This window comes from Streptococcus mitis, from assembly GCF_009496285.1.
Lineage (GTDB): Bacteria > Bacillota > Bacilli > Lactobacillales > Streptococcaceae > Streptococcus > Streptococcus mitis_BP.
The window spans coordinates 57,672-114,160 of record NZ_WIJK01000002.1 but is presented as its reverse complement, the minus strand read 5'-3'; the positions used below and the strand labels follow the sequence as shown (position 1 = coordinate 114,160).

The 56,489-nt window shown below is 40.8% G+C and carries 65 protein-coding genes and 1 pseudogene (2 of these 66 cut by a window edge); 11 read left to right on the top strand and 55 right to left on the bottom strand.

Going from position 1 to position 56,489, the window contains the following annotated elements; all coding sequences use genetic code 11:
- From rpsM to GEZ89_RS09665, 39 genes are all read right to left on the bottom strand, one after another.
- Positions 1-255, bottom strand: partial view of a 30S ribosomal protein S13 gene (gene rpsM, locus GEZ89_RS01295; RefSeq protein ID WP_000090783.1) — the 5' portion only. 111 nt of this gene lie to the left of the window's left edge; the window shows 255 of its 366 coding nt (coding positions 1-255); it begins with the start codon at positions 253-255; the stop codon falls past the left edge of the window.
- Between the two features lie 17 nt (positions 256-272).
- Positions 273-389 (bottom strand): 50S ribosomal protein L36, encoded by a 117-nt coding sequence (rpmJ, locus tag GEZ89_RS01290; protein WP_001808836.1) that lies wholly within the window; start codon positions 387-389, stop codon positions 273-275.
- 24 nt (positions 390-413) lie between these two features.
- A complete protein-coding gene (gene infA / locus GEZ89_RS01285; protein WP_001029883.1) occupies positions 414-632 on the bottom strand; it encodes a translation initiation factor IF-1 in 219 nt (72 codons plus the stop codon).
- 117 nt (positions 633-749) lie between these two features.
- Entirely contained in the window at positions 750-1,388 is a 639-nt protein-coding gene (locus tag GEZ89_RS01280; protein WP_153224690.1) for an adenylate kinase, read from the bottom strand.
- 155 nt (positions 1,389-1,543) lie between these two features.
- Positions 1,544-2,854: a preprotein translocase subunit SecY gene (gene secY / locus GEZ89_RS01275; RefSeq protein WP_075230994.1), complete on the bottom strand. Its 1,311-nt coding sequence runs from the start codon at positions 2,852-2,854 to the stop codon at positions 1,544-1,546.
- 12 nt (positions 2,855-2,866) lie between these two features.
- Positions 2,867-3,307: a 50S ribosomal protein L15 gene (gene rplO / locus GEZ89_RS01270; protein WP_000766079.1), complete on the bottom strand. Its 441-nt coding sequence runs from the start codon at positions 3,305-3,307 to the stop codon at positions 2,867-2,869.
- A gap of 146 nt (positions 3,308-3,453) precedes the next feature.
- The gene (rpmD, locus tag GEZ89_RS01265; protein ID WP_000057243.1) at positions 3,454-3,636 is read right to left on the bottom strand and encodes a 50S ribosomal protein L30; all 183 of its coding nucleotides are present in this window, start codon (positions 3,634-3,636) and stop codon (positions 3,454-3,456) included.
- A 13-nt stretch (positions 3,637-3,649) separates the two neighbouring features.
- On the bottom strand, positions 3,650-4,144 hold the full coding sequence (gene rpsE / locus GEZ89_RS01260) for a 30S ribosomal protein S5 (RefSeq protein WP_000874203.1): 495 nt from the start codon (positions 4,142-4,144) through the stop codon (positions 3,650-3,652).
- Between the two features lie 17 nt (positions 4,145-4,161).
- Positions 4,162-4,518, bottom strand: coding sequence for a 50S ribosomal protein L18 (gene rplR / locus GEZ89_RS01255; RefSeq protein ID WP_000624044.1), 357 nt, complete (start codon positions 4,516-4,518; stop codon positions 4,162-4,164).
- 83 nt (positions 4,519-4,601) lie between these two features.
- Positions 4,602-5,138, bottom strand: coding sequence for a 50S ribosomal protein L6 (rplF, locus tag GEZ89_RS01250; RefSeq protein ID WP_153224689.1), 537 nt, complete (start codon positions 5,136-5,138; stop codon positions 4,602-4,604).
- A 188-nt stretch (positions 5,139-5,326) separates the two neighbouring features.
- Complete coding sequence (gene rpsH / locus GEZ89_RS01245; protein ID WP_000245504.1) at positions 5,327-5,725, bottom strand: 30S ribosomal protein S8; 399 nt, start codon at positions 5,723-5,725, stop codon at positions 5,327-5,329.
- Positions 5,726-6,009: 284 nt separating this feature from the next.
- Positions 6,010-6,195, bottom strand: a complete 186-nt coding sequence (locus tag GEZ89_RS01240; protein ID WP_001085699.1) for a type Z 30S ribosomal protein S14 — start codon at positions 6,193-6,195, stop codon at positions 6,010-6,012.
- 17 nt (positions 6,196-6,212) lie between these two features.
- Positions 6,213-6,755 (bottom strand): 50S ribosomal protein L5, encoded by a 543-nt coding sequence (gene rplE / locus GEZ89_RS01235; RefSeq protein WP_000013542.1) that lies wholly within the window; start codon positions 6,753-6,755, stop codon positions 6,213-6,215.
- Positions 6,756-6,778: 23 nt separating this feature from the next.
- A complete protein-coding gene (rplX, locus tag GEZ89_RS01230) occupies positions 6,779-7,084 on the bottom strand; it encodes a 50S ribosomal protein L24 (protein WP_000497691.1) in 306 nt (101 codons plus the stop codon).
- An 83-nt stretch (positions 7,085-7,167) separates the two neighbouring features.
- On the bottom strand, positions 7,168-7,536 hold the full coding sequence (gene rplN, locus GEZ89_RS01225; protein ID WP_000616548.1) for a 50S ribosomal protein L14: 369 nt from the start codon (positions 7,534-7,536) through the stop codon (positions 7,168-7,170).
- 25 nt (positions 7,537-7,561) lie between these two features.
- Positions 7,562-7,822 (bottom strand): 30S ribosomal protein S17, encoded by a 261-nt coding sequence (gene rpsQ / locus GEZ89_RS01220; RefSeq protein WP_000440801.1) that lies wholly within the window; start codon positions 7,820-7,822, stop codon positions 7,562-7,564.
- Between the two features lie 24 nt (positions 7,823-7,846).
- Complete coding sequence (gene rpmC, locus GEZ89_RS01215) at positions 7,847-8,053, bottom strand: 50S ribosomal protein L29 (RefSeq protein WP_075230995.1); 207 nt, start codon at positions 8,051-8,053, stop codon at positions 7,847-7,849.
- 9 nt (positions 8,054-8,062) lie between these two features.
- Positions 8,063-8,476 carry a 50S ribosomal protein L16 gene (rplP, locus tag GEZ89_RS01210; protein WP_000960948.1) on the bottom strand — a complete coding sequence of 138 codons (414 nt, stop codon included), beginning with the start codon at positions 8,474-8,476 and terminating at the stop codon, positions 8,063-8,065.
- Positions 8,477-8,479: 3 nt separating this feature from the next.
- Positions 8,480-9,133 carry a 30S ribosomal protein S3 gene (gene rpsC, locus GEZ89_RS01205; RefSeq protein ID WP_000529936.1) on the bottom strand — a complete coding sequence of 218 codons (654 nt, stop codon included), beginning with the start codon at positions 9,131-9,133 and terminating at the stop codon, positions 8,480-8,482.
- 12 nt (positions 9,134-9,145) lie between these two features.
- Positions 9,146-9,490 carry a 50S ribosomal protein L22 gene (rplV, locus tag GEZ89_RS01200; protein WP_000818137.1) on the bottom strand — a complete coding sequence of 115 codons (345 nt, stop codon included), beginning with the start codon at positions 9,488-9,490 and terminating at the stop codon, positions 9,146-9,148.
- 11 nt (positions 9,491-9,501) lie between these two features.
- Entirely contained in the window at positions 9,502-9,783 is a 282-nt protein-coding gene (gene rpsS / locus GEZ89_RS01195; protein ID WP_000533766.1) for a 30S ribosomal protein S19, read from the bottom strand.
- 104 nt (positions 9,784-9,887) lie between these two features.
- A complete protein-coding gene (gene rplB / locus GEZ89_RS01190; RefSeq protein ID WP_000512914.1) occupies positions 9,888-10,721 on the bottom strand; it encodes a 50S ribosomal protein L2 in 834 nt (277 codons plus the stop codon).
- Between the two features lie 17 nt (positions 10,722-10,738).
- Complete coding sequence (locus tag GEZ89_RS01185) at positions 10,739-11,035, bottom strand: 50S ribosomal protein L23 (RefSeq protein ID WP_001055347.1); 297 nt, start codon at positions 11,033-11,035, stop codon at positions 10,739-10,741.
- Entirely contained in the window at positions 11,035-11,658 is a 624-nt protein-coding gene (gene rplD / locus GEZ89_RS01180; protein WP_000024549.1) for a 50S ribosomal protein L4, read from the bottom strand. Before rplD ends, GEZ89_RS01185 begins: the two co-directional genes overlap by 1 nt.
- Before the next feature lie 24 nt (positions 11,659-11,682).
- Positions 11,683-12,309: a 50S ribosomal protein L3 gene (rplC, locus tag GEZ89_RS01175; RefSeq protein ID WP_000160197.1), complete on the bottom strand. Its 627-nt coding sequence runs from the start codon at positions 12,307-12,309 to the stop codon at positions 11,683-11,685.
- Positions 12,310-12,391: 82 nt separating this feature from the next.
- The gene (gene rpsJ / locus GEZ89_RS01170) at positions 12,392-12,700 is read right to left on the bottom strand and encodes a 30S ribosomal protein S10 (protein WP_001284513.1); all 309 of its coding nucleotides are present in this window, start codon (positions 12,698-12,700) and stop codon (positions 12,392-12,394) included.
- 264 nt (positions 12,701-12,964) lie between these two features.
- Positions 12,965-13,588 (bottom strand): uridine kinase family protein, encoded by a 624-nt coding sequence (locus tag GEZ89_RS01165; protein WP_153224688.1) that lies wholly within the window; start codon positions 13,586-13,588, stop codon positions 12,965-12,967.
- Entirely contained in the window at positions 13,585-14,181 is a 597-nt protein-coding gene (gene nrdG, locus GEZ89_RS01160) for an anaerobic ribonucleoside-triphosphate reductase activating protein (protein ID WP_075230997.1), read from the bottom strand. Before nrdG ends, GEZ89_RS01165 begins: the two co-directional genes overlap by 4 nt.
- A gap of 5 nt (positions 14,182-14,186) precedes the next feature.
- Entirely contained in the window at positions 14,187-14,687 is a 501-nt protein-coding gene (locus GEZ89_RS01155; protein WP_075230998.1) for a GNAT family N-acetyltransferase, read from the bottom strand.
- A 37-nt stretch (positions 14,688-14,724) separates the two neighbouring features.
- Complete coding sequence (locus tag GEZ89_RS01150; protein ID WP_000521611.1) at positions 14,725-14,865, bottom strand: hypothetical protein; 141 nt, start codon at positions 14,863-14,865, stop codon at positions 14,725-14,727.
- An 11-nt stretch (positions 14,866-14,876) separates the two neighbouring features.
- The gene (locus GEZ89_RS01145) at positions 14,877-15,635 is read right to left on the bottom strand and encodes a hypothetical protein (RefSeq protein ID WP_153224687.1); all 759 of its coding nucleotides are present in this window, start codon (positions 15,633-15,635) and stop codon (positions 14,877-14,879) included.
- A 30-nt stretch (positions 15,636-15,665) separates the two neighbouring features.
- Positions 15,666-17,873, bottom strand: coding sequence for an anaerobic ribonucleoside-triphosphate reductase (gene nrdD / locus GEZ89_RS01140; RefSeq protein ID WP_153224686.1), 2,208 nt, complete (start codon positions 17,871-17,873; stop codon positions 15,666-15,668).
- 118 nt (positions 17,874-17,991) lie between these two features.
- On the bottom strand, positions 17,992-19,545 hold the full coding sequence (locus tag GEZ89_RS01135; RefSeq protein ID WP_153224685.1) for a damage-inducible protein CinA: 1,554 nt from the start codon (positions 19,543-19,545) through the stop codon (positions 17,992-17,994).
- Between the two features lie 44 nt (positions 19,546-19,589).
- Complete coding sequence (locus GEZ89_RS09770; protein ID WP_265586415.1) at positions 19,590-19,724, bottom strand: hypothetical protein; 135 nt, start codon at positions 19,722-19,724, stop codon at positions 19,590-19,592.
- Positions 19,725-19,812: 88 nt separating this feature from the next.
- Positions 19,813-21,729 (bottom strand): tRNA uridine-5-carboxymethylaminomethyl(34) synthesis enzyme MnmG, encoded by a 1,917-nt coding sequence (gene mnmG, locus GEZ89_RS01130; protein ID WP_153224684.1) that lies wholly within the window; start codon positions 21,727-21,729, stop codon positions 19,813-19,815.
- A complete protein-coding gene (locus tag GEZ89_RS01125) occupies positions 21,719-22,150 on the bottom strand; it encodes an NUDIX hydrolase (protein WP_153224683.1) in 432 nt (143 codons plus the stop codon). The genes mnmG and GEZ89_RS01125 overlap by 11 nt, the downstream gene beginning before the upstream one ends.
- Positions 22,151-22,158: 8 nt before the next feature.
- Positions 22,159-22,614, bottom strand: coding sequence for an NUDIX hydrolase (locus GEZ89_RS01120; RefSeq protein ID WP_194251812.1), 456 nt, complete (start codon positions 22,612-22,614; stop codon positions 22,159-22,161).
- A gap of 140 nt (positions 22,615-22,754) precedes the next feature.
- Positions 22,755-23,876, bottom strand: a complete 1,122-nt coding sequence (gene mnmA / locus GEZ89_RS01115) for a tRNA 2-thiouridine(34) synthase MnmA (protein ID WP_153224681.1) — start codon at positions 23,874-23,876, stop codon at positions 22,755-22,757.
- 378 nt (positions 23,877-24,254) lie between these two features.
- Entirely contained in the window at positions 24,255-24,461 is a 207-nt protein-coding gene (locus tag GEZ89_RS09665) for a hypothetical protein (protein ID WP_153224706.1), read from the bottom strand.
- An 846-nt stretch (positions 24,462-25,307) separates the two neighbouring features.
- Here GEZ89_RS09665 and GEZ89_RS01105 point away from each other — a divergent pair.
- Positions 25,308-26,171 (top strand): helix-turn-helix domain-containing protein, encoded by an 864-nt coding sequence (locus tag GEZ89_RS01105; protein WP_153224680.1) that lies wholly within the window; start codon positions 25,308-25,310, stop codon positions 26,169-26,171.
- 52 nt (positions 26,172-26,223) lie between these two features.
- Here the strand turns inward: GEZ89_RS01105 and GEZ89_RS01100 are convergent, their stop codons facing one another.
- Positions 26,224-26,841, bottom strand: coding sequence for a LysM peptidoglycan-binding domain-containing protein (locus tag GEZ89_RS01100; protein ID WP_153224679.1), 618 nt, complete (start codon positions 26,839-26,841; stop codon positions 26,224-26,226).
- Positions 26,842-27,082: 241 nt separating this feature from the next.
- Between GEZ89_RS01100 and sdaAB the strand changes: the two genes are divergently transcribed.
- The 3 genes from sdaAB to GEZ89_RS01085 are packed head-to-tail and all read left to right on the top strand — an operon-like array spanning position 27,083 to position 29,300.
- Positions 27,083-27,754, top strand: a complete 672-nt coding sequence (gene sdaAB, locus GEZ89_RS01095) for an L-serine ammonia-lyase, iron-sulfur-dependent subunit beta (protein ID WP_153224678.1) — start codon at positions 27,083-27,085, stop codon at positions 27,752-27,754.
- 8 nt (positions 27,755-27,762) lie between these two features.
- Complete coding sequence (sdaAA, locus tag GEZ89_RS01090; protein WP_045762454.1) at positions 27,763-28,635, top strand: L-serine ammonia-lyase, iron-sulfur-dependent, subunit alpha; 873 nt, start codon at positions 27,763-27,765, stop codon at positions 28,633-28,635.
- Positions 28,636-28,658: 23 nt separating this feature from the next.
- Positions 28,659-29,300: an HAD hydrolase-like protein gene (locus tag GEZ89_RS01085; RefSeq protein ID WP_153224677.1), complete on the top strand. Its 642-nt coding sequence runs from the start codon at positions 28,659-28,661 to the stop codon at positions 29,298-29,300.
- 92 nt (positions 29,301-29,392) lie between these two features.
- Here GEZ89_RS01085 and GEZ89_RS01080 read toward each other — a convergent pair.
- The 3 genes and pseudogenes from GEZ89_RS01080 to GEZ89_RS01070 form a co-directional block, all read right to left on the bottom strand.
- Positions 29,393-29,794: pseudogene (locus GEZ89_RS01080) on the bottom strand (DUF805 domain-containing protein); the annotation flags it as partial.
- 179 nt (positions 29,795-29,973) lie between these two features.
- Positions 29,974-31,824 carry a polysaccharide biosynthesis protein gene (locus tag GEZ89_RS01075; protein WP_153224676.1) on the bottom strand — a complete coding sequence of 617 codons (1,851 nt, stop codon included), beginning with the start codon at positions 31,822-31,824 and terminating at the stop codon, positions 29,974-29,976.
- 70 nt (positions 31,825-31,894) lie between these two features.
- A complete protein-coding gene (locus GEZ89_RS01070; RefSeq protein ID WP_281335395.1) occupies positions 31,895-32,725 on the bottom strand; it encodes a glycosyltransferase in 831 nt (276 codons plus the stop codon).
- A gap of 218 nt (positions 32,726-32,943) precedes the next feature.
- On the opposite strand from GEZ89_RS01070, the gene GEZ89_RS01065 reads away from it, so the two are divergent.
- The 5 genes from GEZ89_RS01065 to GEZ89_RS01045 all read left to right on the top strand — a co-directional run bounded on the left by GEZ89_RS01065 (position 32,944) and on the right by GEZ89_RS01045 (position 37,122).
- Complete coding sequence (locus tag GEZ89_RS01065; RefSeq protein ID WP_153224675.1) at positions 32,944-34,110, top strand: CynX/NimT family MFS transporter; 1,167 nt, start codon at positions 32,944-32,946, stop codon at positions 34,108-34,110.
- 139 nt (positions 34,111-34,249) lie between these two features.
- Positions 34,250-34,576: a PadR family transcriptional regulator gene (locus GEZ89_RS01060; protein ID WP_153224674.1), complete on the top strand. Its 327-nt coding sequence runs from the start codon at positions 34,250-34,252 to the stop codon at positions 34,574-34,576.
- Positions 34,563-35,156: a DUF1700 domain-containing protein gene (locus tag GEZ89_RS01055; RefSeq protein WP_153224673.1), complete on the top strand. Its 594-nt coding sequence runs from the start codon at positions 34,563-34,565 to the stop codon at positions 35,154-35,156. The genes GEZ89_RS01060 and GEZ89_RS01055 overlap by 14 nt, the downstream gene beginning before the upstream one ends.
- Positions 35,149-36,096: a DUF4097 family beta strand repeat-containing protein gene (locus GEZ89_RS01050; RefSeq protein ID WP_153224672.1), complete on the top strand. Its 948-nt coding sequence runs from the start codon at positions 35,149-35,151 to the stop codon at positions 36,094-36,096. The genes GEZ89_RS01055 and GEZ89_RS01050 overlap by 8 nt, the downstream gene beginning before the upstream one ends.
- A 30-nt stretch (positions 36,097-36,126) precedes the next feature.
- Positions 36,127-37,122: a DUF6574 domain-containing protein gene (locus GEZ89_RS01045; RefSeq protein ID WP_153224671.1), complete on the top strand. Its 996-nt coding sequence runs from the start codon at positions 36,127-36,129 to the stop codon at positions 37,120-37,122.
- Positions 37,123-37,279: 157 nt separating this feature from the next.
- Here GEZ89_RS01045 and GEZ89_RS01040 read toward each other — a convergent pair whose 3' ends face one another.
- The 11 genes from GEZ89_RS01040 to GEZ89_RS00990 form a co-directional block, all read right to left on the bottom strand.
- On the bottom strand, positions 37,280-38,137 hold the full coding sequence (locus GEZ89_RS01040) for a DUF4299 family protein (protein WP_153224670.1): 858 nt from the start codon (positions 38,135-38,137) through the stop codon (positions 37,280-37,282).
- Positions 38,138-38,258: 121 nt separating this feature from the next.
- Positions 38,259-39,245 carry a rhodanese-related sulfurtransferase gene (locus tag GEZ89_RS01035; protein WP_153224669.1) on the bottom strand — a complete coding sequence of 329 codons (987 nt, stop codon included), beginning with the start codon at positions 39,243-39,245 and terminating at the stop codon, positions 38,259-38,261.
- A 132-nt stretch (positions 39,246-39,377) separates the two neighbouring features.
- On the bottom strand, positions 39,378-40,067 hold the full coding sequence (locus tag GEZ89_RS01030; RefSeq protein WP_153224668.1) for a CPBP family intramembrane glutamic endopeptidase: 690 nt from the start codon (positions 40,065-40,067) through the stop codon (positions 39,378-39,380).
- A gap of 157 nt (positions 40,068-40,224) precedes the next feature.
- Positions 40,225-41,709, bottom strand: coding sequence for an ABC transporter substrate-binding protein (locus GEZ89_RS01025; RefSeq protein WP_153224667.1), 1,485 nt, complete (start codon positions 41,707-41,709; stop codon positions 40,225-40,227).
- Positions 41,710-41,818: 109 nt separating this feature from the next.
- Complete coding sequence (locus tag GEZ89_RS01020) at positions 41,819-42,739, bottom strand: carbohydrate ABC transporter permease (RefSeq protein ID WP_006149055.1); 921 nt, start codon at positions 42,737-42,739, stop codon at positions 41,819-41,821.
- A gap of 13 nt (positions 42,740-42,752) precedes the next feature.
- Positions 42,753-43,682 carry an ABC transporter permease gene (locus GEZ89_RS01015; RefSeq protein WP_001032156.1) on the bottom strand — a complete coding sequence of 310 codons (930 nt, stop codon included), beginning with the start codon at positions 43,680-43,682 and terminating at the stop codon, positions 42,753-42,755.
- A gap of 216 nt (positions 43,683-43,898) precedes the next feature.
- Positions 43,899-45,014, bottom strand: coding sequence for a DUF4767 domain-containing protein (locus GEZ89_RS01010; protein ID WP_153224666.1), 1,116 nt, complete (start codon positions 45,012-45,014; stop codon positions 43,899-43,901).
- 219 nt (positions 45,015-45,233) lie between these two features.
- Entirely contained in the window at positions 45,234-47,114 is a 1,881-nt protein-coding gene (locus GEZ89_RS01005) for a beta-N-acetylhexosaminidase (protein WP_153224665.1), read from the bottom strand.
- Complete coding sequence (locus GEZ89_RS01000) at positions 47,108-47,977, bottom strand: ROK family protein (RefSeq protein WP_322741463.1); 870 nt, start codon at positions 47,975-47,977, stop codon at positions 47,108-47,110. The genes GEZ89_RS01005 and GEZ89_RS01000 overlap by 7 nt, the downstream gene beginning before the upstream one ends.
- 83 nt (positions 47,978-48,060) lie before the next feature.
- Complete coding sequence (locus GEZ89_RS00995) at positions 48,061-50,706, bottom strand: alpha-mannosidase (protein WP_153224663.1); 2,646 nt, start codon at positions 50,704-50,706, stop codon at positions 48,061-48,063.
- A 241-nt stretch (positions 50,707-50,947) separates the two neighbouring features.
- Positions 50,948-52,228 carry a glycoside hydrolase family 125 protein gene (locus GEZ89_RS00990; RefSeq protein ID WP_153224662.1) on the bottom strand — a complete coding sequence of 427 codons (1,281 nt, stop codon included), beginning with the start codon at positions 52,226-52,228 and terminating at the stop codon, positions 50,948-50,950.
- A 172-nt stretch (positions 52,229-52,400) separates the two neighbouring features.
- Here GEZ89_RS00990 and GEZ89_RS00985 point away from each other — a divergent pair, with 172 nt between their 5' ends.
- Both GEZ89_RS00985 and GEZ89_RS00980 read left to right on the top strand, forming a co-directional pair.
- A complete protein-coding gene (locus GEZ89_RS00985) occupies positions 52,401-54,485 on the top strand; it encodes a GH92 family glycosyl hydrolase (protein ID WP_153224661.1) in 2,085 nt (694 codons plus the stop codon).
- Between the two features lie 426 nt (positions 54,486-54,911).
- Positions 54,912-56,360 carry an APC family permease gene (locus GEZ89_RS00980; protein WP_153224660.1) on the top strand — a complete coding sequence of 483 codons (1,449 nt, stop codon included), beginning with the start codon at positions 54,912-54,914 and terminating at the stop codon, positions 56,358-56,360.
- Between the two features lie 114 nt (positions 56,361-56,474).
- On the opposite strand, the gene polA is transcribed toward GEZ89_RS00980, so the two are convergent.
- Positions 56,475-56,489, bottom strand: the final stretch of a protein-coding gene (gene polA / locus GEZ89_RS00975; RefSeq protein ID WP_153224659.1) for a DNA polymerase I. 2,619 nt of this gene lie beyond the right edge of the window; only the last 15 of its 2,634 coding nucleotides appear in the window; its start codon lies beyond the right edge, outside the window; the stop codon is at positions 56,475-56,477.

The window sequence follows — 56,489 nt, the reverse complement described above, 5'->3', positions numbered from 1 at the left end:
TGAACCGATTTCCATCAAACGTTTGATGTTCAAGTTAACTTCACGACGAAGGTCACCTTCAACTTTAATTGCATCCACTTCACGACGGATAGCATCTTCTTGATCTGGTGTAAGATCGCGAACACGTACATCTTCTGAAATTCCAGCAGCTGCCAAGATTTTCTTAGATGTTGGAAGTCCGATACCGTACACATAAGTCAATGAAATTACTACGCGTTTGTCATTTGGAATGTCAACTCCAGCAATACGAGCCATGTTTTCTCCTTTCTATCTTATCCTTGACGTTGTTTGTGTTTTGGATTTGCTGGGCAAATTACCATAACACGACCATTACGACGAATTACTTTACAGTATTCGCAAATTGGTTTAACCGATGGTCTTACTTTCATTTCTTATCCCTCCAAGTTTTTCGATTATTTAAAGCGGTAAGTGATACGTCCACGTGTCAAGTCATATGGACTCATTTCGACAGTAACACGATCTCCCGCTAAAATACGAATATAGTTTTTACGAATTTTACCAGAAACTGTTGCTAAAATCTGATGTCCATTTTCAAGTTCAACCGTAAACATTGCATTCGGCATAGTATCAACTACTTTACCTTCAACTTCAATCACATCGTCTTTTGCCACGCAAAAGTACCTCCATAAATTTCGATTTGATGCCTCTAGACACAGAGACAACAATTATAAGTCAGACTAACTCAGTATAACATTTGTAGAGACATTTTGCAAGCATGAAAAACGCTTTTATTTCAATTTTGTCAATACTTTTTCGATATCTGCAAAGACATCATTGATATCTTTGTTACCTTCGATATCATGTACCAAACCTTTTGCACGATAGTGGGCAATAATTGGTTCACCTTGAGCAATATTAACATCCAAACGACGTTTTACTGTTTCAGGTTTGTCATCTTCACGTTGGTAATAGTCTTCTTCTTTGTAGTCAACTGGTGGGTTGAAAACTTTATGGAAAGTTTCGCCAGTTTCACGGTGAATGATACGACCACTCAAACGCTCCAAAAGACAATCTGGATTTACTTCGATGTTAATAACACCTTCAAGCTCAATTCCTAATTCAGCTAAAGTTTTATCCAAGGCATGAGCTTGTTCAATTGTACGTGGGTACCCGTCCAACAAGAAACCAGTTTCTTTAATGTCATCTTGTGAAAGACGCTCTTTCACGATACCATTTGTAACTTCATCTGGAACCAACTCGCCTTTGTCGATATAAGACTTAGCTAAGACACCCATTTCAGTTTGGTTAGCCATTGCCGCACGGAACATATCACCTGTTGAGATATGAGCAACATGGAATTGTTCAACAATTTTTGCTGCTTGTGTACCCTTACCTGCACCAGGTAAGCCCATAATCAAAAGATTCATGATTCAAACTCCTTTTTTGTTTTTAAATAGAAGCAAAAATTCATTTCAACTCCTATTTAAAAACAAAATAGAAGAGAGGAGATAAAAATCTGACAAGGTCTTTGATTTTTAAACTCCACTCTCTGAGCAATAGTGAATTTTCTTTTCTATTACAATTATTCTGTTGTATTCATGAAACCAACATATTTACGTTTCAATAGATAACCTTCCAATTGTTTAATTCCTTCAATACCTGTTGAGATAATGATCAAAAGACTTGTTCCCCCAAAAGCAACGACTTCTGAAAGACCGAATAAATCCTTAGCTACAATAGGTAAAATAGAAATGACACCTAGGAAGAGGGAACCGACTGTTGCGAGACGACGAAGAAGTTTTGACATATACTCTTCTGTCCCTTTACCAGGACGGACACCGTGGATATAAGCACCGCTCTTTTGCAAATTTTCTGCTGCCTTCTCTGGATTAATCTGTACAAATGTATAGAAGAATGTAAAGAGAATAATCAACAGAGCGTACAGAGCGATACCTGTAGGGGCTGTTGTAGATAGCAACTCCTGAGCACTACGTACCCAGGCCCAATCAAGACCAGATGCACTTACAAATTGTAAAATTGCCGCTGGTGCTGCTGTAATTGAGCTAGCAAAGATAACTGGAATAACTCCTGCAGGGTTAATCTTCAATGGAAGATAGGAACTTGATGGTGCTCCTTGTGCTACCTTAGTATACTGAATTGGTATCTTATATTCAGCTTGTTGAACATAAGTTGTAAAGTAAACAATCAATAGGACTGCTACAATTAAGATAGCAACAAAAATGAGGGATGAAGTCAAGCGACTGCTTGGTACATTGACAAAGTAGTCAACATAGATACCCTTGATCATATCAGGAATTGAAGCAACAATCCCCGCAAAGATAATCATGGAAACACCATTCCCATAACCCTTATCAGTAATTTGCTCTCCCAACCAAGTTACAATCATACTACCCGCTGTTAGGATTGCTCCAATCACAAGGAAAACTTGTGGTGTTAAAGGAACAGTCAAAAGTTTGGCTCCAGATAAAGCATTAAAACCAGCAGTAATTCCGACAGATTGCACGAATGCAAGAACAAGGGCAATATATCGAGTTGCCTGGTTCAACTTTCTACGACCAACTTCCCCTTGTTTGCCCCACTCTACAAACTTCGGTAATAAATCCATTTGTAAGAGTTGGACAACGATAGAAGCAGTAATGTATGGACTAACACCAAGTGCAAAAACTGAAAAGTTTTTCATGGCATTACCAGACACCAAACTTAACATATTTAGAAAAGATAGACCACTCAAAGCATTCAAGCTATTGGCATTCACCCATGGAACCGTAATGCTAGTCCCGATACGGAAGACAAAGACGATAAAAATTGTAAAAAGAATTTTTGATCGAACTTGCTTGACTTTGAAGGCTTCTCTCAATAATTTAAAAAACATAGGTCACCTCTCTTAGATGACTTCTACTGAACCACCTTTAGCAGTGATAGCTTCTTCAGCTGATTTAGAGAATTTAGCTGCTTTTACAGACAATTTCTTAGTCAACTCACCGTTACCAAGAATCTTGATACCTGATTTTTCAGCTTTAACAATTCCTGATTCGATAAGAACAACTGGAGTTACTTCTGCACCATCTTCAAAGACGTTCAATTGGTCAAGGTTAACAATTGCGTATTCTTTAGCGTTGATGTTAGTGAATCCACGTTTTGGAAGACGACGGAACAATGGAGTTTGTCCACCTTCAAAACCAAGACGTACTCCGCCACCGCTACGAGCTTTTTGACCTTTTTGACCACGACCAGATGTTTTACCGTTACCTGATGAAGTACCACGACCAACACGGTTACGAGTTTTACGAGAACCTTCTGCAGGTTTCAATTCATGAAGTTTCATTATATATTTTCTCCTCTTTTGTAAAATGCTAGCGCCGATAAGAGAGAAAAGGTTGTCTCTCCTATCAACTCGCCTATACGTTTGTCATCAAAGATGACTATATCTAGTTTTAGGGGATGGTATACTGCACATCCCCTAAAATTTAATTAGTTTACTTCTTCAACTGTTACCAAGTGAGATACTGCAGTGATCATACCACGTACTGCTGGGTTATCTTCTTTAATAACAGAGCTGTTCAATTTGCCAAGTCCAAGTGCTACAACAGTTTTACGTTGTGATGGAATGCGTCCGATTGGAGACTTAGTCAAAGTAATTTTAATTTGAGCCATTTTATCCCCTTTCTTATGCCAAATCAGAAACTGAAATACCACGAAGGGCAGCAACTTCTTCAGCGCGTTTCAATTGTTTCAAACCTTCAACAGTTGCGCGAACAATGTTGATTGGAGTATTTGAGCCAAGAGATTTAGATGTAACATCAGCTACACCTGCCAACTCGATAACGGCACGAACAGCACCACCAGCGGCAACCCCTGAACCTTCTACAGCAGGTTTCAACAATACTTTAGCTCCACCGAATTCTGAAATAACTTCGTGTGGGATTGTTGTTCCAACCATAGGAACTTCGATCAAGTTTTTCTTAGCATCTTCTACTGCTTTGCGGATTGCTTCTGGAACTTCTTGAGCTTTACCAGTACCAAATCCTACGCGCCCATTGTGGTCACCAACGACTACAAGAGCTGCAAAACGAAGACGACGTCCACCTTTAACAACTTTAGTAACACGGTTAACAGCAACTACGCGTTCTTCTAATTCAACTGCATTGTCTTTAAATGCCATTTTCTAGTGTCCTCCTATTAGAATTTCAATCCGTTTTCACGAGCTGCATCAGCCAAAGCTTTCACACGTCCGTGATATAGATATCCACCGCGGTCGAACACCACTTCTGAAATACCTTTAGCGTTTGCACGTTCTGCAACGAGTTTACCGACAGCAACGGCTTGTTCAGTTTTTGTTCCTTTTGAAACTTCTTTGTCAAGAGTTGAAGCACTTGCGAGCGTTACACCCGCTACGTCATCAATAACTTGAGCGTAGATGCCTGTATTAGAACGGAATACGTTCAAACGTGGGCGATCAGCAGTTCCAGAGAGTTTTCCGCGAACGCGACGGTGGCGTTTTTGGCGGAGTTTGTTTTTATCTGGTTTAGAAATCACAGTTTTCACCTCTTTAGTTTTAAATCGTGTGCTATGCACAAAGTTGGAAATGATATTGGTGGCTGAAAATCAACCACTCAATATTATTTACCTGTTTTACCTTCTTTAAGACGAACATATTCGCCAACGTAACGGATACCTTTACCTTTGTATGGTTCTGGTGAACGAAGGCTACGTACGTAAGCAGCTGTTTGACCAACTACTTCTTTTGAAATTCCGCTAACAACGATTGTTGTTGGGTTTGGAAGTTCAAAAGTAATTCCTTCTGGAGCTTCAACTTCGTCTGGATGTGATTTACCAACAGCCAAAACAAGTTTGTTTCCTTGAAGTTGAGCACGGTAACCAACCCCACGCATTTCAAGTTGTTTCTTGAATCCTTCTGATACACCAATAACCATGTTGTTCAAAAGAGCACGAGTAGTTCCGTGGATAGTTTTCATTTCTTTTGAATCGTTTGGACGGTGAAGAGTTACTTCAGTACCTTCCACACGAATCTCAATATCTTTTGAGAACTCACGAGTAAGTTCTCCTTTAGGTCCTTTTACAGTTACAACGTTGTCATTGTTAGTGATTTCAACACCAGCAGGCAACACGATAACTTTATTACCAATACGTGACATGTTTTTATTCTCCTGTTAAATTGTCAGGCCATGACGGCCAGTTTTCACGGGGGCTAAATCGATTTCTCGATTTAAAGGAACGTTTAGGTTTCAATTTGAAAGTGAATCTAGGCATCGTCTCGCAGGCATAACTTTGGGTTAGGCAAGAGACGATAACGAAGAGTCACAAAGAAATTGAGAGCTAAATATTACCAAACGTAAGCGATAACTTCTCCACCAACGTTCTTTTGGCGTGCTTCTTTATCAGTAAGCAAACCTTCAGAAGTTGAAAGGATAGCAATTCCAAGACCGTTAAGTACTTTTGGAAGGTCTTCACGTTTTTTGTAGACACGAAGTCCTGGTTTAGAAACACGTTTCAAGTTTGTGATAACTTTTTCACCGTTTGGTCCGTATTTAAGGAATACACGGATGATGCCTTGTTTGTCATCTTCGATGATTTCTACGTTCTTAACAAAACCTTCGCGTTTAAGGATTTCTGCAATCCCTTTTTTGATGTTTGATGCAGGTACTTCAAGTACTTCGTGTTTTGCTTGGTTAGCGTTACGAATACGAGTTAGGAAGTCTGCGATTGGGTCAGTCATAACCATTTTATTTTTCTCCTCTTACTAGTAGTTTGCAAGTTGCACTTGCTAGTTAATACATGATACAAAGAGCGTAACAGCAAGAGCAAAAATAGGCAATTTGATGCAGGAGCGATGCTCCAAAGCAAATTGATCTTTTTTGCCAAAGCTGTAGCTCGTGTTCAAATTGGCAAGCCCAACTGAACCCGGGCTAAACTCTGTGTGAAAAAGATAAACTTTTCTAGAAACTAAAGTTTCTTCGTCAAGTTTCCTATTTTCACTTGGAGTTTTGACGCCCTTGATATCTTAAATTACCAAGATGCTTTTGTTACACCAGGGATTTGACCTTTATATGCCAATTCACGGAAGCAAACACGGCAAAGTTTAAACTTGCGGTAAACTGAGTGTGGACGTCCACAACGTTCACAGCGAGTGTATGCTTGAGTAGAGAACTTCGCTGGGCGTTTGTTCTTAGCAATCATAGATTTTTTAGCCATTAGTTATACCTCCTATATTATTTTGCAAAAGGCATTCCAAGGCCTGTAAGCAATGCACGTGACTCTTCGTCAGTGTTAGCAGTAGTTACGATAACGATGTCAAGACCACGAGTTTTGTCAACGTCATCAAAGTTGATTTCTGGGAAGATCAATTGTTCTTTCACACCAAGTGTGTAGTTTCCGCGTCCATCAAATGATTTTGTTGGAACACCATGGAAGTCACGCACACGTGGAAGTGAAACTGAAACCAATTTATCCAAGAATTCGTACATACGTTCACCACGAAGGGTAACTTTTGCACCGATCGCAACACCTTCACGAAGACGGAAGCCGGCGATTGATTTTTTAGCTTTAGTGATAAGTGGTTTTTGACCTGAGATAAGCGCCAATTCTTCAGCAGCTTTTTCAAGGCTTTTAGCGTTTGATACAGCTTCACCAACACCCATGTTCAAAACGATCTTATCTACTTTAGGCACAGCCATCACTGATGAGTAGTTGAATTGTTCTGTCAAAGCAGGAACTACTTCATTAAGATATTTTTCTTTTAAACGATTTGCCATTATACTTCTCCTTTCCTTCGTGATTAATCAAGCACTTCGCCTGATTTTTTGTTGTAGCGAACTTTTTTACCGTCTACAAATTTGTAACCAACACGACCAGCTACACCGTTTTTGTCCAAAACTTGAACGTTTGATACGTGGATAGCCGCTTCCTTCTCGATGATACCACCTTGAGGAAGTTCGTTAGTTGGACGTTGGTGTTTCTTAACGATATTAACACCTTCAACGATAACTTTGTTTACTTTTGGAAGGGCAGTAAGGACAACAGCTTCTGTTCCCTTATCTTTACCAGCGATTACGCGAACTTTGTCGCCTTTTTTTACAAACATTTTTTTCTCCTTTTATTCTTACGCCCAATGGGCACCCTGGCTAAGCCAGGGGACTGTGTTTGTTTGTTTTTGCTCTGTGAAAATTAAAGTACTTCTGGAGCAAGTGACACGATCTTCATGAAGCCACCTTCACGCAATTCACGTGCAACTGGGCCAAAGATACGTGTTCCGCGAGGAGTTTTGTCTTCACGGATGATAACTGCTGCGTTTTCGTCAAATTTGATGTATGAACCATCAGCACGACGAGCACCTGATTTAGTACGAACGATAACTGCTTTAACAACGTCACCTTTTTTAACCGCACCACCAGGAGTAGCTTGTTTTACAGATGCCACAATAACATCACCGATGTTCGCAAATTTACGTTTAGAACCACCAAGAACTTTGATAGTCAAGATTTCGCGTGCACCGCTGTTGTCTGCGACTTTCAAACGAGTTTCTGTTTGAATCATTTCAGTTTTCTCCTTTCAGGTTTGATTAGATGATAACCGCTTCTTCAACGACTTCTACAAGACGGAAACGTTTTGTAGCTGAAAGCGGACGAGTTTCCATGATACGTACGATATCGCCTTCTTTGGCAACATTGTTTTCATCATGTGCTTTGTATTTTTTAGAGTAGTTAATACGTTTACCATAGACTGGGTGGTTACGTTTTGTTTCAACTACAACTGTGATTGTCTTGTCCATTTTGTCAGATACAACACGTCCAACAAGAACTTTACGATTATTGCGTTCCATTGAAATTTCTCCTTCCCTAGTCTATTATTTCGCTTCAGATTGAACTGTTTTGATACGAGCGATTTGTTTTTTAACTTCTTTCAAGCTAGCTGTTTGTTCTAATTGACCAGTAGCAGCTTGGAAACGAAGTTCAAACAATTCTTTTTTCAATTCGTTTTCGCGCTTCGCGAGTTCTTCTTGAGAAAGACCACGAAGTTCTTTAACAAATTCTTTTACTTCATTAAGTTTCATGCCTTCTCCTTATTCTGCTTCACGTTTTACGAATTTACATTTAACTGGCAATTTGTGGCTTGCAAGACGAAGCGCTTCGCGAGCGATCTCTTCAGAAACACCAGCAACTTCAAACATTACTTTACCACGTTTAACTGGTGCTACCCAACCTTCAGGTGCCCCTTTACCAGATCCCATACGAACCCCGATAGCTTTAGCTGTGTATGATTTGTGTGGGAAGATTTTAATCCAAACTTTACCACCACGTTTCATGTAACGAGTCATGGCGATACGAGCAGCTTCGATTTGGCGGTTAGTGATCCAGTGGCTAGTTGTAGCTTGAAGACCGTATTCACCGAATGCTACTTCTTTTCCACCTTTAGCTTCACCACGCATTTTACCACGGAATTCACGACGGTGTTTAACACGTTTAGGTACTAACATTGGTTATTTACCTCCTTTAGTGTTTTTACGAGCTGGAAGAACTTCACCACGGTAGATCCATACTTTAACACCAAGTTTACCGTATGTAGTGTCTGCTTCTTCCCAAGCGTAATCGATATCTGCACGAAGTGTGTGAAGTGGAACAGTTCCTTCAGAGTATCCTTCAGCACGGGCGATATCTGCACCGTTCAAACGACCTGATACTTGAGTTTTGATTCCTTTAGCTCCAGCACGCATAGCACGTTGGATTGCTTGTTTTTGTGCACGACGGAAAGCAACACGTTGCTCCAATTGACGAGCAATTCCTTCACCAACAAGGTGAGCATCCAAATCAGGTTGTTTGATTTCGATGATGTTGATGTGTACTTGTTTTCCAGTCAATTTGTTAAGTTTAGCACGGAGTGCATCAACGTTAGCACCACCTTTACCGATAACCATACCTGGTTTAGCAGTGTGAAGTGAAACGTTAACTTTGTTTACTGCGCGTTCAATTTCAATAGTTGAAACAGCTGCGTCAGCAAGTTCTTTTTGAACGAATTTACGGATTGCAAGATCTTCATGAAGGTAATCCGCGTATTCTTTTTCAGCATACCATTTGGCATCCCAATCACGGATGATGCCGACACGCATACCAATTGGATGTACTTTTTGACCCACGATTTTACCTCCTTATTTTTCTGCAACAGCTACAGTGATGTGAGCTGTACGTTTGTTGATTGGTGAAGCTGAACCTTTCGCACGTGGACGGAAACGTTTCATAGTTGGTCCTTCGTTTGCGAATGCTTCAGATACTACCAAGTTAGCTTTATCCAAACCAAAGTTGTTTTCAGCGTTAGCTACAGCTGAGTTCAAAACTTTCAAGATGATTTCAGCAGCTTTGTTTGGAGTGAATGTCAAAATTGCGATTGCATCGGCTACGCTTTTACCACGGATGTTGTCAAGAACAAGACGTGATTTACGAGGTGAAACACGTACTGTGCGAGCCATTGCTTTAGCTGAAGTAATTTCTGCCATTTATGTTCTCCTTATTTTCTACGTGTCTTCTTGTCGTCTGCGGCGTGACCTTTGTAAGTACGAGTTGGTGCAAATTCACCAAGTTTGTGACCTACCATGTCTTCTTGGATGTAAACAGGTACGTGTTTACGTCCATCATAAACTGCGATTGTGTAACCAATGAAACTTGGGAAGATCGTTGAACGACGTGACCAAGTTTTGATAACTTTTTTCTTTTCGTCGTTAGCTTGAGCTTCAACTTTTTTCATCAAATGCTCATCGACGAAAGGTCCTTTTTTAAGACTGCGTCCCATTTTTATATTTTCTCCTTTAAATTTTGTACCACAGCGGCTTGCGCTCACAAGGAGCGCTACCGAGCTGGCGGAATTTCCTAGTTGCTTAAGCGACTAGTTTTAAATTATTTCTCGTTGCGACGACGAACGATAAGTTTGTCAGATTTCGCTTTCTTGTTACGAGTTTTAAGACCAAGAGCAGGTTTGCCCCATGGAGTAGATGGTGCTTTACGACCAACTGGTGCTTTACCTTCACCACCACCGTGTGGGTGATCGTTAGGGTTCATTACAGAACCACGAACTGTTGGGCGGATACCTTTCCAGCGGCTACGTCCTGCTTTACCAAGGTTTACAAGTCCATGTTGTTCGTTTCCGACAACACCAACTGTAGCACGACAAGTTCCAAGAATCATACGAACTTCGCCTGATTGAAGACGAACAAGAACGTATTTACCTTCTTGTCCCAATACTTGAGCAGAAGCTCCAGCAGCACGAACCAATTCACCACCACGACCTGGTTTCAACTCAATGTTGTGGACCAAAGTACCAACTGGGATATTAGCAAGTGGAAGAGCGTTACCTACTTTGATATCTGCTTCAGGACCTGAAACGATACGTTGACCAACTTCAAGACCTTTTGGAGCGATGATGTATGCTTTCACACCGTCAGTGTAGTGTACAAGAGCGATGTTTGCAGAACGGTTTGGATCGTACTCGATAGTTTTAACAACTGCTTCAACGTTATCTTTGTTACGTTTAAAGTCAACCAAACGGTAGAAACGTTTGTGTCCACCACCTTGGTGACGAACTGTGATACGACCGTTGTTGTTACGACCAGCCTTGTTCTTCAAAGCAACAAGCAAAGTTTTTTCAGGTGTGCTTGTTGTGATTTCAGCGAAATCCAAAGAAGTCATATTACGGCGACCGTTTGTTGTTGGTTTATAAACACGAATTCCCACGATATTTCCTCCTTAGATTATTCAGCTTCAGCAGCAAACAACTCGATTGCTTTTGAATCAGCTGTAAGAGTGATGATAGCTTTTTTAGTTTTGTTAGTAAAACCAGTGTAACGTCCAACACGTTTAGCTTTAGGTTTTACGTTAATTGTGTTAACATTTGCAACTTTAACACCTTCGAAAGCAGCTTCAACAGCTTGCTTGATCAAAAGTTTGTGCGCACGAGTGTCAACTTCAAATACATATTTGCCTGCTTCAAGTTGAGCCATTGAGCTTTCAGTGATAACAGGTTTTTTGATAACATCATACAAATTCATTATGCAAGAACCTCCTCGATTTTAGAGATAGCTGCTTGAGTAACAAGAAGTTTGTCACTATTTGCGATGTCAAGAACACTTGCAGTTGTAGCAGTCGCAACTTTCACGTTTGGAAGGTTACGAGCTGAAAGAGCTGCGAATTCGTTTCCTTCTTCAAGAATAACAAGGACTTTAGAATCGATGCTCAAAGCTGCAAGAACTTTTGCAAATTCAGCAGTTTTTGGAGCTGTAAATTCAAGAGAATCAACGGCTACAAATTTGTTTTCAGCAACTTTTTCTGAGTAAACAGATTTTAGTGCAAGGCGACGAACTTTTTGAGGAAGTTTGTACGCATAGCTACGTGGAGTTGGTCCGAAGACGATTCCACCACCACGCCATTGTGGAGAGCGGATAGAACCTTGACGAGCACGTCCAGTTCCCTTTTGACGCCATGGTTTGCGTCCGCCACCTGAAACGGCTGAACGGTTTTTAACAGCGTGAGTTCCTTGACGAAGGCTAGCACGTTGGCTGATGATGACATCAAACACAACAGATTGGTTTGGTTCGATACCAAAGATTGCATCGTTAAGAACAACTTCGCCCGCTTGTTTACCAGTTTGGTCGAATAATGTTACATTTGCCATTTTGACTGTATTCCCCTTTCCTTATTATTTACCAGCTTTAACTGCTGATTTGATAGTGATAAGAGATTTCTTAGCACCTGGTACGTTACCTTTGATAAGGATAACGTTCTTTTCTGGAACAACTTGTACAACTTCAAGGTTTTGAATTGTTACACGGTCGCCACCCATACGTCCTGCAAGGTTTTTACCTTTGAATACGCGGTTAGGTGCAACAGGTCCCATAGAACCTGGACGACGGTGGTAACGAGAACCGTGAGCCATAGGTCCACGTGATTGTCCGTGGCGTTTGATAACACCTTGGAAACCTTTACCTTTAGAAGTACCAGTTACGTCAACAACATCTCCAGCTGCGAAAGTTTCAACTGTGATTTCAGCACCAACTTCCAAGCCTTCAACGTTTTTGAATTCACGAATGAAGCGCTTAGGAGCCGTGTTAGCTTTTGCTACATGTCCTTTAGCAGGTTTGTTGCTCAATACTTCGCGTTTGTCATCAAAACCAACTTGGATAGCGTTATATCCGTCTGTTTCAACAGTTTTAACTTGAAGAACAACGTTTGGAGTTGCTTCAATAACTGTTACAGGGATCAATTCGCCAGCTTCAGTGAAGATTTGAGTCATTCCCACTTTTTTCCCTAAGATTCCTTTTGTCATGAGAAAATAGTTCCTTTTCTATATTTTTTATTCAAAAAGTTTTTAACGAGCGTTTTTTATGCTCAAGTTATCAAGCTTTAAATTAAAGTTTGATTTCTACGTTTACACCACTTGGAAGATCCAATTTCATCAAAGCGTCAACTGTTTTTTGAGTTGGGTTAACGATATCGATCAAACGTTTGTGTGTACGCATTTCAAATTGTTCGCGAGAGTCTTTGTATTTGTGAGTCGCACGAATGATTGTGTAGAGGCTACGCTCAGTTGGAAGTGGGATTGGACCCGCAACTTGTGCACCTGTACGAGTAGCTGATTCTACGATTTTTGCAGCCGCTGTGTCAAGCGTACGGTGTTCGTAAGCTTTCAAACGGATACGGATTTTTTTGTTTGCCATCTTTTTCTCCTTTTCGTCTATTTAAGATAATAGGCTAGCTCCACAAGAAAACCGACGCGCGTTGCGTGGCAATGCAACCGAGCGTGTCGCAACCTCTTGCATCAAAGCTAAAGCTGTAATTTACAGCACCATAATAGAATAACACAAAGCCCCTGCGATTGCAAGGGATTTGACAGGTTTTTTTAAATTTTTTAGATGAAACTGTTTTCTTATTCCATTTTAATAAATTTTCATATTTAAGTGCTAGATTATCTGTCTTTTCTTCTATATAATGTTAGTTTTAATTTGAAATTTATCATCTGATTGATCTACCAAGATATCAGCTCTTGACTCGGTTTCTTTATAGTATTGTAGATACTGCTCTCGTCTCATCTGCTGACTAGCCAATATAATGGATGCATCGCCATTTCTCACAGTCGTATCTCGAGCTAGACGTCTCTTTAATTCGGTCTCCTCATCTGTGTAGAAACAAATGGTTTTGTCAAAGAGTTCCTTGGGTAGAAAACCCACAGACATCCCTTCGACTATCAGAATTGGTTTTGCTCCAGATAAGATCTCGCTAGCCTTCCAAGGTTCCTCAATTGTCAAGATGTCCATACCCGCTTGCAGAGCAAGAATATCTCTTTGTAAACTTGCCAGCTCATGCGCTACCGGTAAACATGCTGTCACCTTTTGGTCTGGTGTCTCTTTAGGTACTACTAAATGTCGTCCCGAAGTAATATAGGGATCTGTCTCTAGTAAATTTACCTTTTCAGCATCCAATATTTGGTACAATTCTTGAGCAAAAGTTGATTTTCCTGAAGCGCCGTGACCGTAGATACCCAGCGTTTTTACTTTTCCCGACTCTATTTCTGATACTAGTCTTTCTATTAATTCTTTTTTCTTCATTCTCTCTTCACCTGTTCATAGCTTTCTTTTCCATCGTTAAGCTTGTCCCAAATGACTACCTTTCCACTTTGGAGAGACTTTTGTACATCGATAATTCGTTGATTGGAAGAGCCGCGGAATTGAAGCATAAGATTTCTCTTGCTCCGATCATAGCGACCATCGACCAGGATATCAATCATAGATAAAAGCTCTAGCTTATCTGGAGTTTCCAGCATCATTTCTTCCCAAGTGTAGCCTGTCCAAGACCAGATGTCTTTTTCTGGCAATTCCTTTCGAATGCGTTTTACAAGGGGCAAAAGAATACCTGTATTGAGGAATGGCTCTCCTCCTAGCAAAGTCAATCCTTGAACATAGGGCTGGGCTAAGTCTGCCATGATTTGTTCTTCCAATTCTGGCGTATAAGGAATTCCTGCATTGAAAGACCAGGTCGCTACATTGTAACAGCCCTCACAGTGAAACATGCAGCCGGCTACATAGAGAGAATTGCGCACCCCTTCTCCATCCACAAAGTTAAAAGCCTTATAGTCAATGATACGCCCTTGACTAAGCTCCTCACTCTTCCACTCGCCTGGTTTTGGTGTATTCCATGTCATGCTTTCTACTCCAACTCTATCCAATAGCGCTCCGTTCCATTTCGAACATCCTCCAACTCTCCACCATTAGCTAAGATAACAGCTCGGCTTGCTGGATTTTCCGCGCTACAATTCACCAGAGCACGATGGATGTTCTTTTCTTTAGCCACTTGTAGACCTTGACGGAGAGCTTCCTTGGCATATCCTTTGCCTCTTTCGGAAGGGCGGATAGAATAGCCAATATGGCCAGCATAATTCAGTAAACCCTCATTCAGTCTCAACCGTAAATTTAAAAAACCTAAAGCATGGCCTGATTCATCAAACAATACGAACTGAATTGATGGAACGCGATTTTCCAGCAATCCTATTCCCATTTCTTTATTATGGCTAGTTTCCAACCACTTTTCATAGTCAAAGTTCTCAGTATCCCAAAATCCTCCATTGTGGGCTGATTGAGTCTGCTCAAACTCTGACATCATCTCTAAAATTGTTTCTTTATCTGCCAATCTTGGTCTGCGTAATATCATCTTTACCTCCAACTAAGAGAAAAGCGAGAGCGGACTCTCACTTTTTCTTATTCTTATTTAAAAATTGCTCTCTTAGGCTAGCCACTCGGTCTTTTTTATTAACTCCACCCTTTGAATGTTTTTCGTGGAATCGTTGAACCAAGGCCTTTCCCTTATCATCTAATTGATATTTTCCCATTCTATTTCTTTCTAATGCTTCAATTCACTATAATGATTATAAATCATTTCGTACTGCTCTGCCATTTTATAATCAAGCTCTTTAAATACTTCATCATCCGAGTATTTTAACTCATGAATATCAAATTTATTATATACTTTGTATTTTTCAAACAGTTCTTCTCCTTTATGTGAATTTTTCATTGCCACTAAATACAATTGAAATGATTCATTGTATTCTGCTAATATGTAAAAGTAACGATAATAACCAATTTTCTCCATTGATTCAATTGATGTGTTTAAAGGCGCCGAATGAATAACCTTGCTTCCATCCTCATCTCGAATTTCATCTGAAAAATATAAATTAATTTCACCATTTTGTAGCTCCTCTCTTTTAAAAAGGAGATACGGACGTTTCGAACTACTGCTTTGAATAACATTTCCATTCTCAGATAGCAGTTTTAATTGTTGGACGCCATTTAATTCACGAATGTTTATATTGTAGTTTAACGTCTTATTTACAATCGTAAGCCCTTCAACCCCCATTATTTGAACTGGTGCATGCAACTTGGGAGGAGTCGTCTCTATGTCTGTAATCTCAATTCCATATTCTTTTCTAGCCACATTATTCGCCTCGTTTGAGAGACTATTTGCCTGTTCTGCTATAGCATTAGCCACCTTACTCAATTGATTCGATTGAGCACTGAGAACAAGCCCTATACAACCAATTAGCAACGTCTCTACTACAAACTTATAATTATTTTTTATCCAACATAATGCTCTATTTATCATCTAATTGATATTTTCCCATTCTATCTCTTTCTAATTTCTTACTTCATGTCCTGCTGTTTTAATAGTTGAACCGTTCATGTGTTTCACACGCGCAGCAATTTCCTTGTGGCGTCCATTCACCATCGGACGCGCTTGTGGGTTCCCAAGATAGCCACAGGTTCGTTTAACCACGTCTACTGTTTTAGGATCACTATTGCCACAGTTAGGACACGCAAATCCTCTCTCAGTTGGATCAAAGTCTCCTTCGAAATCACACTTGTAGCAACGATCAATCGGAGTATTTGTTCCTAGATAACCTACACGGTCATAAGCATAATCCCAAACAGCTTCCAAGGCCTTTGGATTTTGTTGAAGAACAGGATACTCACAGTAGTGGATAAATCCACCTGATGCTCCCGCTTCTGGATAAACCTTCTCGAAATCCAATTTTTCAAAAGGAGTTGGATTTTTACGGACATCATAATGGAAGGAATTTGTGTAGTACTCTTTATCCGTTATATCTGGAATAGAACCGAATTTCTCTGTATCCAGGCGACAGAAGCGGTCTGTTAAACTTTCAGATGGTGTCGAATAAATAGAGAAGTGATAGCCATATTGGTCTGACCACTCTTCTACTCGATGTTTCATGTCTCGAATGATATCAAGAGTGAATTCTTTAGCTTCTGGATTGTTTTCCCAATTGTTGCCAAAGAATACTGTTGCCACCTCATAAAGTCCAATGTAGCCAAGCGAAACAGTAGCACGGCGATTCTTAAAGAGTTGATCAACACTTTCTTCTTTCCCAAGACGACGGCCAAAAGCTCCGTATTGATAAAGAATTGGTGCATTAGCTGGAGTGGCTTCCTTGGTTCTTTCCACACGATAAACTAGAGCATCTTCAGCGATATTCATACGCTCATTGAAGATTTCCCAGAACTTGTTCAGGTCTCCTTCAGACTCGAGGGCGATACGAGGAAGATTGACTGTTACCACACCTAGGTTCATACGACCTGAATTAACTTCTACTCCATTTTCATCCTTCCATCCTTGAAGGAATGAACGACATCCCATCGGAACCTTGAAAGAACCTGTCAATTCGATAATCTTATCGTAAGACAAGACATCTGGATACATGCGCTTAGTTGCACACTCAAGGGCCAACTGCTTGATATCGTAGTTAGGTGAGCCTTCCTCCAAGTTAAGTCCTCTTTTAAGAGTGAAGATGAGTTTAGGGAAGATAGCTGTACGGTGTTCTGAACCAAGCCCCTTGATACGAATGTTTAAAATTGCCTTTTGAATTTCGCGTTCAAAACGATTGGTTCCTAATCCGAAACCAAGGGAAGTAAAGGGTGTTTGCCCATTTGAAGTGAAGAGGGTATTGATTTCATACTCCAATGATTGCATAGCATCATAGATGTCTTTTTGGGTTTTCTTCCAGGCATATTCTTCGCACTTGTCAGACAGTACCCATTCCTCTGCATCTTTGAGGTGTTTTTGGTAATTTTTTTCTGCATAAGGAGCCAAGACTTCATCGATACGGTCTGCTGAACAGCCTCCATACTGACTTGATGCAACGTTGGCGATGATTTGCGATATCTGAGCAGTCGCAGTCTGAATAGACTTAGGACTCTCTACCTCAGCATTCCCAATCTTAAAACCATTTTCCAACATACCCTTAAAATCAATCAGACAGCAGTTGGTCATCGGAGTGTAAGGGCTATAGTCCAAATCGTGATAGTGGATATCCCCTTTTTGGTGGGCATTAGCCACATGCTTAGGAAGCATTTGAAGACCGATTGATTTCCCAACAATCCCCGCCGTCAAATCACGCTGGGTATTAAAAACATCACTATCTTTATTAGCATTCTCATTGACAACTGCCTGGTCTTTGTTGAGAAGTTTATGGATACTGAAGTTGATATCTGTTGCTTTTGAGCGCTCAAAATCCCTTTGAGTTCTATAAGTGATATATTCCTCTGCCAAGGCATATTCTTTAGCTTCCAATAACTCATGTTCTACGATATTTTGGATTTCATAGATTTTTACACCTTGAGGAAAGCGACTATGAATCTCTTCTACAATACGTTCAACTAGAGTATTAAGACGCTTTTCTACCAAGGGGGTTACATCCATGACTTTTTCCGCAGCCTTATGCAAGGCTTTGTCAATCTTATCTACATCAAAAATGACGCGTCTGCCGTCACGCTTTTCGACGAATAAGGTTGGATCAGGATTTGTTTTCTCTTCTAATACAATCATATCCAGGCTCTTTTCTTAAATATTCTTTCTTAAAGTATTATATCACTATAAAAATAAAAATCAATATCTAGTATTAAAATTCATATTTTCATAAAATTTACACTAGATATTGATTATTTTATTTTAATTTGTAAAGTTTAAAGTCTTTGAATTCACTTTGAACTGGTTGATAACTTTCTGCCAGAAGCTGTTCTACTTCCGTCCAGAGAGCTGTTTTGGTATTGACCACAATCACTTTAGGCTGATTATCACGTAAATCATTGACAAGTTTGCTACGATTTGCATCAAGGCCAGTATATAATTTTGGTGATAGCAACTGACTAGCTGCTAAACGTTCACTAGTCTTATAACCATTAGTAAGATCATCCCATAGATAAATACGATCTGTTGCCTGTGTTTGTCCTTTAACCGTAGTTTCTATACGAGTTCGTTCTTGATATTGTTCTGAGTGAAGAACATAACGAGCTACCAGAGGAGCAAAAAATAGGTAGGCCAAAGCTAACACTGGCAAATAGACATTACCCTGAAGAAATATTGCCCATATTGAAGGAACTTCTCGATGTCTTCTACGGCGATTGGCTCCTTCTAATTCCCCAGTTCGAATGTGAGTCAATAGAAAAATGGACAAGAAAGGAAGAAAAGTAGCTAGACGACTACCGTGAATCGGTTCTGTAGAGAAAATTTCCAATCCTAGTAACGATAAGATAGCTACTGAAGCAAAAATAGATAAGACGTATTGCTTGCTTGGTTTAGACTGGAAAAGCCCTGTAAATACGAATCTTAATCCTCCAAGACCAATTGTTAACAATCCATAAAAAAGGAGGTTGTCTAGCAAGGCTGGATTGGACATAAACTTCAAACTATCTACTGGATAGAGAATTTGACTAATAGCATTCCCGAAACTCCCATTATAAGCCGTATAGTAACCAATTGGATAAAAGAAAAGTGAGAACCCAAGACCAGCTGCAAAAAATTGATAGAGCCCATGAACTAAGCGACCACGCCCAATATTAAAGGCTAACAATGCAAAGAATAAGACTAGAGCATATAGAGCTGTAACTAGAGGGGCAAAAAAGAATGCTAGAGCCAAGCTAATCCCAACACGCACGAAACCTTTGTCATGATTATACTCTACCAAATACCTTGTTACTAAACTAAGAGCGTAAAACAGGAATGGAAGGGCCAAAATGGTGGCATAACCACCGCCAAAGCTAAGTCCTCCAACAAGAAGATAAAAGATGGTCAACACTTGTTGCGACTGCTTGTTCTCCTCCGTCAAGGTATAAGTTGAACGGAAAAGAAAAATCCCAGCACCCACTAGAGCAAGCCAAGTAAAGGCTGCAAACAAAATACTACCCTTGCTTAGATACTGTAAAAAGTAATAGAGAAGACCACTCGTTCCAAAATAGTCTGTGTAGATATCTCCCCCCTGGTGCATCGCCCATCCCATATAAAAATCTTGTGCCTGTTCTGGGCTAGTTAGTCCTAGCAAGAAAGGAAGAACTACAGATACAAGTACAACTAAAGTGCTCCAGATTAGGATCTTAAATAATGGTAAGGGAGCAAATGAACTTGGTTCATCCTCGAAGCGCTCCTCTCTCCCAACTAAATCATCCTGAATTCCCGTCCAAGATGGAGTTGGTTCCTCTTCTAATCTGCCATATACGTTCATTCATTCTCTCCTATGTTTTAATTTGTTCTAGTATATCAAAAAGTCTAAAGCTTGTCAGCCTGTGGTGGCCATTTGTCTAACTTTTGACAGAGACTAGTGAAGCGCTCAATCTCATAAAAACGATGATAGGAAGCATTTTTATAGTGATCTAAAAAATTTTTTTCTTCTACCGTCAGCATAATCTTCCTCCTTTTCTCTTTATTCGAAAATAGAGGACGATTCTATCAAAAAAGCTGAATTCCTAAAAGAGAATTCAGCACTTTGTCTTTAGTCAGCCTTTTTTTCTAGATTTTTTGAAATACTTCGATTTTTACCTTCTAGATACACCATGAGAATGGAAATATCTGCCGGGTTTACTCCCGAAATACGGCTGGCTTGTCCGATGGTTTCTGGATTGATGAGTTTGAACTTCTGGCGAGCCTCAGTCGCGATAGAATCAATGTCATCCCAGTCGATGTTGGCTGGAATACGTTTTTCTTCCATGCGTTTCATCTTGGCAACCTGGTCCATGGCTTTTGAGATGTAGCCTTCGTACTTGATTTCTGTTTCAATCAATTCGATAATCTTGTCATCTAACTCTTCAGCAGCAGGTCCAATAAAGGCTACCACATCTTGGTAAGAGACTTCTGGACGACGGAGGAACTCCTTGGCAGTGACTGCATCTGTCAATGGTTTGAAGCCCATTGCTTCAACCTTAGCATTGGTTTCCTTGACTGGCTTGAGTTTGATGCTATCCAAACGCTTCATCTCATTGTCAAATTGGTTTTTCTTGATTTCAAAACGAACCCAGCGTTCATCGTCAACAAGGCCAATCTCGCGTCCCATCTCTGTCAAACGCATATCGGCATTATCATGACGGAGAATGAGGCGGTATTCAGCACGACTGGTCAAGAGACGGTAGGGTTCAATGGTCCCCTTTGTTACCAAGTCGTCAATCATCACTCCGATATAACCGTCGCTTCGTTTCAAAATCAACTCAGGCTTGCCTTGAACTTTCAGAGCGGCATTGATGCCAGCGATAATCCCTTGACCAGCAGCCTCTTCGTAACCTGACGTTCCATTTGTCTGACCCGCTGTGAAAAGTCCTGAGATTTTCTTGGTTTCCAGAGTCGCACGCAACTGATGCGGCAAGACCATGTCGTACTCAATAGCATAACCAGTACGCATCATCTCTGCATTTTCCAAACCTTTGATGGAATGTACCAAGTCACGTTGTACATCTTCAGGAAGACTGGTTGAGAGACCTTGGACATAAACTTCTTCTGTATTGCGTCCTTCTGGCTCTAGGAAAAGTTGGTGGCGTTCCTTGTCCGCAAAGCGCACAATCTTGTCCTCAATCGACGGACAGTAACGAGGCCCCACTCCCTTAACCACACCTGTAAACATAGGAGCACGGTGGAGATTGTTTTGGATAATCTCATGGCTGGTACCATTGGTGTAAGTCAACCAACATGGCACCTGATCTTTGACATAATCCTCATCACGTGAAGTATATGAGAAGTGATTAGGTGCTTCGTCTCCTGGCTGAATCTCTGTCACATCGTAGTTGATAGAAGAAGCCTTGACACGTGGAGGCGTTCCTGTCTTGAAACGACCAATTTCGAGTCCCAGTTCCTTGAGATTGTCAGCTAGGTTAATCGAAGCTAAACTGTGATTTGGTCCTGACGAGTACTTGAGGTCTCCGATGATGATTTCCCCACGGAGGGCAGTCCCTGTGGTCACAATAACAGCCTTAGCAGCATACTCTTGATGGGTCGCAGTACGCACACCGACAACCTTGCCATCTTCCACCAAAATCTCATCAATCATGGTTTGACGAAGAGTGAGATTCTCTTGATTTTCAACTGTCTTGCGCATTTCCTTAGAGTAGAGTTCCTTGTCAGCCTGCGCACGAAGAGCACGAACAGCTGGACCTTTCCCAGTGTTGAGCATCTTCATCTGGATGTAAGTCTTGTCAATGGTCTTGGCCATTTCCCCACCGAGAGCGTCGACTTCACGCACGACAATTCCCTTGGCAGAACCACCGATAGAGGGATTACATGGCATGAAAGCCAACATTTCAATGTTGATAGTCGCAAGCAAGACCTTGCAACCCATACGGCTAGCAGCTAGGGAAGCTTCCACCCCGGCATGCCCAGCACCGATAACTATAATATCGTATTCTTCTATAAAATTATAAGTCATTTCTTAACCTTTCAAAAATTTCTCGCAAATAGGGAACTAGCTTCTCCTCCTCTAGAGCTTGATCCATGGTAACCCATTTAAAGTGCGTATGCTCTTCAGGATCTAATCTGATAATTGGCTTCTCCCCAACCCACTCTGCTTTATAAACTAAGCGAGTAAAGACAATATCCTTTGAGGTATCCAGTTGACTATCTTCGTGAAGAAGTTTGAGCGAACTGCTGTCTAGCCTAATTCCCGCTTCTTCAATACATTCTCTAAGAGCTCCATCTCGCGGAAGTTCACCCTTTTCAACCCCGCCACCAGGAATATCCCAGTAAGTCGGATAAACGTTGGGTTGTCCTCTTTTAATTTCCGAACGCTGAATGAGTAAATAATCACCACCACTATGAACAAGTACATGGGCAATAAGCTTAACCATCATTTTCTCTCCTATTCGTTAAGATGGATGTGTCGTAATTGTCCGTCCCAATCTGGTAGGGCTGTCTTTAAAAAGGCTGGAACCAGCTGAATATCCTCAAACTTGTCCAAGTCAATCCACTCACAGGGTTGCGTTTTCTCATCTTCCTGCATGGTCAACGGGGCATCTTCAAGCAAATCCACTAGATAATGAAACTCGATATTGTGATAATAGACACCGTCTTGTTCAAAACGATTTTCAACTACAAAAGCTAGTTGCCCAGCTTGAGCTTTGACACCCAGTTCTTCCTTCACTTCACGGACTACCGCATCTTCCGTTCTCTCATTGACTTGAATCGCACCACCAATAGTGTAATACTTGCCCTTGTCTTTGGTAACTAGAAGCTTGTGATTTTGGACAATCAAGGCTGTCGCCCGAACTCCAAAAACCGTATTTTCTACTTTTGTCCGAAAGTCTTGTTGAATCATCTTTTTCCTTTCCTCTAAACGACACAAAAACAGTCAAAACTCCAAAGAAGTGCAGGACAAAAAAGCCTGCAACATCCATGAGCTTTGACCATCATTTCTATTGCTTTTATTATTGTAGCAAATTGAGAAAATTTGTCAATCTAAATGTACTGACAAACCTTACCATCGCGGTAGGCATTGTCAATCAAACCACCACCGAGACATTCTTCACCATCGTAAAAGACAACTGCCTGTCCTGGTGTGATCGCACGCTGTGGCTCCGCAAAGATGACCTCTGCCTTGTCTCCTTTGACATGTACTGTCACCTTAGAATCAGGCTGACGATAGCGGAATTTGGCTGTGCATTCTAGCGTAAATTCCTCTGGCATGTCACGGGTAAAGTGGACTTGACTAGCCTCAAGGCTGGTTGACATGAGCGAATCATGGTAGAATCCTTGGCCGACATAGAGGATATTCTTGCTCAGATCTTTTCCGACAACGAACCAAGGGGCATTGTCACCACCGTGTTGACCACCGATACCGAGTCCCCCACGCTGACCAATCGTATAATACATCAGACCAGCATGCTCACCCATATCGCGACCATCCACAGTCATCATTCGACCAGGTTGAGCTGGCAGGTAGTTGCTGAGAAATTCTTTAAAGTTCTTTTCTCCGATAAAGCAAATCCCTGTCGAGTCTTTCTTCTTAGCCGTCGCAAGTCCTGCTTCTTCAGCTATTTTTCGTACTTCAGGTTTTTCCAAATGTCCCAGTGGGAACATGGTTTTTTGGAGTTGTTCTTGCGAAAGTTGACTGAGGAAATAGGTCTGATCCTTGCCATTGTCCACACCACGAAGCATGTGAACGATGCCATCCTCATCACGCACAACTCGAGCATAATGCCCAGTCGCTACATAGTCTGCGCCTAAGGTCATAGCATAGTCCAAAAAGGCCTTGAACTTGATTTCCTTGTTACACATAACATCTGGATTTGGCGTGCGCCCTGCACGGTATTCCGCTAGGAAATACTCAAAGACGCGGTCCCAGTACTCTTTTTCAAAATTAACAGAGTAGTAAGGAATGCCGATCTGGTCTGCCACCGCAGCCACATCCTTGTAATCCTCGGTCGCCGTACAGACGCCGTTTTCATCTGTGTCGTCCCAGTTCTTCATGAAGATACCGATCACATCGTAGCCCTGCTCCTTGAGCAAGAGAGCCGTCACCGACGAATCAACACCACCACTCATCCCCACGACAACACGTGTTTTAGAGTTATCACTCATGGTAAGTCTCCCATCTATTCGTTTATTCATACCCTTCAAAATTCTATTCATTATGACTTTCAATAGAATTTCTTTGAGTATAGTCTTTTCGTTTTCTTTTAGGACTAGGCAACGAGTCGCAGGCATAACTTGAGTTCGCTCAATCAGTCTGGGAGACTGATTGAGATTATAAATCAGACAAGCTCAGCTTGCATCTCATTTCGAGTTAACGACGTAATAAAAGATAAACGAAATGACTAGTTCACGATTGAAGGTCGTGTTTGCTTAACGATTGAAGGTCGTTTGAGCAGTTTTCATTATAACATGCTTGGTTGGAGAAGACAAGAAAGAGGCTGATAATCTACCAACCTCTGGTTTTAAATACATTTCAAGTCCAAACTATTCTTTATAGAAAAAAGTCCTATAAATTCGAGCAATAGTTAAAATACAAACAAATATAATTCCCAAAATAGATAATACTATTTTCACAAAACTCATTTCAGAACCTATAACATATATATGAAAAAGAGGGGCTAGTCCTACACATAGAGACAATAGATAACTAATAAATCTTATCTCACCAATTCCTGCAAAAAAATGTTTCATTTTAAATATCCCAATTTTACCTTTCATCTTTATAATCCACTAACAAATCTATTGACTTCTCTTTTTTTGAAAAATCTTGATAGCAAATTTACTCCACTTAAAGACATTAAAATTTCAATCGTCAGAATTTCTCCAAGAAAAAATGCAAACTGACAAAATTCCTGCTAAAACACTATACTCCTAGCAAATAGAGAGTCAGCAGAAATAAAACAACCGAAATTGGCAGGAAAGCAGCGCGATTTGTTTTACAAAAAATGGAATAACAAAGACTACCTATCGAAAATGACAGAATAACTTCAATAGTTATCTTTAGAGCAGGGTAATATATATTTTTAATAAAAAGAATTAAAAGGATAAACAATACCAATGAACAAAGAACGGATTTGATATAAAATTTTAAATGAGTCATAATTTATTTTTTAGATTCTACCTACTATAGATAAAATCACCTTTCTTATTTTCTTCTCATGATATCCACTTTAATGTCTTGATTAGAACTTCTGTGAATATAAATATGGTAAATGAAAAATCGGACTTTTAACTAAAAGAAATTGATGAAACATGTAAAGATTTGAGATCCTAATGAATATACTCAATGCAGATTTTATTTTGACAGTAGTTCTATAACAACTCTAAATAACACTGGGGTTGCTAGAATCAACATAACCCCTGCCACAAAGACAATGATTACCCGAAATAGATCTTTATTTTTACGCATTGAAACAACCTCCAATCTATTATTTTCTAGCTACATGATACCTCTTATTTACTTTCTATATTCTTATGATACAATATATTTAATAAAATTCAATTTATTGTTAACTTTTTTCACGAAAAGGAGAAAACATGCGGTATGATTTCGGAAAAGTATATAAAGACATACGTGAGTCAAAAGGATTGACCCAAGAAGAGGTCTGTGGAAATGTCCTTTCAAGAACCAGTCTTTCCAAGTTTGAAAGTGGCAAGGCAACTCCAAAATATGAAAACATGGAGTTTCTTCTCCATCAAGTCAATATGAGTTTTGAAGAGTTTGAATACATCTGCCATCTCTATCAGCCAAGCCAGCGAACAGAAATCATGCAAACCTATCTCAATACGAGTTCCATCTTTGGTACCAGTAGTCTAGTCAATTTATTTGAAACATGCCAAGACTATCTCAAGATCTATCACGATCTCCCTATAAAGGAAATCAGAGATATGCTGGAAGTTGTCATTTATATCCGTCAACATGGAACAGGACAGCTTTCAATCCAAGTGGAACAAACGGTCAAAAAGCTTTGGGAAAAAATTGAAAAACAAGATACATGGTATGAAAGCGACCTAAAAATCCTCAACACCATACTTTTTAGCTTTCCCATCGAACACCTCCACCTCATCACTGAACTAATCTTGCAGCGCTTGGAAGAATATAAAAACTATCGACATTTATATGAATTACGAATGGCAATCCTACTCAATCTGTCCACCATTTACTTGTACAACCAAGATAAAAATACCTGTCAACAAATCTGCTACACCTTACTAGAGGATGCCAAGAAAAAGAAAAGATACGATATTTTGTCTATCACTTATGTTCGAATAGGTATTTGCACTAGTAATAATCATCTTATTCAAAAGGGCTTCTCACTTCTGGAGTTAACTGATGAAACCTCAATGCTATCTCACCTCAAAAAGGAAGTAGAGACCTGTTATCAAGCAAAGGAAATATAAAAAAAGTCGAGGAAATCCCTCGACTTTTGCATCTTATTTTGTTCGTCAGTTCTTAGTACCAACCGTTGTTAAGCCAGAAGTTCTTAGCTGCAGTCCATGAACCGTAACGTCCTGCTACATAAGAGTCTGCTACACGTTCTTGGTTTTCAGCTGAGTAGTCACCGTTCAAGTATGAATCTGTCAATTGGTAACGTCCGATGTAACGTCCGTTTGTAGCTGTGTAGCTACCGCCTGATTCTTTTTGAGCGATCCATTCTTTAGCTTCTGCTTCAGATCCGCTTACAGTTGAAGTTGATGCTGAAGTTTCTGTTGTAGCAACAGTTTCTTCTGCTACAGTTACGCTTGCTGCTGGCGCTTCATAAGTTGTTGTTTCAGTAGCTGCAGGTGCTGCTACTGGAGCTTCTGCTGTCGTAGCTGAAGTTGCTGGTGCTTCACCATCAATAACCAATACTTGGTCTACATAGATCAAATGAATATCTTTAATCTTATTTTTTTCTGCCAATTTTTCAACAGTTGTATTGTATTTTTCAGCGATTCCTGATAGAGTGTCACCTGATTTTACTGTGTAAGTTGTTGTTTCTTGTGCAAAAGTAAGTGATGGTGCAAGGAAAGCAAGCGCTGCTGCTACTCCTACAAGTCCTGTTTTAATTTTGTTAGTTGTTGATTTCATATTAAAAGATTCTCCTTCTTTCTTATATTTCCATCATACCCTACTATTATTACTGTTTCTTGACGGTTTTATGTAGAAATGTTACAAGACTATGTTTTATTTCACTTAAATAGCCTCTTTTTGTTACAAAAGGCTTGATTTTATAGGCTTTATGGGGAGTTTAGATATTTTATCATGGAATTGAGCGCTTGCATCTAATCTTTGATATAATAGAGTTAAGAATCTTTTTAAGGGGAAACAGATGCAATCACTTCGTTTTCAATCTGTCTTTGATATCATTGGGCCAGTCATGATTGGCCCATCTAGTAGTCACACGGCAGGAGCTGTTCGTATCGGTAAAATCGTCTCTTCTATCTTTGACGATACTCCAACCGAGGTCGAGTTCCAGCTTTTTAATTCTTTTGCAAAAACCTATCGAGGGCACGGAACTGATCTCGCCCTAGTCGCTGGAATCTTAGGAATGGAAACAGATGATCCAGAAATTCCAAATAGTTTAGAAATTGCCCACAAGCGTGGCATCAAAATTGTTTGGACCATTCAGAAAGACAGTAACGCCCCTCACCCAAATACTACGAAAATCACTGTTAAGAATGAGCACAAGACCATCAGTGTGACAGGAATTTCAATCGGCGGTGGAAATATCCAGGTAACAGAGCTCAATGGCTTTGCCGTATCCCTCAACATGAACACCCCTACCATTATCATCGTTCATCAGGATGTTCCTGGTATGATTGCTCATGTAACAGAGGCTCTCTCTCGCTTTGACATTAACATCGCCCAAATGAATGTAACCCGAGAAAAAGCTGGTGAGAAAGCCATTATGATTATCGAAGTTGATAGTCGCAACTGTGATGAATCTATCGAAGAGATTCGTAAAATTCCTCATTTGCATAATGTCAATTTCTTTCAATAGGAGAAAATATGTTTTATTCTATCAAAGAATTAGTCGAACAAGCCGAACTTGATTTTCAAGGAAATGTTGCTGAACTCATGATTACGACCGAGTTTGAGCTAACAGGTCGTGAACGAGAAGAAGTTCTCCTTCTCATGGAGCGCAACCTTGAAGTCATGAAAGCTTCAGTTGAGCTTGGTCTTAGTGAAAAAAAATCTCGTAGTGGTTTGACAGGTGGTGACGCTGCCAAGCTTGACCACTACATCAAAAAAGGAAAGACCCTATCAGACTTCACTGTCTTGTCTGCAGCCCGTAATGCTATCGCCGTTAATGAACACAATGCCAAGATGGGACTGGTCTGTGCAACACCTACTGCTGGTAGTGCAGGCTGCCTTCCAGCCGTTCTCACTGCTGCTATTCAAAAGTTGGATTTAACTCATGAACAACAACTAGACTTCTTATTCGCTGCAGGTGCTTTTGGACTCGTGATTGCTAACAACGCTTCTATCTCGGGAGCCGAAGGTGGCTGCCAGGCCGAAGTCGGTTCAGCTTCAGCCATGAGTGCCGCTGCCCTAACTCTAGCTGCAGGCGGAACACCTTATCAAGCGAGCCAGGCTATCGCCTTCGTTATCAAAAACATGCTCGGCCTAATCTGTGACCCCGTTGCAGGTTTGGTTGAAGTTCCTTGTGTCAAGCGGAATGCCATGGGAGCAAGTTTTGCCTTCATCGCAGCCGATATGGCTCTGGCTGGTATCGAATCAAAAATTCCAGTTGATGAGGTCATTGACGCCATGTATCAAGTAGGATCTAGCTTACCAACTGCCTTTCGTGAAACTGCTGAAGGGGGGCTCGCTGCCACACCTACAGGTCGTCGCCTTCAAAAAGAAATCTTCGGCGAATAATTTCATCATTATGAGGAGAATCAATGTCATCTATATCTGCTATCTTTTTTGACTTAGATGGAACGCTAGTTGATAGTTCTATCGGTATCCATAATGGTTTCACCTATACCTTTGACCAACTTGGAGTTTCTAGTCCTGGTGCCAAAACCATTCGAGGTTTTATGGGTCCCCCACTAGAAACCAGCTTTGCTAGTTGTTTACCAGCTGAGCAAATAGAGGAAGCCATCCAGCTCTATCGTTCTTATTATAAGGAAAAGGGTGTGTACGAAGCCCAACTCTTTCCACATATCAAAGATTTACTCGTAGAACTAGCTGAGCATTATCCTCTTTATATCACTACTACGAAGAATACACCAACCGCAGTTGACATGACTAACAATTTTGGGATTGACCACTTCTTTGATGGCATTTATGGTTCAAGCCCTCAAGCCCTACACAAGGCAGATGTCATCCGTCAAGCTTTGACAACTCATAACTTGGAGCCAGAAAAAGTGGTTATTATCGGAGATACCAAGTTTGATATGATTGGTGCCCAAGAAACTGGCATTAAGAAATTAGCGGTAACCTGGGGATTCGGTGATGAGAAAGACCTCATGGGCTATAATCCTGACTGGATCGCTCACCAAACAGAGGATATTTTAAATCATTTACAAAAGAAAGATTAAGCAAAAGACCCCCAAATCTAGCATCTCCTAGACTTGGGAGTCTTTTTGTTTGTACTTGACTAGGAAAAATGCCTTTCACCACACTGGTTACATTACTCAAAGGGGGAAACTTCTTCGGTTTCAACTTCTTTAGATCTGTCGATAGTGACTATTTCTACTTCCTTAGTGGGCATAGCTAACAAGACTAGTAAAGCAATTCCTCCAACCACGGGAATAAAATGTACAAAAATCAGAGCCCAGTGAAAACCAGCATCACGGAGACGGCGAACTGTCAAAGCTAACATAGGTAAGATTAGGGCAAGACCGAAAATCATATAGACAATAGCGAGTCCACCCAAGGCAAGAAAAGCACCCTCTTCTCCTTCGCTAAATATAGCATTAAAGTATGCTGAATAAAGAGGGATAAGAAGTAGTATGTTTGTTAGCCAAATCCACCAATACTCTGAACGTGTTGAACGGCCTGTAAAATCTACATAACCTTTAAAGAAATTCTTATTAAGCGTTAATCATAAGTTACTCCCTAATTTTTTTATTTACTATAGCTTATCATATCTGTTCACTAATAACAAGTTTGTTCAAAAAACTCTGAAAATCTCTCCAAATCTAGAAAAAAAGATACTATCCCTTCCCTCCTGTCAAAAAGAGTTCCAGGGATAATACCTTAGTTTTGTTTTTAATCAGTGTGAGTTGTTTCATTGGCAAAACCGATAATGGCTTGCTTCAACTCTGAACCTTGCAAGGCACGGAATTCTTCAATCTTTTGATTGATGACTTCAAGTGGCATGACATTAACCTTACCAACAAAAATCTTATCCATGACTTGATTATCAACTAATTCAGTAGATACCAACAACTCCTCATAGAGTTTCTCACCTGGACGAATCCCCACTTCTACAATCGGAATTTCATTTTCAGTACGTCCACTAAGAAGAACCATTTTCTTGGCCAAATCATAAATTTTAACTGGTTTGCCCATATCAAGGATAAAGACCTCTCCATCTTTAGCATAAGCTCCTGCATGGATCACCAAACGGCTAGCTTCTGGAATGGTCATAAAGTAACGAGTCATACGGAAGTCCGTCACAGTCACTGGACCACCCTCTGCAATCTGACGCTCAAACACTGGAATCACACTACCACGGCTACCAAGAACATTCCCAAAACGAACCGCACAATAGGTAGATTGACTACGTTGGTTGAATCCTGTAACAATCAACTCTGCCACACGTTTGGTAGCTCCCATTACGTTTGGTGGATTAACGGCCTTATCGGTCGAAATCATAACCATCTTCGGTACCTTAGCGGCGTCAACTGCCTTGGCAACATTGTAAGTTCCGAGGATATTATTTTTAAAGGCTTCTTTTGGATTACGCTCCATCATCGGCACGTGCTTATGGGCAGCAGCGTGGTAAACAATGGCTGGTTGGTACTGCTCAAATACTTGAAGCAAGCGATCATAGTCTTGGATGTCTGCAATCACAGGAACATAGTCAATTCCTTGGAAGCTACGAATCAATTCATGATAAATCAGATAAATAGAGTTTTCCCCATGCCCCAAGAGAACCACGCGCTCTGGATTAAAGCGACTAACCTGACGGCAAATCTCAGACCCGATAGAACCTCCTGCACCTGTCACTAAGATGGTTTTTCCAGTAATTTCTGAGCCTAGGCGTGACTCATCTAGTTGAATTTCTTTACGTCCCAAAAGGTCAGTAATATCGATTTTTTGGAAACCACCTACCTGAGGATGCAATCCTTGTACAACTGACTCAATCTTAGGCATCTTATAACACTTCAAGCCAAGTTGGTTACACATTTTTAGGATACGCTCATACTCGGATGGATCAAGAGAAGGAATCGCAACGATAACTTTTTCAATCTGATGACGTTTTGAGAGTTCTGGTAACTGTTCATAAGATCCTAAGACTGGGATTCCACCTAGTTTTTGACCTTTTTTCTTCTCATCATTATCCAAAATACCCACTAACTCAAGATCACTCGTAGGATGTTGGTAGCTGTTCATAAAGAGAGCTCCACCGTCTCCCGCACCAATCAAGAATGTACGACGGTGTTCCCCTTCTCCATCACCCTTTTTACGTCTAGAATAGATCAACTGCCAAGCAATACGTGGGAGCAAGATCAAGAAGGTGCTGAGCAAGATAAAGAGAACGATGAAACGCACAGAGAATAGTGGCAAGAAGGCATAGCAAAGGAGATAGGACAAGACACTGCTGACACTTACTCCAATGAATATCTTCATAAAGTCTGTGATTTTGCTATAACGACTAATGCTAGCATTGAGCCCCCAGAATCCAATCATGATTTGATAGAAAAGGAAGGTCAAGCTTGTATAGATGACATAGTCCACAGGAGCTGGATTGATCAATCCATAAAACAAGATATAAGAAACAATGATTGAGGAAATCATGCTGGCAGCATCAAAAATCCCCCAAAAGACTTGTTTTTGTTGTTTATTTAACACTTCAACCAGATCAATTACATAATCTGTCATTTTTTTATTCATGTGAATGGTATCCTCCTACACAAAATCACATTTTCTAGTAATTACAAGACATTTTTCTAAAACCGATTAGTTATTTGCTTTTTCTCAATAGTTTTAAAAATATGAACTGTCGGACAAAGCCTGGACATAGGGCAACGACAACTTGGATTAAAACACTTTTCAGATATTCGCCATAAGAAATCTGTCCACGCGCGTGCATTCTTTGACGTGCTTGGCGATAGAGTTTGAGATAGCGAAGGCCACCACGACGTTCAAACATCCCCGCTCCCACGCGTACCTTACAAAGAATCTGATCCACATTTCCAGTTCGAGCACCAGCACTAATCATATTGAGCCAGAGCAAATCGTCTTCCATATAGAGCCCATCTTCGTAGTTACCTGCCTTGAGAACCATCTCTTTTTTAAACATAACAGTCATATGATTAAAGGCACTTCTCATACGTTGGTAATCAATGATATCCTCATGCTTAATCGGCACACGACGGTAAGAAACAATTTCGTCAGGTTGGTCGATGAATTCTGCGATATGACCACCTAGCAAGTCCAAATTTTCTGTTTCCATCAATTCAAACTGTTGCTCGAAACGATCTTCAACAGCGATATCATCCGTATCCATACGGGCAATGACGTCATACTGGCACTGCAAAACACCATACTGTAGTGCCAAGCCCAAACCACGGTTTTGCTCCAATGGATAGCGTTTGATTGGAATACTTGACTGTGCTTCCAATTCCTCCAAAACTTGATATAGTTCAGGTGTCAGTGGACCATCTTCAACGATAACCACTTCACTAGGTTTGAGCGTTTGATGTAAGATACTTTTTACAGCCTCTTCTAAGAAGACAGGATTTTCTTTGATGTAGACTGACATCAAGACGCTAAATTTCCGATTTTCAGACACAGCAGTTCTCCAATGTATAGATTTTCTTTCACTATTTTATCACAAATTTCCTGACTTTCCTATTTTTATTTGAATCCCAGAAAAAAACTAGTAAATCTCTCCTTCTTTTTACCCATGATTTCACTGAGCTAAATAGCCGATTCCCTCACACCATCTTGACATCTATGGGAAAAAGCCTTAAAATAAGCTGTTATCAAAATCAGTTTATTGAGGTGCACATGAACAAACGATCACTCTTTTTTATTCTAGGAATTATCTTAATCGGAGCGGTCTTAAGAGCTCCTTTTACGGCCTTACCAACTGTTTTGGGAGATATTGCTCAAGGTTTAGGAGTTGAGGTCAGTTCACTTGGGGTTTTGACCAGCCTTCCTCTCTTGATGTTTGCTCTTTTCTCCTCTTTTGCGACGCGTTTGGCTCAAAAGATTGGACTTGAGCATCTTTTTACCTACAGCCTCCTCGTCTTAACCATCGGTTCAGTGATTCGTATCTTCAATCTTCCCCTTCTCTATCTGGGAACCTTACTCATCGGAGCAAGTGTCGCTATTTTTAACGTACTTCTTCCTAGTATGATTCAGGCAAACTACCCACAAAAGATTAGCTTCCTGACAACGGTTTATGTTACGACTATGGGAATCGCGACAGCACTAGCTTCCTACCTCTCTGTACCCATTACTCAGGCAACATCTTGGAAGGGGCTGATTCTCTGCCTGTCCATGGTCTGCCTGCTAACCTTATTGGCCTGGTTCCCCAACCATGGCCACAATCATTTTCTAGAAGGGCATGAAGAGAAAACAGAAAAAGAGAATATCCTAAAAAGCAAGCAAGTTTGGGCTATTATTGTCTTCGGTGGACTACAGTCCTTACTCTTCTATACCAGTATGACCTGGTTACCAACCATGGCCATCAGTGCAGGGCTAGCTCATACGGACGCTGGTCTTCTGGCTTCTATCTTTTCACTGATTAGTATCCCCTTCTCGATGACCATTCCAAGTTTAACAACTCATTTGTCCAATCGTCACCGTCAAATCATGTTAACAGTCATCTCTCTGGCTGGTATGTTAGGAATTGCCATGCTTCTATACCCTAGCAGTAATTTCTTTTACTGGTTGGTTGCCCATCTCTTGATTGGTACTGCTTGTAGCGCTCTTTTCCCTTACCTCATGGTTTGCTTCTCCATCAAAACCAGCTCTCCTGAAAAGACGGCTCAATTATCTGGTCTTGCCCAGACCGGTGGTTACATTTTAGCTGCCTTTGGACCAACTCTCTTTGGTTACAGTTTTAACATGTTCCAGTCTTGGGTTCCAGCGGTACTGATTCTTCTAGTAATTGATATCATCATGACAATCGCCCTCTTTATGGTGGATCGAGCGGATAAAATCCTCTAATCTTCTAGTTTTTACTAGGAGATTTTTTATATATAAAATTTTTACACATATTACTTGACAGGGCTTACATTTAGATGTATGATGTATGTGTAGAATAATTATATATAAAATTTTTACATACTAAAAAAGGAGGTGCCCCATGTATTTTCCAACATCAGCGGCTTTGATTGAATTTCTCATCTTGGCCATCCTAGAACAAGGGGATTCCTATGGTTATGAGATTAGCCAAACCATTAAACTCATTGCCAAAATCAAGGAATCCACCCTCTACCCCATCTTGAAAAAACTGGATACCAACCGCTATCTGACTACATACTCTCGCGAATACCAAGGTCGGATGCGGAAGTACTACTCCTTGACAGACATTGGAGAGGAGCAACTATTTGTACTCAGAGAAGAGTGGACACTCTACACTGACACCATCAATGGCATCATAGAAGGGAGCATTCGCCATGACAAGAACTGAATATTTGAATCAGCTTGAAGCCTATCTGATGAAGCTGCCTCAATCTGATCGCATCGAAGCCATGGACTACTTCAAAGAACTTTTTGATGATGCTGGTCCAGAAGGTGAGGAAGACCTAATAGCTAGCCTAGGAAGTCCAAAAGAAGCTGCCCATGATATCCTGACTACACTTCTTGATAAGAAAATCAACGAAGAAAATTCCAGTAAGAACGACCGCCATATTTTACGCATCGCTCTTCTAGCCCTCCTTGCAGCTCCTATCGGAATTCCAGTCGGAATTGCTCTTCTCATGGCTATCATCGGGATTTTTATCGCTGCTGTCAGCGTACTTATAGCCTTCTTTGCTGTATCAGTAGCTGGACTAATCCTAGGAGGCGTTCTCCTATTTGAAAGCTTCTACGTTCTGGCTGAATCGACATCTGCTTTTATTCTGATTTTTGGTGGAGGTTTACTGGCAATCGGAGCTTCGTCCCTAGTTTTGCTAGCAACTTCCTATGTAACACGTTTCTTTGGATTACTAGTCCTTCGACTTATCCAATGGATTCTTAATAGAGGAAAGAGAGGTGAAAGACATGCGTAAATGGACAAAAGGATTTCTTATCTTTGGTGTTGTTACTAGTATCATTGGTTTTTCAATGATTATCATTGGCATCCAAACAGACGGAGTCAGAAGCCTCCTTGCAATGTCTCAAAATCCAGTATTTGAAAGTCGAATGGAAGAGCTCGTTTTTGACCAAGATATTGAAAATCTAAACATTTCACTAAAAGAACATTCGCTCGTCATTACGGAGTCAAACGATGATAAGATCCACCTCCAGTATCATCCAACCATCTCTGAAAAAGAAAATCTTCAACACTCTATCAAAGAGAAAAGTCTTGAAATAACTGACACCAAGTCAACTACACGTCGCTCTATAGGTTCTAGTATCGAGGGTATTCTCTATATCGCAAGCGGAATTTCTAGTCGCAATGATGAAGTTGTTCTCTCATTACCAAGAGGAAAAGACTTAAAAAATCTAACTGCCCAGGTAAACCATCGTATCCTTTCAATTGCTAATGCAAAACTCAGCAATGCCAAGATTCTGTCAAATGGATATCTCCTTCGTATCACTGATAGCGAGATTAAAAATAGCCAACTGATCACAACTGGAATTGTCAATGTATTTGAAACCAGTCTAACAGATAGCCGCATCCAAGCAGACCATGAACATATCTCTGCTGAGGATATTCAAGTACATGGTAAGGTAGAGCTAGAGTCAAAAAAAGATATGATCATCAAGCTAGCTAAAAAAGAACTTGAGAGAATTAATGTAGAACTTTCTTCTGACCATGGTTCCATCTATCATCGTAGTCGGGAAGGATATAATCCAAACGAGGAAAACAAGGAAGATGAAGAGTTCTCTAATCCTTACAAATCAGAGAAAAAAGATACACAAGATTTACTTGTCGCAAAAGCTGGTCAAGACATCAATCTACCAAAAGAGGATGTTCGCTCGCCTTCTTATAGACATCATGAATAAAAAGTTACTAATCAAAAAGGAGGTCCCATCATGACTCAAGAATGGTTCGAAAGTGCTGATTTCGAGAAAACAGCCAACAATGAGAAAAAAGAAAGTCCATCTGATCCAGTCATTCCCGAGGAAGAACTAAAAGAAAAAGAAGAGTTGCCAGTAGTTGAGGAAAACCCTCAAGAAAAGCCAGAAGAACAGGATGCTGATCTAGAAAAAATAGAGGCTGAAGAAGAACAGGATGCTGGTCTAGAAAAAGTAGAGGCTGAAGAAGAACTGGCAACAAAAACAGAGAAGTCAGAAGAACCTGTTAAAGAAGTTTCTCAGATCAGCAAACCTTTAATCAGCAAATCTTTGGAAAGCCCATTTTTACCAGACCCTACACCTACAAAAACTGCAATCTTCAAAGAAGAATTGGCTGATTTTTGGACTTGGCTACTAGGTGCTCTGAAAGAGCCGACAGCTCGTTTTGATACAGATAAAAAACATAGTTATAATGCCTTTGCACTCCTAACTATCTTTTCTACTACGAGTTTCCTCTTTACTGTTTACCATGCCAAACATAGCTACTACGGCCGTATGGTAAGTATCGATGCTCACTTCGTGGAACAATTCCCATCTCTCAATCTCTTTTCTATCTTCTCTATCTTAGTAGCGACAAGCCTCTTCTTCTTTTCAATCCTCATGGGTGGATTCGTAGTCAAACGTTTTGTCGATCAGGACAGCGATTGGACACTGGAAAGAGCCTTTCAAGAGTATGGCAGGCTCTTCGCCCTTCCTATCCTACTGACAGGCGTCTCTAGCTTCTTTGCCTTCTTTAACGGCCTACGCTTTGCGGCTCTTCTCTGTCTCATTAGTATTGGTATGGTTCTACTTGGCAACCTCTACATCATCTCAAGACCGAGTAAGGATAGTAAAACTGATCCTTTCTACCGTCTTCTCTTCGCAGTCCTCGTCAACGGAAGCGTCCTATTTCTCTTTTTCCTAGCAGAAATGGCACTGGTTTTTGATTATCTCCGAATTCTAGCTTTTATGTAAGATAAAGGTAGCGAGATAGAAAGATATTAGCTTTAGAGGATCATTACTATAAAATTTTAGAAACAAAAAAGCGAACTAGACAGAATTCTGATAATCAGAAAACTAATCTTGTTCGCTTTTTAACTTTATAGAAACTTTTGTTTCACAGATTCCTTATTTATCTATTTGCTAAGACTTCAAAATCCTCTCCTGAAACTGGTCCTACCTCTATTTGGTTAGCGTCCAAATCCTGACAAAGTTCCTTTGGAAGAGCTTCTAAGAAGGCTTGATAATCCAGTCTAGCTACTGCTTCATAGTCTTCTGGTTTTGAGCCATCTCCAGAGATTTTCACCAAGTCAATCTCCCAAACAAGCTCCTTGCCAACCAATTGCTCCACGTAAGGAGCTGGAATCACCGGCTCTTTTGGTAAAATGGTTTTTACTCCCTGAGCCAGGTGGTAGATACCATGAACCTTACCTTCACCATCTGGATAGAATTTAGCGCTGGAAGGATAGGCATCTGACCCTTGAACTCTCTTAACTAGCTCTTCAAAACGTGTCAAGCCATCTTCTTCTAAGAAACTTTCCAAATCTTTCTTATCAAAGTAGACAGGTGATAGAATACCCTGGCAGAAACCTAAACGAGCAGCTTTATCAGCTAGATAATTCTTAACAGTTTCTTGGAAATAGTTTTCCAAATCAAAGTCTGCCAAGCCTTCAACTGCTTCACCAACCTTGCTAGACAAAGCTCGTAAGAGTCCTTCTACAATCTCCCAGTCAGCTCTTGTAATCAAGTCAGGAATGATTACTTGATAGCCTTCTTGAGTATCTAGATATCGAACTTTAAAGAGAAATTGAGACTTGCCTACGATTCCACACTCGATATATTCAAGGCGATTGAGAGGTTGACGGAGGTAAACAGCATCATAACTATGGGACTCTAAGCCTTCTATCAAACCTAAAATTGATTTAGCTGTAAGAATCTCCTGTTGTCCTAAAATACTTTGTTTATTTGGAATAAAAAATATTTTAACCATAATGGTCTCCTTTGAAATCGTTTACATATAGTATACACCATTTTCCTGAAAGATGCAGAAACAAATTTAAGATTTTTTGGTCAAAAGCATAGAAAAACAGCCCGTCAGGACTGTCCTACTTTTATACAACTTCAGAATGATCTAGGTTCTCACCAATCGCTGCTAAACGCTCGATGACTTGATCTTGTGTTAATTCATGGTCCAAAACATATCGATTACGTGGGTGAACACGGCACTCGTGCGAGCAGCCACGGAGATATTTATCTTCGTTGTCTTCTGATGCCAAGATACGACGGTTACAGAATGGATTTCCACAGTTGACATAACGTTCACACGGTGTTCCATCAAACCAATCTTTCCCTACAATGGTTGGATTGACATGGTTGACATCGACTGCAATACGTTCATCAAATACGTACATTTTCCCATCCCAAAGTTCTCCTTGAATCTCTGGATCTTTACCATAAGTCGCAATTCCGCCGTGCAATTGACCGACATCTTTGTAGCCTTCACGGACCATCCAACCTGAGAATTTTTCACAGCGGACTCCACCAGTACAGTAAACTACGACACGTTTGTCCATGAATTTTTCCTTGTTATCACGAACCCATTGTGGCAACTCGCGGAAATTGCGGATGTCTGGGCGGATAGCACCACGGAAATGACCTAGGTCATACTCGTAATCGTTACGAGTATCAAGGACAACTGTATCTTCGTCTAGAAGAGCTTCTTTGAATTCTTTTGGAGACAAGTAAGCACCTGTTGTTTCAAGTGGGTCGATGTCGTTGTCAAAGTTATCATCCTCTAAGCCAAGGTGGACAATCTCTTTCTTGTAGCGAACAAACATCTTCTTGAAGGCTTGCTCACTTTCCTCGTCAATCTTGAACCAGAGGTCTTCCATACCTGGAAGGCTATGAACATAGTCCATGTATTTTTGGGTTGTTTCGTAGTCACCAGAAACAGTTCCGTTAATCCCTTCGTCAGCGACTAGGATACGACCTTTGAGGCCGATTGATTTACAGAAAGCCAAGTGGTCTGCCGCAAATTGTTCTGCGTTTTCAATTGGGACATATTTATAGTAAAGTAAAACTCGAATATCTTTTGACATAAGATTGATTCTCTTTTCTAAGATTAAATTATCAGAATTTTTTATTCAACTATACCAGTATACTCTCCCAAGAAAGCGAATGCAATTTATTTGACCGAAAATTGAAAAACAAGACCATTTTCAGATCTTGTTTCAGCTAAATATTCGGTGAAGAAAGGTTAACAAAAATGGTAAGGTTGCTACGATATTATTGATAACATGAACGATATAACCGGGATAGATACTCTTGGTATAGCGAGTTAGACCCGCATAAAGGATTCCAAACGTCGCAAAAACAAGAATATCTAGTACACTGGGAAAACTTGTAAAGTGAGGAAGAGCAAATAAAACCGAAGGAAGAATCAGGTCAAGCCCAAATTTCGAATCTTTAAAGAAGGCATGTTGGAGCAATCCTCTATAAATCAACTCTTCCATCAGAGGCCCTAGAAAAAATAAGGACAGGTAGAGTCCCAACTCGGCAAAATTTGTCTCACTATAACCGATTAACACAGCCCAACCTTCATAGGTAGACTGAACATGTCTAGCCGTTTGGAAATTAAACGTTATATGAAGCACAGCTACGAGAATTGTCAGCACTGTAAACCACAGCCATTTTTTCTTAGGAATAACAAAAAGATATCCATGACCTGTCTTGACTAATATCCATACCATCAGTCCGATGAAGACTAGACTGACAAGATTTCGAATCCAGAAAAAATTGCCAATTTGAGAAGAAAATTGCCAGTAGTTTTGGATTATAAGTGTTAGCTGAGAAAGTCCATATACGAAAAATAAGTAGGATAAGATTGCACTAGTTTTGAAAATAAGATGGTATTTTTTCATATACTTATTACCAACGATGCTTGTAAGGCAAATGCCTAGGTTCAAAATGCATATAATTATATGTATTTACTCTAAAAAGAATCACCACCTCGTCTGGAAAAACCAGACAAGGCAGTGATCGCTCTTTTTAGGAATGAATACACGAAATCAATCTATCTTAAGATTTTTTGTTTTTCAAGAATTCGTCGTATTGTTTTTGCATTTCATCCAATACTTTTTGGTAAGCACCTTCAGATTTAAGTTTTTCCATCAATTCTGGAATAGCTTTTTCTGGGTCTACAGTACCAGTGTTGATAGCTGTATCGAATTGTTGCATAGTGTTAGTGATAGCTGAGATTTCAGATTTCACGTTGTCAGTGTTAAAGATGAATCCAAGCGCTGGAGATTCTTTTGCAGTTTCCAAGTCTTTCTTAGATTGTGCGATTTGCTCATCTGTAACGTTTTCATTGATGTAAAGAATCCAGTTGTTACCAGTGTTCCATCCTGACATGTGAGTGTTTCCTTTGTATCCATCAAGGACTTTAACACGGTTTTCTTTACCTGCAACTTTTTCCCAGTTCTTGCCTTCTGGTCCATAAACAAGTCCGTTCAAGAGTTCTGGGTTAGTGTTCAAGAGGTTCAACACTTCCATTGCTTTTTCTTTGTTCTTAGAGTTGTTTGAAATTACAAAGTTTGCAACTTGAGTTGTTTGGTTTTTCTTGATGAAGTTAGTAAATGGTTTGATTTGGATGTCTCTGTTAGCAACACGAGAAAGCAAGCTGCTACCGTAGTCAGCTGGTCCTACTGTCTCTTCGCGAACAAACCAAGTATCTTGAGTAAGGTCATATGAAGTATCGCTAGTTGCTACGTCTTTTGGAATGTATCCTGCTTCATAGAATTTGTGAAGAGTCTTCAAGTGTTCTACGAAACGAGGAACTTCGTAACGGTTAACGATCTTAGTAGTATCGCCTTCAAGGTCGATGACGAATGGAAGTCCGTTTGCAACTGGGTAGTCAAAGTTTTCTGATGGGATAAAGTTTTTACCAACAGCGAATGGCATTACATCTGGAGCTTTTTCTTTGATTTGTTTCAATACTGGTTCAAGTGTTTCGTATGAAGTTACACCTGAGATATCAATTCCATATTTTTCAAGAAGTGGGCCGTTGAAAGCAAAGTTTTGTGAAGATGCAACATTGGCTGCAACTGGAACAGAATAAATCTTACCGTTTACAGTGTTACCTTTGATGTAAGCTGGGTCAAGCGCTTTATAAAGATCAGCCCCTTCTTTCTTGTACAATTCTGTCAAGTCAGCATAAGCACCTTTTTGAGCGTTTACTACGTAGTTATCTGCAAATGCGATATCATAGTTTTCACCTGATGAAGTGATAACTGACATTTTCTTACCGTAGTCACCCCAACCAAGATATTGGATATCCAATTTAGCACCAACTTTTTCTCCGATGATTTTGTTTGCATTTTCTAGCAATTCATCCAAGTTATCTGGTTTGTCACCGATTTGGTACATTTTGATAACAGTTTTGTCACCTGATGCTGAGTCAGCAGCTTTTTGGTTGTTTCCTTTAAGGTTTCCACAAGCTGCAAGGCTAGCAGCTAAAGCGACAAGGCTAGCAGATGCAAAAGCATATTTTTTCCAGTTTTTCATTATAAAAACTCCTTTTTTTATTTTTAAAGTTATTAACAAATTGAGATTGTTGATTTTCCTTTGCCAGAAAAATCAGCGTTAGAGAAGAAACATTGTTTCTTAGACTTCCTTATTCTTTAACACCACCGATAGTCAAACCTTTTACAAAGTAGCGTTGGAAGAATGGGTAGAGGATCGCAATCGGAACAGTCGCAACTACAACCATGGCCATACGACCTGTTTCTTTTGGTAGGGCAACCGCAAGTTGTCCTGACATACCAACTGACTTGGCAATGTAATCCATGTTGTTTTGGATTTGCATGAGCAAATATTGCAATGGATACAAGTTATCACTCTTGATGTAAAGAAGGGCGTTAAACCAGTCATTCCAGAACCCAAGCGCTGTCAATAGGGTAATAGTTGCGATACCTGGTAGTGAGAGCGGTAAACAGATTTGGAAGAAGATACGAGCTTCACTAGCTCCATCGATACGAGCTGATTCGAGGATTGCTTCTGGGATGGTCTTCTTGAAGAAGGAACGCATCAACATGATATTGAATGGTGATAGAAGCATCGGAACAATCAAGGCCCAAATGGTATCACCAAGGTGAAGCAACTGAGTTACCACGATATAACCTGGTACCAAACCAGCATTGAACAACATACTAAGCAAAGCGAAGATTGTAAAGAATTTACGATACTTAAATGTTGAACGTGAGATGGCATAGGCGTAAGTTGTAGTGATAAAGACGTTTGTCAATGTACCTACAACTGTCACAAACACTGAGATAAAGAGTGCTTGTAAAATCTTATCTTTGAACTGAGCCAAAAACTCAAAACCATCTAATCCAAACTGTGATGGGAAGAAGCTATATCCATATTGAACGATACTCTTCTCATCTGTAACTGAGATAATGATGACAAAGATGAAAGGCAAGATACAAGAGAAGGCCAGCAAACCAGAAATGATACTAAAGAAGATATCTGCTTTCTTGCTGAAGGAGTGTATGCCAACATTATCAATTTTTTCTTTTTGAATTTTTTTTGCCATATGCTCCTCCTTTCTAGAATAGTGCTGAGTTAGGATCAACACGTCTTGCAAGTAAGTTTGATAGGATAACCAGAATCAAACCGACGACTGACTGATAGAGACCAGCTGCTGAAGCCATACCGATGTCTGCTGTCTGTGTCAAACCATTAAAGACATAGACGTCCAATACGTTTGTTACGCTATAGAGCTGACCAGCGTTGTGAGGGATTTGATAGAAGAGACCGAAGTCTGCACGGAAGATGTTTCCGACTGCAAGGATGGTCAATACTGTCACAAGTGGTGTCAACTGAGGGATGGTTACGTTGCGAATACGTTGCCATTTGCTAGCACCGTCCACTGTCGCTGCTTCGTAATAAGTTGGGTCAATACCCATGATTGTAGCGTAGTACATCACACTACTGTATCCGAAGCCTTTCCAGATACCTAGGAAAAGGAGGAGGTAAGGCCAGATACTGATGTCTGCGTAGAAGTTAATCCCTTTCATTCCGAGAGCTTCTAAGGTGTGATTGATAAGCCCTTTATCGATATTTAGGAAAGCATCTGTAAAGAAACTGATGATAACCCAAGATAGGAAGTACGGGAATAACATAGAAGTTTGGTAGATTTTAACCATTTGCTTAGAGCGAAGTTCACTAAGGATAATGGCAATCCCAACCGATACAATCAAACCAATAAAGATGAATCCAAGGTTGTAAAGGACAGTGTTTCGAGTGATGACAAAGGCATCTTTTGAACTAAATAAGAATCTGAAGTTATCTAGTCCAACCCATTTACTATTTATAATACTGTGGACGAATCCTTCACCAGTCATATGGTAGTCTTTGAAGGCAACCACATTTCCAAATACTGGGATGTAGAAGAATAAGATCAACCAAAGTGTCCCTGGTAAAACCATTAAGAGAAATATCCAATTATCTCTCAAAGTTTTTGAAAACTTGTTCATAATTTCCTCCCTTTTTATTTTTCTAAAACTTAATAATCTCACAATTTTTAGATTTGATAACGTTTACAAAAATAGTATACTCTTATTTTAAGGATAGTTTAAACTACTAATTATAGAAAAAACTCCACAAATTATTTTATGTGGAGAACTTTTTTTATAATAAGAAGTGTGTTTCACGAGAAACGTCTTGCTTGCAAGAGGAGTTGCCCATCTCTACTAATTGAAAACTCCTTCCAATATCGGTTGGTGAAAACTAGCAAAATGAACCTGGGCATTTATAATGGTACCTGCTTCGTTTTTCTCAATCTCCGGTTGCCCCTCAGTATGTAAAATAGTAGGGCGACCATCTTTGTATCCAAATAGAATCACCTCTGTCCCTGCTTCATTCAGATAGCAGGCTAAGATTTCAAACCGTTTTTCACCAACACCAGCAATATAGTCGAGCCATTTAAAAGTATAATTCTCTCCATCCACTTGCCCAAATTGCATAATCTGATCTGGGACTGCAAGCCCATAATAACGACCATATGTTGCTAGGTTAGTCGACTTAAATTTTTCACCTTTACTATCTGAATAGGATTCCATGGCTATTTTTATCTTGTCTGTTAGAGCACTATAGTCTGTATCTGGCTCATCATCTGTAGATACGCCCGTTTTTAAGAGAAATTCCTTAAAACCTTGCGCTAAATCTGTGTTTTCAGTCTCTTCAAAATTCGCAGCACTGATAGTTTCTAGTGTCTTATCAGCATACAAAACCTGCGCTTGCCCATCCTTGAGTGTAAATAGGTAGAAATGTCTGGCTTGATCGTCATAGTAGGCATCCAAAACCAAGTAATCATAGGCGTTGTCACTGGATACCCCGAAAATATTCCATCTGACTTTTTTCTGAGAAACAGTTGTTATTTTTAATTTTTCAATGAGTTCATTTTTTTCATCAAAGTTTCTATGATCTAGTCTATGATAGGACTGCCCCATAGAAGAAGCCCAGCTTACAAACTCTTCCTGCCACTTTTCGGTATTGTACTGGACCAGCTTCTGAAAATCTGAGTAATTCTTCATAATCAAGGCTTGGTCAGTAGGATGAGATAACTGGAGTTCTTCCATGGCTACAAGAGTAGCAGCCATAGGTGATTGAACAGTTGCGTCCTTGACTTCTTTTTCGTGCGAAAGAGCCTTCTGATAGGAATCTGCTAGGTAGTGAAAATAGTTGGTTACTTCTTTTGCTTGTTGTTCCCTCGCTGTTGATGGACTAGTTGCGCTATCTTCTGTCGTCTTTTGACAAGCAGATAAAACTAGCATACTCGCACCTAGGACTAGTAGTAGCTTTTTCATGGCCAGACCTCCAAACTATCCTTATACTCAATGAAAATCAAAGAGCAAACTAGGAAGCGAGCCGCAGGCTGTACTTGAGTACGGCAAGGCGAAGCTGACGTGGTTTGAATTTGATTTTAGAAGAGTATTATACCTTCATTATACTCCTTCCCAACCTCCAAATCAAAAAACATCTCCATTTATTTAAAAGGAGATGTTTAGCTATCTGTTATAAATTTCCTATGTTGTATAAATAGTCGAAGCTGTCGCAATAGTATGCCACTGGTTGGCTGTTGTGGCTGCGAAGTCCTTGTCTGCGTAGAAGTCCGTAAATGGTAAGATTTCCACTTCTAGCTCATCGATACGGTCCAGCTGATCTACCAGATAAGCCTCGATGCGACTTTCTGCTCGCTTGATGCGTTGCAAGAGTCCGCCCATGCGGATATCGACCGTATCCAAGCCAAAGACCTTGTTTTCTTTCAGCCATTGGTGGCTAAAGAGGGTATGGAAGTGTTCGATTTGTCTTCTGAGTTCTGGTAATTCTTGTCTTGCGATTTCTTGCAGACTTTCCTTATCATCCGCTTGATAGGCTTGACGAATACGTCGTCCCACATCGACTTTACTACTTAAAATGGCATTCAACTGGGCCTGAGTTTCAAAGAGATAAGCATAGTTTCCCGCTTTTTCTTTGATTTTAGCAAGAATCTCGGCTGCCTGAACGAAGTGCGGTTTGTCCTGTTCAGGTGTCATGTGCTGGTCAAGAATTGGACAGAGAACATCCTGATAAAAGACATAGCGGTTAGGGTTGATGCCACTGAGATTGCCTGGTAAATCTGGCAAGAGGTTGGCTAGGTCGATCTGCATGAAATCCTCAACGGATAGACCTGTATTGGTCTTGAAGTGAGCAGACAAACTGTCTAGGTCATTGCGGTAGCTGAGTTCTGCCCAGATTTGCAAGCTTGGTAGGATAGAAAACTGGGCTGTTTCCCCACCATTGTCCCCCCAACCCGTCACGATGACTTCTTTGATATCATTGGCACGACAGGCTTTATTGGCTTCAAGAGCGATGAGACGGCTGAAATGGTTGTTGGGTGTAAAACCAATCCACTTCCAAGCACCACCTGCAAAGGTAAGGTCATGACTAATCTTGTGATGGTTGCGGAAATTGCGGTTGTATTTTTCCTCGCTATCCTGATAATAGTCCCAGTAAACCAAGGTTACACGATCTTTAAGACGGTCTAGGTAGACACGCGTTTCCTCTGGAATTTCCACATCACGGTCGTACTGACCATCCGCTGACATAAGTTTGAAGAACATATCGCTCCACATCTGACAGTGGAAACCATACTTGTCAGCAATATCCAGCACGCGCTCCAAGTGTTGGCACATGAGGAGACTACGGTCCACAACACCGTTGAGAATCAGGTAGCGTCCCAAACCAACCAAGTGGGCTTCGTCCATCCCGATATTGACCTTGCGTGTTTGCAGTTTAGACAAAGTCGCAAACATGCCGTCAATTAAGTCGTAAACTTTTTCTTCGCCGATAAGGAGAATGTCCTCTACATCACGAAGTTGCTGGACTTCTTTGACACCCCATTTGACGAAGGCTGACAAGTGGGCCAAGGTCTGAATGCAAGGCACAAAGGTCATGTCAAACTGTTGGGCATAGGCTTCGATTTCCTGCAATTCCTCAGCTGAGTAGGCTCCACGGAAATAGCCAAAGTAAGGTTGTCCTTCAATCTGGTAGGTGTCCTCCATATAGAGCTCAAAGGTTGAGTAGCCCATGAGAGCTAAGACCTCAATCATCTGTTTGGCTGATGCAACATTTAGCACTGCATTTCGCGAACAGTCCGCCATATAGGCTAAATCTTCATAAGCCGCCTGTTCCTCAATCTCTACCTTATCCCCTTCTACCAAAGCTGTTGCTAGGACAGACAAGGCGCGGTAGAGTTGATGAGGTTTACGATAGGTCAGTTGATACTGCTCATTCTCACCCTTGATAGAGATGGAGGCTTGATCAGACTGAACGACTGCCACCTCTACATCTGGTAGAGAAATGTGATTTTTTAATGCTTCAACAGCTTGGGCTTGTTTGGGACTAAGTCCTGTAAATCTTACCATTGGTTTTCCTCCTGTAACCAGTTGACAAGGGCACCGTAGAGATTGGCATCTGCCTGATAGGTGCAGGCTTGGATGACTGGTGCAATTGTATACTCTTCATATCTTTCCACAAAGACGTCTACCGCTTTTTGCACCCCTTTGATAAAATCTGGGTTCTGACTGATAGAGCCACCTAGGCTAATGACATCTGGGTCGATTAGATACTGGATATTGAGTAATCCTTGAGCTAGATTACGATTCATACGCTCAATGGCTTCTTGGCAAAGGGCATTACCTGCTGCAGCCTCTTGATAAACCTTACGGCCATCCCAGTCTGACTGACCTGATTTTTCAATGACATAGCGAACCATGTTTCCTGTAGAAGCTAGTTGTGACCAGTTATTGAGTTTTTCTGCTGGTTCGATAGTTGTCATGTAACCAAACTCTCCACCCAAGCCATGGCGACCACGGTGAATTTTGCCATTGATAATCATAGCCCCGCCAATCCCTGTGCCAATGACAACACAGGCTGCATTTTCAATTTCAGGATGAGCTAGCAGTTCACTAAGTCCAACACAGTTGGCATCATTTTCTAGATGGACAGGTAGCTGGTGATGAGCAAGGGCCTCATACCATGAAAAACCATGGATGTAAGGAATGGCACTGATCCCCTCGATCACTCCTGTTTCTTGATTGACCGCTCCTGGAACACTTATAGCAATCCCACGATAGTCCTGTTCTGACAAGCGTTGGTCCAACCAAGCCAATAAATCTTCTAGAGTTTCTGGAGTTGGGGTGCTGGTCTTATCTAAAATATTTCCATCAGGAGTTAGACTAGCAAACTTAATGCCAGTCCCTCCGATATCAATCGTTGCAATGGTCACTGCTTTCACCTGCAAAAGGAGCGAATCAGCAGTTGGTTCTTACTTTTTCGCTCCTCCTTTCTGTTTATGTTTACTTTTTGAAATTAAATTTCTTCTTTTTTGATCAATTCTGTACGAATTTCTTGTGGTGCCAATAATCCTGAATGAACTGGATATGGTCGTTCCAACAAATCAAGAATCGTTTGTTGTTTTTCAGACACGCGAACATTTTCTTGACTCATGTTGTAGTAACGAAGGACATAACCTTCTTCATTCTCAGCCACCTTAAAGGCTGTTGGGCATACTTGTGGCAAGTTCAGCGCCGGATGGTTAAAGAGGCTACCCGTTGCTGCAACGCTACCCTCTTGTTTTGCAACTTGAAGAGCTGTAAATGGCACCTGGAAGGCTTTGGCACGACGGAAAGCGGAGAAGCGTTCCCCTGCTTGGTGACATTCTACTGCAAATTCAACTTCGATATCACGCAAGCACTGAGCTTCTGGCGTTGGGAAATAGCCCCAGTCACCGAGTTCGCCTGAAGCACGAAGAAGGGTTACAGCCATGGTGTCATCTCCAAGAATTTCATACTCGTGCAATCCTTTATTAGATACTGTCACTCCTTTGACATCATCATACAAGCTAACAAAGGCTTGTTGGTGTTGTGGATTTTCAGGATTTTCCCAAGAAGCTGCTGGTTTATTTGGTCTTGTCACAACTTCATAGATGCTTTCAGAATCATTGCTTGGACGAGTGTTATGAGTTTTCACCAAGAGACGGATGCGGTGATCCTTGGCAGTATTGGTAAAACGAGTTTTAAAGCGAATCTGTGGATTATCCACAAATACGGTCATCTCCGTTTCAAGAGGAATGGTTGTCAACTCTTCTGAACGACCTGCATCTCGTTTCATGAACTCGATAATGCCTCTTTGTTCAGCATCCAATTTTTCATCTGCGCTAACTGGAACAGTCAAGTCATGTTTGAGCAAGATTTTGGCATAGCGAGCATTGTTTTCTAAGACTTCATAACCTTTCAGTTGAGCATAAATTGGCTCAGTTCCTTTCGGCTGGAAGTAAATGTACTCGTTACCAATATCTCCACGGTCCTCGAATTGGATGAAATCTTCGTAGGCTTCATTCGTAGTCTTGTCGTAAACTGTAATTCCTTCATCTACACTCACTGTTACGAATGGGGTATCAATGACTCCATTTTGATAAATACCATCTCGGTATTCTACTTGGCCTTCAACTAATTGGAAGCTTGCCCAAGAAAGCGGAGCAAGGTGGACCGGGATTGTCACGCGCACTTGACGAGCAATATAGGGTTGGCGGAACTTGTCTTTTGGTAAAGTATAACCAAAACTTGCTCCCAAGTCTTCAATCTTAGCTTCAATGACATGACCATCCAAATCTTCAACATGGTAGGTTGGTAAGGTCACGGCTGCCATCTTCTTGTAACCTTCAGTCGGATGCAATTCTTTGAAATCACAAGTAGCCACATCCACTACAACACTAACTGTATCAACCTTGTCATGTAAAGCTGTGTTGACAACGGTAAAGAGGTAGTCGCTTTGCGCATTTTGAGTAGCTAATTTACCCTTCCATTCGTTAAGAAGATTGGTCTTAACAAAATTCCCGACTTGATTAACCTTGGCAAAACGAACTTCCATTTCACGGTGAACTTCGTCAATACTACATCCACAGATGCTATCGTGTGGCGCATTTTGCAAGAGCACTTTCCATGCATAGGTCAATTGATCCTTATGGTTATGACCGCCAGTGATGATGGTCAACGGTTCCACAACCTGCTCTAACAAGTTGCTATTTTCTTGAAAGGCTTGTTTGAGGTAAATACGGGATGAAGAGGTGTTAGCAAGAGTATACCAACCATCCGTTTCCTGACTAGTCAACTCACCTGTAACCGTTGATAGGTGTTCAGGAAGTGCACTTTCCACTGCTTGCACATATTCGTCAAAAGAACTGTGAATAAAGGTCACGTCAGGGAAGAGTTCGTTTGCCACACGAATCGCTTCGCTAATATTTCTCTGTACAGGCTGGTGGTCACAGCCGTTCATCATCAACCATTGGTTGGTCGATGCATAGTCACGGACATCTGCTAATTTTTGCTTCCAGAAAGTCAAAGCCTCGTCTTTATCCACTGGAATTTCATTCCCGTTACTGTACCAGTTAGCAAAAAGAATGCCGAGTACACGGCTACCATCAGCTCCCTGCCAGTACATCTCAGAAAATTGAGAGGTAAACTGTTCATCTTCAAGGACTTGATTGTCAAATCCGATTGGCTTCACACCACGTCCAAAGGCTGCGACGTGAATACCTGATTTTTGAAGGATTTGAGGAGCCTGCCCCATATTTCCAAAGGTGTCTGGGAAGTAACCAATTTGAGTAGATTTGCCCCATTTAGCACATTCCGCTTGTCCAATCAAGGTATTGCGGACGTTAGCTTCACTGGAAATCAAGTAATCATCCTGCAAGATATAAAAAGGACCAATCTTGAGCTTGCCTTCGTCGATATAACGCTGCACCTTGTCACGGTTTTCAGGACGAATTTCTAAATAGTCATCGAGGACGATGGTTTGTCCATCCAAGTGGAAGCTCTTGAATTCAGGGTCATTTTCAAAAAGATCAAACAGATTGTCAAAAAGTTCCACCAATTGCATACGGTGACTTTCAAAAGGTAGATACCACTCACGATCCCAGTGGCTGTGAGAGATGATATGTACAACAACATTTTCCATGAGTAAAACCTCATTCTAACTTAAATTTTTAATGTTTTAAATATAAACTTGTAATTCTAACAAGAATCAGTGAAGCTAAAGCGTGCTCCTTATACTCAATGAAAATCAAAGAGCAAACTAGGAAGCTAGCTGCAGGTTGCTCAAAGCACTGCTTTGAGGTTGTAGATAGAACTGACGAAGTCAGTAACATATATACGGCAAGGCGAAGCTGACGTGGTTTAAATTTGATTTTCGAAGAGTATTAGCGAATATCCAAGTAATCCAAGACTAATTCGCAGAACATCATGTTGGCCCATGAGAACCATTCGCGTGAGTAGAGTGTCGGATCGTCTACGTGGAAGCTTTCGTGCATCACACCTGTTCCACCATCACAGGCAACCAACTGATCTAGCAAGAATTTCTTCTCTGCCTTATCCGTTGTTGTCAATCCTTGGATAGAAAGGGCAATCGGCCAGATATAGCGGTAGAAGGTATGAGAACTTCCAAGTCCACTTGCGTACTCTCCTTGGTAGAAGTATGGATTTTCAGGGCTCAGAATAGTGCGACGAGTGGCTTGATACACTTCATCATTGACATCACAATAACCAAGATATGGAACAGCTAACAAACTTGGCACGTTAGGATCGTCCATGATACTAGCATTTCCTAAACCATCTACCTCAAAGGCATAAATCTTTTCACCCTTGCTGTTAGTGGTGTAGGCGTAGTTTTCGATCCCTTCTTGAATCTCAGTTTGGAGGCGTTTGGCATCTGCAATGATTCTCTCACTATCGGCTAGATTCAATTCTGCAAAGATTTCTTGCACATAGCCCAAGACAACTACTGCAAACATATTTGACGGGATTAAGTAGCTATACTGACAACAGTCGTCACTTGGACGAAAGGCTGACCAAGTCATCCCAGTCACGGCAAAGTCTGGCCCAAAACCGTCATTTACCAAGGTATCTTCCTTACGATCAGTATCACGGACGAAGCGATAAGGCGAGTTCTTATGATCTTGTTCCACCGTCCAAAGATGAAGGATTTCCTTGGTCGCTGTGACAAAGGTTTCATCAAATTGGCTAGTCTCACCAGTTTCTTTCCAGAGAAGATAAGCCAACTGCAAAGGGTAGCAAAGCGAATCCACTTCATACTTACGCTCCCAAATCCAGCCATTCAAGTCTGTATGGTCTGTCTCGTGGTGGCCTTTCCAGTTCTCCTCAATATTGAAAGAGTTGGCATAGGGATCTTTGAGAATCAAAGTCATCTGACGTTTGACCAGACCTGCAATGGTCTGACGCAAGAGAGGATCTCTTTTTGCCACATGAAGGTAAGGTCTCAGCTGAGCAGTCGAGTCCCGAAGCCACATAGCTGGGATATCTCCAGTCAGTACAAAAGTTGAGCCGTCTTCTAAGATCTCAACTGTATTGTCCAAGGTGTCTGTATAGCAACGTTCAAAGACATCAACCCACTCAGGATGATCTTTAGCACGCTCCGCTACCTCATCTAGCCACTCTCTGACAATTTCTTTTGAATAAACCATAAACTATTTTGCCTCTTTCAAACAAATTTTCATTTTCAGTATATAGCTTTTAGTCCAGAAAATATATACACAAATGTTAGTCATTATTCTACAAAATTGTTATATTTTGAAGTCATTTTCTAAAAGTATCCTTTTTCTGATATAATGTAGAAAACTACTGAAGGAAACCACTATGAAACCGATACTTGAAACCATTGATACGCGTTTTGGAACAGCCAGTAAACATGCATTTTCACGAGGAAACACCCTACCCTACACAGGTGTTCCTTTTGGCATGAATTACTTTGTCCCCCAAACCAGTGATCAAGAAGGATCATGGTTTTTTGATCCTCACCTTCCTATCTTTCAGGGTATTCGACTAACCCATCAGCCTAGTCCTTGGATTGGCGATTATTCTTGGTTGCTACTGACACCTGTTACAGGAGAAATCAGAGGTGACTCTCTCTTCCATCGTCAGTCTTCTTATAATCTTGAACGTGCTATTTTCAATCCTCATTTTCTAAAGATTTTTTCTGAGCGTTATCAGATTGAAACGCAGCTAAGTCCTACTTGCCATGGAGCTTCTATTCAACTAAGACAAACACAAGGAAAAGCCCTCTCCCTCTATCTTCACGCAGCAGATGAACTGACAGTTGAACAAGTCGATAAGCGAACTCTGGCCCTGAGACAAGAAGGTGAAACCGAAACTAATAAAAGTCCTCTCGTCATGTACACTGCCCTCACATTCTCTACGGATATTCTATCTATCAATCAAGAGGGGCAAGACTGGCGTATTGATTTGGCTGGAGCGGAAGCTCAGATTCAATTGGCCACTTCATTTATTTCCAAAGAACAAGCTTTCTTTAATCTTCCTAAACAGGATTTTACAGAAACAAGAGCAGACGCCAAAAAAAGTTGGGAAGATCTTCTAGGCCGATTTGATGTCGTGGAAACCGGCTCTGTAGACCGAACATTTTTTGATCATTGTCTATACAGACTCTTTCTCTTCCCGCAAACCTTTTATGAGGTGAGTGAACAGGGAGAAGAGATTCATATAGACCTCGCTTCAGGAACAATTAAACCAGGTCTTCTCTTTACCAACAATGGTTTTTGGGATACCTTCCGCACGTCATTCCCACTCTTTGCCTTGATTATTCCAGAGCACTATCGTCAGTTTCTCGAAGGCTTCCTCAATAGCTACCGTGACACCGGATACCTCCCTAAGTGGCTGGCTCCTGACGAAAGAGGGATGATGCCTGGCACCTTGATTGATGGCCTTATTGCAGATAGTGCTTGTAAAGACATGGCACCTGAACTTGAGGAGGAATTTCTCAAAGCCATGCTTGAAACTGCGACTAAGGCTGATCCAAAAGCTATCAACGGACGTCATGGCCTTTCTCAATACCAAGAACTCGGCTACTTATCAACAGATTATCATGAAAGTGTCAGTCACACACTAGACTATGCCTATAGTGATTTTTGTATCTCTACTTGCGCAGCAAAATTAGGTCAAAAAGAGCTGGCACAAACCTATGCTCACTATTCTAAAAACTATCAGAACCTCTTTGACTCTGAGACAGGTTATATGAGGGCGCGTGATGTAGATGGCAACTTCCGTCCTGACTTTTCTCCTTATAGTTGGGGCCGTGACTACGCTGAATGCTCAGCCATCCAAGCCAGTCTCGGCGTCTTACACGATATTTCTGGACTTAGTCAACTCATGGGTGGAAAAGAAGCCTTTAGCAACTATCTCTTAAAAGCTTGTCAAAGTATCCCACTCTTTGAAACGACGGGTTATGGATATGAAATTCACGAGATGAGCGAAATGGCAACAGCGCCATTTGGTCAACTAGCCATTTCAAACCAACCAAGTTTCCACATCCCTTATCTGTTCCGCTACAGTAATTATCCCCAATATACCAGTCTCTTAATTAAGACTCTCCGTCAAAAAGCCTTCCGAGCTGGCTGGGATGCTTATCCAGGAGATGAGGATAACGGTAGTTTATCGGCTTGGTATGTCTGGTCTGCCCTTGGACTTTACCCGACCTGCCCAGGAAAAGCAAGCTATGATCTTGGGATTCCGCTCTTTGATCACCTTCGTGTCTATCTTGCAGAAAAAAACCAGTGGTTGGATATTCGTACGCAACAAAATCATGAACACTTCCACTTTGTACAAGACTGCCATCTTGACGGAAAAGAAGTTCAGAGTATTGGTCACCAGGATTTGCTAAACGCCCAATCTCTCGACTTTACCCTCAGCTGGTTACCAAATCACTAATAAGCCAAATCTCTTTGTCATGTACAAAGGGATTTTCTGATTTATACCAAATCCTCCACAAAGTTATCCACAGATTGTGTATAACTTTCAATCAACTTTCAAATTAATTTCATATACTTCCAAACGATTTCTCTCAACCATTTTTTTGACATCCTAAAGTAAAAACACCCTCAATATCCTGTTCTATCAGTCTTTATAACCGACTAGCTTAGTACCCAACTCATACATTCTATCTCTTTTTTCTAAACTAACATTTGGAAAACAATTTTTTATTTCACAAAGTTATCCACAGATTGTGTATAACTTTTACTCAAGTACAAACTCCAGCTGATAAATTCCCCCTACATTTTTTATAGGAAATTTCGGATTTTGTTAGGCGCTTTCAAAAAAACATGATATACTGAAATTAATAGAAAAGGAGACATTATGAAAAAAGATCAACACCAACTTAATTGGCTGATGGTTTCTCTGATTGCCTTCAACATGGTTTGGGGGCTAGGAAACGTCGTCAACAACTATTCTCAACAGGGAATTTCAGTCGTCGTATCTTGGGTTCTAATCCTCGCACTCTACTTTATCCCCTATTCCCTCATCGTTGGACAATTAGGTTCTACCTTTAAGGAGAGCGGAAGCGGTGTTAGTGACTGGGTTGAAAAAACATCAACCAAACGTCTCGCCTACTTTGCTGCTTGGACCTACTGGGTTGTGCATATCCCTTATCTCGCACAAAAACCTCAAGGAATTCTAATTCCGCTTGGTTGGGCCTTGCAAGGTAACGGACAATTCCTTAAACAAATCGACATCCACTGGATCGTTATTCTCTGCTTGCTAATCTTTGGACTTTTCCTCTACCTTTCTACAAAGGGATTGGCAACTCTAAAAGTCATTGGTAGCTTGGCAGGAAGTGCTATGTTGATTATGTCTTTACTCTTTGTGCTTTTGGCTGTCGGTCTGCCTTTCATTAAACCAGACATCCAATTTGCGACACCGCACATGGATCAACTGAGCACCTACATTCCAAACTTTGATTTTTCTTATTTTACAACGATTTCACTACTAGTCTTTGCAGTTGGTGGTTGTGAAAAAATTTCTCCTTATGTTAATCAAACTCGCAACCCTGCAAAAGAATTTCCAAAAGGTATGATTGTCATGGCCATCATGGTGGGGCTCTCTGCTATCCTCGGATCAGTTGCCATGGGAATGCTATTTGATGGCAATAACATCCCTGAAGACCTCATGCGTAATGGTGCTTATCAAGCCTTCCAAATGTTAGGAAATTCTTGGGGAGTTGGAAACCTCTTTGTCGTGATCTACGCTCTTACAAACATGGTCGGACAAATCGCTGCGCTTGCCTTCTCTATTGACGCACCATTGCAAATCCTTCTCAATAACGCTGATGAAGACTACATCCCAAGCTGGCTTCGCAAACGTACTGAAAAAGGTGTCCTCATTAACGGCTACCTCCTTACAGGCGTCCTTGTCAGTCTCATCATTATCCTCCCAATTTTTGGTATTCAGGAAATTGACGGACTTGTAAAATGGATGACAAACCTCAATTCGATCGTAATGCCAATGCGTTATCTCTGGGTATTCCTTGCCTATATGATGCTCAACCGTGCTTGGAAAACATACAAAAATGCCGAATACAAGTTTGTGAACAATCCTAAGCTTGGCTTTATTATCGGTACTTGGTGCTTCCTCTTTACTGCCTTTGCTTGTATCCTAGGTATGGTTCCAAAAATTAACTACGCTGAGAATCCAACTGCTTGGCAATTCTCGCTTCTTACAAACATCTTGACCCCAATTATTCTGATTGGATTAGGTGTGATTCTACCAGTACTTGCCAAAAAAGAACAAAAGAAACAAATCAAGTAAGTCTACTACTAGTTAGATAAAATCGCTTTTATCTTTTCTTGCAAAATTTTCTCAGCAAAAATCCCCTTTGAACAGTAACGTTCAAGGGGATTTTTTTGTCTACTAATGTATTTTTTACTTGGCTTCGTA

Coding starts and splice junctions, on each gene's coding strand:
- rpmJ (WP_001808836.1), bottom strand. CDS start 389: ATGAAAGTAAGACCATCGGTTAAACCAATTTGCGAATACTGTAAAGTA.
- GEZ89_RS01280 (WP_153224690.1), bottom strand. CDS start 1,388: ATGAATCTTTTGATTATGGGCTTACCTGGTGCAGGTAAGGGTACACAA.
- secY (WP_075230994.1), bottom strand. CDS start 2,854: ATGTTTTTTAAATTATTGAGAGAAGCCTTCAAAGTCAAGCAAGTTCGA.
- rplO (WP_000766079.1), bottom strand. CDS start 3,307: ATGAAACTTCATGAATTGAAACCTGCAGAAGGTTCTCGTAAAACTCGT.
- rpmD (WP_000057243.1), bottom strand. CDS start 3,636: ATGGCTCAAATTAAAATTACTTTGACTAAGTCTCCAATCGGACGCATT.
- rpsE (WP_000874203.1), bottom strand. CDS start 4,144: ATGGCATTTAAAGACAATGCAGTTGAATTAGAAGAACGCGTAGTTGCT.
- rplF (WP_153224689.1), bottom strand. CDS start 5,138: ATGTCACGTATTGGTAATAAAGTTATCGTGTTGCCTGCTGGTGTTGAA.
- rpsH (WP_000245504.1), bottom strand. CDS start 5,725: ATGGTTATGACTGACCCAATCGCAGACTTCCTAACTCGTATTCGTAAC.
- GEZ89_RS01240 (WP_001085699.1), bottom strand. CDS start 6,195: ATGGCTAAAAAATCTATGATTGCTAAGAACAAACGCCCAGCGAAGTTC.
- rplE (WP_000013542.1), bottom strand. CDS start 6,755: ATGGCAAATCGTTTAAAAGAAAAATATCTTAATGAAGTAGTTCCTGCT.
- rplX (WP_000497691.1), bottom strand. CDS start 7,084: ATGTTTGTAAAAAAAGGCGACAAAGTTCGCGTAATCGCTGGTAAAGAT.
- rplN (WP_000616548.1), bottom strand. CDS start 7,536: ATGATTCAAACAGAAACTCGTTTGAAAGTCGCAGACAACAGCGGTGCA.
- rpsQ (WP_000440801.1), bottom strand. CDS start 7,822: ATGGAACGCAATAATCGTAAAGTTCTTGTTGGACGTGTTGTATCTGAC.
- rpmC (WP_075230995.1), bottom strand. CDS start 8,053: ATGAAACTTAATGAAGTAAAAGAATTTGTTAAAGAACTTCGTGGTCTT.
- rplP (WP_000960948.1), bottom strand. CDS start 8,476: ATGTTAGTACCTAAACGTGTTAAACACCGTCGTGAATTCCGTGGTAAA.
- rplV (WP_000818137.1), bottom strand. CDS start 9,490: ATGGCAGAAATTACTTCAGCTAAAGCAATGGCTCGCACAGTACGTGTT.
- rpsS (WP_000533766.1), bottom strand. CDS start 9,783: ATGGGACGCAGTCTTAAAAAAGGACCTTTCGTCGATGAGCATTTGATG.
- GEZ89_RS01185 (WP_001055347.1), bottom strand. CDS start 11,035: ATGAATTTGTATGATGTTATCAAAAAACCTGTTATCACTGAAAGCTCA.
- rplD (WP_000024549.1), bottom strand. CDS start 11,658: ATGGCAAATGTAACATTATTCGACCAAACTGGTAAACAAGCGGGCGAA.
- rplC (WP_000160197.1), bottom strand. CDS start 12,309: ATGACAAAAGGAATCTTAGGGAAAAAAGTGGGAATGACTCAAATCTTC.
- rpsJ (WP_001284513.1), bottom strand. CDS start 12,700: ATGGCAAACAAAAAAATCCGTATCCGTTTGAAAGCTTACGAACACCGT.
- GEZ89_RS01165 (WP_153224688.1), bottom strand. CDS start 13,588: ATGAAGAAAAAAGAATTAATAGAAAGACTAGTATCAGAAATAGAGTCG.
- nrdG (WP_075230997.1), bottom strand. CDS start 14,181: ATGACATGGAATACACCAAAACCAGGCGAGTGGAAGAGTGAGGAGCTT.
- GEZ89_RS01155 (WP_075230998.1), bottom strand. CDS start 14,687: ATGATATTACGCAGACCAAGATTGGCAGATAAAGAAACAATTTTAGAG.
- GEZ89_RS01150 (WP_000521611.1), bottom strand. CDS start 14,865: ATGGGAAAATATCAATTAGATGATAAGGGAAAGGCCTTGGTTCAACGA.
- GEZ89_RS01145 (WP_153224687.1), bottom strand. CDS start 15,635: ATGATAAATAGAGCATTATGTTGGATAAAAAATAATTATAAGTTTGTA.
- nrdD (WP_153224686.1), bottom strand. CDS start 17,873: ATGATTGTATTAGAAGAGAAAACAAATCCTGATCCAACCTTATTCGTC.
- GEZ89_RS01135 (WP_153224685.1), bottom strand. CDS start 19,545: ATGAACGTATATGGCAGATTAGAAGAGGAACCAACTCCATCTTGGACG.
- GEZ89_RS09770 (WP_265586415.1), bottom strand. CDS start 19,724: ATGCTGACGGTAGAAGAAAAAAATTTTTTAGATCACTATAAAAATGCT.
- mnmG (WP_153224684.1), bottom strand. CDS start 21,729: ATGACTTATAATTTTATAGAAGAATACGATATTATAGTTATCGGTGCT.
- GEZ89_RS01125 (WP_153224683.1), bottom strand. CDS start 22,150: ATGATGGTTAAGCTTATTGCCCATGTACTTGTTCATAGTGGTGGTGAT.
- GEZ89_RS01120 (WP_194251812.1), bottom strand. CDS start 22,614: ATGATTCAACAAGACTTTCGGACAAAAGTAGAAAATACGGTTTTTGGA.
- mnmA (WP_153224681.1), bottom strand. CDS start 23,876: ATGAGTGATAACTCTAAAACACGTGTTGTCGTGGGGATGAGTGGTGGT.
- GEZ89_RS09665 (WP_153224706.1), bottom strand. CDS start 24,461: ATGAAACATTTTTTTGCAGGAATTGGTGAGATAAGATTTATTAGTTAT.
- GEZ89_RS01105 (WP_153224680.1), top strand. CDS start 25,308: ATGCGGTATGATTTCGGAAAAGTATATAAAGACATACGTGAGTCAAAA.
- GEZ89_RS01100 (WP_153224679.1), bottom strand. CDS start 26,841: ATGAAATCAACAACTAACAAAATTAAAACAGGACTTGTAGGAGTAGCA.
- sdaAB (WP_153224678.1), top strand. CDS start 27,083: ATGCAATCACTTCGTTTTCAATCTGTCTTTGATATCATTGGGCCAGTC.
- sdaAA (WP_045762454.1), top strand. CDS start 27,763: ATGTTTTATTCTATCAAAGAATTAGTCGAACAAGCCGAACTTGATTTT.
- GEZ89_RS01085 (WP_153224677.1), top strand. CDS start 28,659: ATGTCATCTATATCTGCTATCTTTTTTGACTTAGATGGAACGCTAGTT.
- GEZ89_RS01075 (WP_153224676.1), bottom strand. CDS start 31,824: ATGAATAAAAAAATGACAGATTATGTAATTGATCTGGTTGAAGTGTTA.
- GEZ89_RS01065 (WP_153224675.1), top strand. CDS start 32,944: ATGAACAAACGATCACTCTTTTTTATTCTAGGAATTATCTTAATCGGA.
- GEZ89_RS01060 (WP_153224674.1), top strand. CDS start 34,250: ATGTATTTTCCAACATCAGCGGCTTTGATTGAATTTCTCATCTTGGCC.
- GEZ89_RS01055 (WP_153224673.1), top strand. CDS start 34,563: ATGACAAGAACTGAATATTTGAATCAGCTTGAAGCCTATCTGATGAAG.
- GEZ89_RS01050 (WP_153224672.1), top strand. CDS start 35,149: ATGCGTAAATGGACAAAAGGATTTCTTATCTTTGGTGTTGTTACTAGT.
- GEZ89_RS01045 (WP_153224671.1), top strand. CDS start 36,127: ATGACTCAAGAATGGTTCGAAAGTGCTGATTTCGAGAAAACAGCCAAC.
- GEZ89_RS01040 (WP_153224670.1), bottom strand. CDS start 38,137: ATGGTTAAAATATTTTTTATTCCAAATAAACAAAGTATTTTAGGACAA.
- GEZ89_RS01035 (WP_153224669.1), bottom strand. CDS start 39,245: ATGTCAAAAGATATTCGAGTTTTACTTTACTATAAATATGTCCCAATT.
- GEZ89_RS01030 (WP_153224668.1), bottom strand. CDS start 40,067: ATGAAAAAATACCATCTTATTTTCAAAACTAGTGCAATCTTATCCTAC.
- GEZ89_RS01025 (WP_153224667.1), bottom strand. CDS start 41,709: ATGAAAAACTGGAAAAAATATGCTTTTGCATCTGCTAGCCTTGTCGCT.
- GEZ89_RS01020 (WP_006149055.1), bottom strand. CDS start 42,739: ATGGCAAAAAAAATTCAAAAAGAAAAAATTGATAATGTTGGCATACAC.
- GEZ89_RS01015 (WP_001032156.1), bottom strand. CDS start 43,682: ATGAACAAGTTTTCAAAAACTTTGAGAGATAATTGGATATTTCTCTTA.
- GEZ89_RS01010 (WP_153224666.1), bottom strand. CDS start 45,014: ATGAAAAAGCTACTACTAGTCCTAGGTGCGAGTATGCTAGTTTTATCT.
- GEZ89_RS01005 (WP_153224665.1), bottom strand. CDS start 47,114: ATGGTAAGATTTACAGGACTTAGTCCCAAACAAGCCCAAGCTGTTGAA.
- GEZ89_RS00995 (WP_153224663.1), bottom strand. CDS start 50,706: ATGGAAAATGTTGTTGTACATATCATCTCTCACAGCCACTGGGATCGT.
- GEZ89_RS00990 (WP_153224662.1), bottom strand. CDS start 52,228: ATGGTTTATTCAAAAGAAATTGTCAGAGAGTGGCTAGATGAGGTAGCG.
- GEZ89_RS00985 (WP_153224661.1), top strand. CDS start 52,401: ATGAAACCGATACTTGAAACCATTGATACGCGTTTTGGAACAGCCAGT.
- GEZ89_RS00980 (WP_153224660.1), top strand. CDS start 54,912: ATGAAAAAAGATCAACACCAACTTAATTGGCTGATGGTTTCTCTGATT.